Below are 44094 nucleotides of genomic sequence, written 5' to 3' on the forward strand. Positions count from 1 at the left end.
TCGGGTTTGGCGCGACCCTGGCGTTGCGGCGCACGACGCTCGAGGAGATCGGCGGCTTCGAGGCACTTAAAGACTGTCTTGCCGACGACTACTGGTTGGCCGAACATGCGCGCAAGCTCGGGCTGAATACCGTATTGTCGCCGGTGATGGTGGCCACGGACGTGATCGAGCCGACTTTCACCACCTTATGGCTGCGCGAGATGCGCTGGTTGCGCACGATCCGCTCGGTGAATCCGTCGGGGTTTGCGTCGCTGATCATTACGTTTACTTCGCCCTGGCTGGTGGTGGGCGCGTTGCTGGCGGCCGGGCTGAATGGCGGATTCATCGGCGGGGGCGGCGCCAATCCGTTGATGGCGCTGACGTTATCGATCAGCACCGCGATCGGTCTAATCGCGCGCATTCTGTTGCATGGGCGCAGCGCCCGTATTTCGCGCACGTTCTGGCGCGATCTGCCGCTGGTGCCGTTGCGCGATACGCTGCTCGCGCTGCAATGGCTGGGCGCGGCATTCGGCACGCACGTCGTGTGGCGCGGCGCGCGGATGTCGGTCGTCAATCGCGTCGCATCGCCACGTACGTCGATTGTGGAGATGTCCGATCGCGGATAAGGGCGTGTGCCGGTCGGACAACAAACAGGTGCCCGGTTGGTCCGGCGCACCGGTGCAGTATCACTGGGTTAATCAGTCATCAGAATCAACGAAGATTGTCGGAGCACTCATGAAAACGCTGTTTTTGCAGGCCCCGTCGTATGACGGTTTCGATGGCGGCGCGGGTTCGCGTTATCAGGCGAAGCGCGAGATCCGCTCGTTCTGGTATCCCACGTGGCTCGCGCAGCCGGCGGCACTCGTGCCGGATAGCCGCGTGCTCGATGCACCGGCTGATGGTCTGTCGGTCGAAGCATCGCTAGAGATCGCACAGCAGTATGAGCTCGTCATCATCCACACGAGCACGCCTTCGTTCCCTACGGATGCGATGTTTGCGCAGGACCTCAAGAAGCGCAAACCGTCGGTGATGATCGGCATGGTGGGCGCCAAGGTTGCGGTCGACCCGCACAACTCGCTGACGGCGAGCGAAGCGATCGATTTTGTCTGCCGTGAAGAATTCGATTTCACCTGTCAGGAAGTGGCGGCGGGCAAGCCGCTCGCGCAGATCCAGGGCCTGAGCTATCGCGCGGCGGATGGCTCGATCGAGCACAACGAGGCGCGTCCGATCCTCGAGAACATGGACGAGCTGCCGTTCGTGGCGCCCATCTACAGACGTGACCTCAAGATCGAGAACTACTTCATTGGTTATCTGAAGCATCCGTATGTCTCGATCTACACCGGACGTGGCTGCCGCTCGAAGTGCACGTTCTGCCTATGGCCGCAGACAGTGGGCGGACACCGCTACCGCACGCGCTCGGTGGAAAACGTGCTGGAGGAGGTGAAGTGGATCCGCGACAACATGCCCGAGGTCAAGGAGATCATGTTCGATGACGACACCTTCACCGACTTCAAGCCGCGTGTCGAAGAGATCGCGCGTGGTCTCGGAAAGCTGGGTGTGACGTGGTCCTGCAACGCGAAAGCGAACGTGCCGTATTCGACGCTGAAGATCATGAAGGAGAACGGCCTGCGCCTGCTGCTGGTGGGTTACGAGTCGGGCGACGACCAGATCCTGCTGAACATCAAGAAGGGCCTGCGCACGGATATCGCACGTCGCTTCAGCGAAGACTGCCGCAAGCTGGACATCAAGATTCACGGCACGTTTATCCTGGGTCTGCCGGGCGAGACGCAGGAGACGATCGAAAAGACGATCGAGTACGCGAAGGAAATCAACCCGCACACCATCCAGGTGTCGCTGGCGGCGCCCTATCCGGGCACGACGCTCTACAACCAGGCGGTGGAGAACGGCTGGCTGCAGGAGAACAAGGTCATTAATCTCGTCAGCAAGGAAGGCGTGCAACTGGCCGCCATTGGCTACCCGCACCTCTCGCGTGAGGAGATCTATCACCACGTCGAGACCTTCTACAAGCGTTTCTATTTCCGACCGTCGAAGATCTGGGAGATCGTGCGCGAGATGCTGATGAGCTGGGACATGATGAAGCGGCGTCTGCGTGAAGGCGTCGAGTTCTTCAGATTCCTGCGCGCACACGAAGCGTGATGACGCGCGAGGCTCGGCTTTCGCAGCGTACGTTGATCTTCACTGCAGACGATTTCGGTCTGCACGAGCGCGTCAACGAGGCAGTCGAGCGCGCCCATTTGCACGGCGTCCTGACCGCGGCGAGCCTGATGGTTGCGGCTCCTGCCGCACGCGACGCCGTGGCATGTGCGCGGCGGCTGCCGGATCTGCGCGTCGGCTTGCATCTGGTGCTGGCTGACGGCGCGGCGTTTTTGCCGCGCGAAGCGATTCCGGCGCTGGTCGACGCGGACGGCAGGTTCGGCGACAACATGGTGCGCGACGGCTTTCGCTTTTTCCTTTTGCCGCGGGTCCGCAAACAGCTTGCGCTGGAGATTCGCGCGCAGTTCGAAGCCTTCGCGAAGACCGGGCTGCCGCTCGACCACGTCAATACCCATAAGCATTTCCATCTGCACCCGACGGTGCTCGGGTTGATCATCGAGATCGGCCGCGACTATGGCATGCGCGCGATGCGTTTGCCCTGTGAGTCGCGCGAGCCGCTCTGGTTGAAACCGTGGACCAGCCTGGTGCGGGATCGTCTCGATCATGCGGGGATTGCTCACAACGACTATGTGGTCGGCATTGCAAAGACCGGACAGATGACGGAAGGCGTGTTGCTCGACGAGTTGGCGCGTTTGCCGGACGGCGTGGGCGAGATCTATTGCCATCCGGCCGTGATGGGCGAGGGCGCATTGACGGCTGGGATGCGCGGCTACCGGCATGCCGACGAGCTGGCCGCGCTGGTGTCGCCACGTGTGGCGGCTGCGATCGAGGCGGCCGGGGCCACCCGGGGCGGCTTTGCCGATGTGTTCGGGTACGTGCATGACAGCGGGGTGCAGCCGTCATGAAGGGATTGCGATGGTTGCAATGGGCGGGCCTGCCGCTGGGTATCGCGATCCTGATCGGGCTCGTGCTGCATGAAGGCGCGGGCGGCCTGATACAGGTGATCGGTCAGGCTGGGTTTGCACTGCTGTGGCTGGTGCCGTTTCATGCATTGCCGTTGTTGCTCGATGCGTATGCGTGGCATTTGTTGCTTGGCAGGCGCGTTTCGCTGCTGTTTTTGTGGTGGGTGGCGACGGTCCGTGAGGCTGTGAGCCGGTTGTTGCCGGTGGCGGGGATCGGTGGCGAGATCGTCGGGATTCGGCTGGCGCGATGGCGTGTGGCTGATCTGAGTGGCGTGAGTGCGTCGGTGATCGTCGAGGTCATGGTGACGATGGCGGTGCAGTATGTGTTTTCTGCGCTGGGGTTGGTTTTGATCGTGGCGTCGACGCATCAGGTGGGGGTGTTGCGGACTGTTGGGTTGGCTTTAGTGTTGTCGTTGCCTTTGCCTGTGATGGCGGTGGTTTTGGTTCGGCGTGGTGGAGTGTTTCATGCTGTCGAGCGTTGGGCTGGGAGCTTGCTTGGGGCGTCCAGTTCGATTTTGCACGGCATGGATGGGCGGCAGCTCGATGCGGATATCGATGTACTCATGTCTCGTGCCGGGCTTTTGTTGCGGGCTTTTGTTTGGCAGTTGAATGGGTATCTGCTCGGGGCGTTTGAGGCTTATTGGGCTTTGGAGTTGCTCGGGCATCCGGTTTCTTTGGGTGGGGCTTTGGCTATTGAAGGTTTGACTCAGGCTGTGCGGCATGCTGCGTTTTTTGTGCCCGCCGGGCTTGGAGTGCAGGATGCGGCGGTTGTGGTGCTCGCGCAGATGTTTGGGGTGGATCGGGAGGTGGCCTTTTCGTTGGCTCTTGTTAAGCGCATGCGCGAGGTTTTGTTTGGGTGTGGGGCGTTGGTTTCGTGGCAGGTGGTTGAGGTTTGGAGGAGATGGGGGGTGGATGGGCGTGGGGTTGGTGGTGTGGGGGAGGAGCAGGTTTGAGGCTTTTTTTGCTCCGCAGGATTTTTGTTTGGATTGCTGAGGGTTGTTTTTTTGCCTTGTCGGCGGTTTGGTTGTTTGCTTACGGCGTTGGCCTTTCCTTGCTGGCTTATCGGTCTATTAGCTTTGCCCCTGTGCGGGGCGGCACTTACTTTCTTTGCCGTCGCAAAGAAAGCGGGCTGCAACCGCTAGCCTGTAGGTGTCCTTCACTTGTGTGAACACGGAGTGGTCCGAGACGAGATGCGCTCTCGTATCACACGCGTTAGTGACAAAGCCGTCATCCGTTCCGGCGTTGCGCTGCGCGCCGCCGTTGGGCATAACCTCTTGCGGATGTGGTTGGCCGATGGGGGCCTTCATATATGCTGGCGTGTAGCGGCGTTTTGGGCGCGCTCTCGCGTTTCAGGGGGATACATGGCTCGACTGCTATCGGTGAATGTCGGAATGCCCCGTGACATTGACTGGAAGGGGCGCACGGTTCGCACCGGGATATGGAAGGAGCCGGTGCATGACCGCTGTTGGGTCGGCCGGTTGAATCTGGCAGGAGACGGGCAGGGCGATCTGGCCGGGCACGGCGGCGAGCAGCGGGCCGTATTCGTTTACCAGATCGAGTCGTATCGTCATTGGCAGGCGCAACTGAAGCGGACCGATTTCGTCTACGGACAGTTCGGCGAGAACTTCACCATCGACGGCATGCCGGACTCCGCTGTGTGCATCGGCGACCGCTATCGGATCGGCACCGCCTTGTTCGAGGTGACTCAACCTCGGGTGACCTGCTATCGCGTCGGCATTCGGACTAATGAGCCCCGCATGCCCGCTTTGCTGACTTCTAGCGGACGGCCAGGGTTCTATTTCCGCGTCCTGCAGGAGGGTGCCGTCGGCGCCGGCGACGAAATCGTCAAAGTCAGCGAGCCAAACGAGCGTATGTCCGTCGCCGAGATCAACGCGCTCCTGTATTCGCCCCATCATCCGCGCGATCGGCTGGAACAGGCGTTGCGCATCGATGCGCTTTCGCCGGGGTGGCGTTGGTCGTTCGAGGCGTTACTGCGGGATCGGACGACGGGTACGGCGAGCGGGAATGCAGGTCTTGCGCCGGCCGCCGCTGCGCATCCGGCTGTGCCCGGGTTTCGGCCGCTCACAGTGACGGCGATTGAACGGCCGGCCGCCGATGTGCTCTCGCTGACGTTACAGGACGCGGGCGGTCAACCCCTGCCGACCGCTTTACCCGGTCAGTACGTGGTGTTGCGTCTGCCACGGGCCGCCGGTGGGGCGCCGCTTTTTCGCAGCTACTCGCTTTCGGGCGCCGCGTCGGCAGAGCGCTATCGGATCAGCGTCAAAATCGAGCCGAATGGGGCAGCGGGAACGTACCTGCAAAAGCAGGTTCGCCTGGGTGATGCACTCGAAGTCAGTGCGCCGCGCGGCAGCTTTGTTCTGCAGTCGGGAGACGGTCCGCTGGTCCTGCTCAGCGCCGGCATCGGCGTGACGCCTGTGCTTGCCATGCTGCACGCGTTGGCCACAGCCGGCTCGACCCGGCAGGTCTGGTGGCTCCACGGCGCTCGCGATCGACAGCATCATGCCTTCGCGGACGAAGCCCGTGGCCTCGTGCACGCGCTGTCGCATGGGCGCAGCTATGTCTGCTATAGCCGCCCAGATTCGGGCGAGCGGCTCGGCGTGGATTTTGACGCGACCGGCCATCTGTCGCGGGCCGCGCTCGACGAGCTTGGCGTGCCGCGGCAAGCGGATTTTTACCTCTGCGGTCCTACGCGCTTCCTGGCGGACATGAAAGTGGCGCTAGCCACCCTGAACGTCGCGCCGCAGCGGATTCACGCCGAAATCTTCAATGGTAGCGAGGGGATGACGCCCGGAATCGTCGGTGCCGCGGCGCGCGTGCCGCACCCGCCCGAACAGGATGCCGAGACCGGGCCACTCGTTTCATTCGCGCGCAGCGGTGTCGCGGCACACTGGAACCCGGCCGTGCATACGAACATTCTGGAGTTAGCCGAAGCGTGTGACGTGCCGGTTCGATGGGCGTGTCGGAGCGGGGTTTGTCATAGATGTGAAAGCGGACTGGTTTCGGGGACGATCACCTATGGTCCTGAACCGCTCGACATGCCCGCGCAAGGCAACGTTCTTGTCTGCTGCGCCCAGCCGGCTGGGGACGTCGTTGTTGATCTGTAATCGGGGGAATCTGGCCGCAGATGAGGCATCGAAGCCACGCTTAGCAAACCGAACCCAAGGTGGCACGCTTCGGCAAAACTGGCAGCATCATTGCGAATGTGCGACCGGCCGCACCGATGCGGCCTGGACCCGAATGGGTCGATTTAATTAAGTTTGCGTGTAGCAACGGATTCCGTAAAAATGAATTAGATTGGTTCTTTTCCCTCCTTTTGGGGGCATGCATGCGACTGGCTGACTTCATCCTGAGTGACATGGAAAGCATTCTGGCGCAATGGGAGGCGTTCGCGGGTACCCTGTTGCCGGCGGCCGCAAACATGCGGTCACGGGCCCTGCGCGACCATGCGCAGCAGATCCTGGAGGCCGTGGCAAAAGACTTGTCGACCTCCCAGACCAGCGAGGCCCAGTTCGAGAAATCGATCGGGCAGGCGCCCAAGCTGGCCGGGGCCTCGGAAACCGCCGCACAAACGCATGCGCTTCTGCGCGCGCGGGGCGGGTTTGACATCAACCAGTTGGCTGCCGAGTACCGCGCGCTTCGAGCGAGCGTACTTCGCTTGTGGATGGATGAGTGTCAGCCCGACGCCCCTCATCCGGACGACGTCATCCGCTTCAATGAGGCCATTGATCAGGCAATTTCCGAATCGATCGGCTTTTTCAGCGCGCAGGTCGATCAGGCTCGTAACCTGCTGCTTGGAATGCTGGGGCACGACATGCGCAGCCCGCTCCAGACCATCCAGACGACGGCTTCGTATCTCGCGGCGCTGAACGCCGGTGAGAAAGTGTCGGTAGCTGCGTCACGGTTGATCAGAAGCGGTGCTCGCATGCAGGCGCTGCTGGACGACATGCTTGATTTCAATCGCACCAGGTTGGGTTTGGGCATCAATGTCGTGCCAACTGAGGGAGATTTGGCAAGGCAGGTCGCAGATGAACTGGACCTGGTGCGAGCCGTGCATCCGGACCGTCAGCTCGAGCTGGACGTGGTCGGCGACTGCCACGGTGTTTGGGACGGTCGGCGCCTGCAGCAGTTACTTGGCAATCTGGTTTTGAACGCGATCAAATACGGAGATCCCGATGCGCCGGTGCACGTATCGCTGAGAGGCGAGGCAGCGGAAGTCATTCTCGAGGTGAAAAACAGCGGCGCTGCCATTGAGCGCTCGACCCTCGACCAGATCTTTGATCCGCTCCAGCGTGGCCCGAACCATCGGGACAGAAATGTCGACAGCAGTCTGGGGCTCGGGCTTTATATCGCGCGCGAAATTGCCAAGGCTCACGGGGGCGGCATTGATGCACGCTCTGACGAGGCAGAGACGGTGTTCATTGTGCGCCTGCCCCGTCGCCAGTAGCGTTCATAGAAACTACATGGGGACATTTCGATGCGTTACTCAAACGAGGAACACGATGCGCACGCGAGGACGTTCGATCGCGATGGCATGGTACTCCTGAAGCGGCACTTTCCAAAGGAAACGCTGTCACGTTGGCGGCAGGCCTTCGATAGCATTCTTGCCCATAGACTGCAAGAGAACGCAACCGCTGTGCGCGGCGCCCACAGACACTACATCACGTTGCCGTTTGCCGGCGTGTTCGCGGATGAGTGCATATTCTGCGACCCCGACGTGCTGGCTATTGTGGAACGTGTCGCAGGTGAAGACCCGGTCATGTGTCAACTCGCGACGGACACGCCACTGCTCGGCTCAACGTATCAGGACGTTCATCGCGACACACCTGCCTTGTTCGACGACGTAGCGGAAACACCTTCGTTCCAACTCGCGGTCAACTTTCCGCTTTGCGATGTGACCGCAGATAACGGTCCGTTCGAAACGAGTCTTGGCACCCACAGAATGGATGCGGAAGAAGCGCTGCGGGCCTATCTGGCGGGGCAGATTTCGTTGCACGCGATTCCAATGGAACTCGGCGATGTAATGATTCGCGACGTCAGGGCATTGCATCGCGGCACGCCGAATAACACCGATTCCCCGCGTCCCATGGTTGTCATTGGATACAGTAGAAGCTGGTATTTCAGGCCGGAAGTTCACATCGACGTCCCGCGCGATGTATTCCAACAACTCGGCCCGCGAGCAAAGCGCTTGCTTCGGTATATGCCCCAGGTCGACGACGCAGGCACCGTCCAGAGGGGCGAGAGCTACCTCAAATTCGCCTACTGACGTCGTCAGCAGCTATTCGCTACTTTCGCAGCCCGTCACGCGCTGCCCGCGATCTGTCAACCCAACGCATCCTTCACAAACTCCAACCGATCCTGCCCAAAAAACATCTCGTCGTTCACAAACATCGTTGGCGCTCCGAACACGCCACGCTGGACCGCCGCGTCGGTGTTCGCTTTCAACGCCTCCTTTACCAACGGGTCGCTCACCAGCGCTTCAATTTCACTCGCCTCGAAACCTGCCTTGGCAAGCGTAGCCATCGTCAACTCGGGTTCGTTCAGATTCAGCGCTTCAACCCACAAGGCCTCAAAGACGGCTTTCAGCAACCTTTGCAGGCGCTCAGGTTGCCTCATTTGCACGCCCGTAATCACGCGCATCAGGTACAACGTGATGATCGGGAAGTGTGGATTGATCGTTAGCGGTACACCATACCGGCGCGCAAAACGGCCGAAGTCCATATCAGCGTAACGCCCCTTGGCCGGTATCGTCGCCGGCGACGTATTGCCTGTGGCCTTGAACACGCCGCCCAATAACATCGGCTTGTAGGCCAGCTCCGCATTCCGTTGCGCGCACAGCGCCGGCAGTTGCGTCCACGCCAGGTAAGTCGCAGGACTGCCGACGTCGAAATAGAATTCCACCGTCTTACTCATATCGTCTCCATTTAATAAACAACCGTTCGTTAAATAAACGATAGATTATCGGGCCGTGAACTGTCAATCGGTTCGCAGCGGAGAGCGCTCGAAACCTCAAGCCTTCCGCGCAGCATCCGGCGCCACGTCCGCTTGTTCGATTTGCGCTGCAATGGTTTTGTCCAGATGTGTGCGGCTCGCATGAATGATCTCTTCCATCGCCCGTTTGGACGACATGCCACGTGCGACCACGATCGTCCCAATCAACTGGCAGATGATTGCCCACGCTACGTCCGGATCGCCGATGCCTTCTGCCCAGCGGTCTTTCAGTGCCGTCATCGCGTTCTCGTACAGCTTGCGCACGCCCGGTTCGGCCCGGGCAATCTCCGCCCCCAAGGCAGGCAACACGCAGCCCGATTCGGGATGCCGGACATGCCCCACTGTCAGATAGTTGTCGAAGGCCCTCGCCACCCATTCAAGCGGTGTTTCCCCTTCCTGCGGTCCAAGCATCCCGGCGCTGCGGTCCAGTTCGCTTCCAATGATCTCGACGAACAGTTCTTCCTTTGAGCCGAAGTGCGCATAGAACGCGCCGCCGGTGAGTCCCGCCGCCGACATCAATGTGTCTACGGACATCGAGCCGAAGCCGCGCTCCTTTGCCATCGCGCTGCTCAGTTCCAGCAGACGTTTGCGCGTCGCTTCCTTATGACCGGGTGAATATCGCATGGTGGTTGTCGTATCAGAGAGGGATCGTTTAGTGACTAGTATAGTTTTTAAGAGACGGAGGGGCCAAAATTGATCCCACCGACGATTGCAGAAACGCTTATAACACGCAAAGTACGCGTCGTTACATCGTGATAACCGGGTAAACCATCATCTGTTCTTCCAGCGACGAAAGCGGTATAAATGAACGATCGTTAGATAAAGGAGGCAGTATGACCGGGAACAACCAGGCGCCACAAGGCGTCGCGCTCGTGATCGGCGCGGGCGATGCCACCGGCGGCGCCATCGCGCGCCGCTTCGCACGGGAAGGGTTGGTCGCCTGCGTGGTGCGGCGTAATGCCGAGAAATTGCAGCCGCTCGTCGAGCAGATTGAAGCGGAAGGCGGCAGGGCGATCGGCTTCGCTTCCGACGCTCGCCAGGAAGAGCAGGTGGTCGAACTGGTGGAAAAGATCGAGCGGGAAGTTGGGCCGATCGAGGTGCTGGTCTTCAACATTGGCGCGAACGTGCCCTGCAGCATTCTCGAAGAAACCGCGCGCAAGTACTTCAAGATCTGGGAGATGGCCTGCTTCGGTGCCTTCCTTTATGGCCGTGAGGCGGCCAGGCGCATGGTGGCGCGCGGTCGCGGCACGATTCTCTTTACCGGCGCGACGGCGAGCCTGCGCGGTTCGGCCAATTTCGCCGCGTTCTCAGGGGCCAAGCACGCATTGCGCGCGCTGGCGCAGAGCATGGCGCGCGAACTCGGTCCGAAGCATATTCACGTTGCCCATGTGGTGGTCGACGGCGCCATCGACACCGAGTTCATCCGCGAGAACTTCCCGGAACGCTACGCGACCCGCAGCGAGGACGGCATCCTCAAGCCGGAACACATTGCCGACAACTACTGGTATCTGCATTCGCAACCAGGAGATGCGTGGACTCACGAACTCGATTTGCGCCCGTGGCGTGAACACTGGTAAGCGGATGCGCGCGGGCAGCGTGCCGTGCGCTAGCCGATCCCTTGCGCCGTGATTGCCCGAACATCCACCTTCGCAGGCAATATCCGCTGCTCAAACGCCTGGTCCGCGACCTTCTGCAAAGTGGCGATATCCGCGTCGCTGACCGGGCGTTGCCTGAGCGCCGAGCGAACGGTGATGACTCTCGCCGCCTCGATCGGCAGGCGCGTCAACGTTGCATACACCTGCGCATACGCTTCGGGATGTCCCGCGGCCCATGCGCCCGCGCGTTGGAAACGTTGCAGCGCGTCGGCGAGCGCCGGCCGCTTCGCCTGATCCGCAGCCGCCGCGCCGGAAGCGGTAATAAACGCGAGCCCAGTATTGATGCCGCTGCCGTCGCGCAATACGCGTGCGCCACGTTGCACGGCCGTGCCGTAATACGGATCGAAGGTCGCCCATACGTCGAGCTGGCGAGCCTCGAACGCAGCAAACGCGTCGACGGGCAGTACGAAGCGCACATTGACGTCGTCACGCGTGAGTCCCGCCTCGGCGAGCGCGCCGTACAACTGATACTGCGAAATGCTGCCGCGTGCCGACGACACCACCACGGTTTTGCCCTTCAGGTCGGCCACATGTTGCAGCGGTGAGTCAGCTTGCACGACGATGCCAAGCGAGGTGGGCGTCCCCACCCGGGTCGCGACAATCTTCAGTGAGGGATCGCCGATCGCGGCGTCCAGCACAGGCAGATCGCCTGCTGGGGCGAGATCCACGGCATTGGCGCGTTGCGCTTCGAAAAGCGGTGCCGCGCCCTGAAAGTTGGCCCAGCGAAACGGGTATGGCGCGCCGTCAAGCACATGGGCCGCTTCAGCCAGCGCGCGCAGACCGCCGGCCTGATCGCCGAACACGAGTTCCGGCGCCGCGGCCCGCGCATCCGCCGCGTTGAGCCACCAGGAAGCAGGCGCGATGCCGCATGCGGCGAGGGTCTGCAAAATCCGGCGGCGGTCGGAGCGAAAAGCGATCATCGGCGTGGTTCCATGAAGAGTAGAGTCGAAGCGGGCGGCGCCGTCCGCGTAACCGCTGGAGTGCACCGCAGCGAAGCGAGGTTAGCAACCCGCCCTGGCCGCCACAAACATGCAATTGCGATATCTTTATCGACTATCAATATTTAACGAACGCATGTTGCGGTGCTACCTTTGATCCTCGCTTGACGCCCTGTCCAGGGTGTCGCCGCCGGTTTGTGCGCAATGCGCCCGGCGTTCTGTCGATCATCTGGGAGACGCATCGTGGCAGTCGAATTCATCGGCATGATCCAGACCCGCAAGGTCTCGGAAACGCACGCGCCGCAAGGTCCGGCGATAGATATCGGTTATGTGGAGCAGTTTGCGCGGGCCCACGAGGAGGCGGGGTTCGACCGCGTGCTCGTGCCGCATCACTCCACGGGCCCGGATGCGCTTCTGACCGTCGCGCATGCCGCCAGCGTCACCCAACGCGTGCATTTCATGCTTGCGCACCGGCCAGGGTTCGTCGCGCCGACGCTTGCCGCGCGCCAGCTGGCCACGCTCGATCACTACTCGGGCGGCCGGCTTGCGGTGCATATTATTTCGGGCGGCGATGACGCCGAGCAACGCCGCGACGGCGACTTCCTCTCGCACGACGAGCGCTACGCGCGCACCGACGAGTACCTGTCGATCCTGCGGCGCATCTGGACCTCGGACGAGCCGTTTGATCACGAGGGCAAATACTATCGATTCGAACGTGGCTTCTCCGAAGTGAAGCCGGTGCAGCAGCCGCATATTCCGATTTACTTCGGCGGGGCGTCGGCGCCCGCGCTCGAAATCGCGGGCCGTCATGCAGACGTCTACGCGCTGTGGGGCGAATCGAAGGCGCAGGTACTCGAACAGGTGACGCGTGTGCGCGCCGAGGCCGCCAAGCATGGCCGCACGGTGCGTTTCTCGGTGTCGTTCCGCCCGATTCTGGCGGCCACCGAGGCCGCGGCGTGGGAACGCGCCGAGCATATTCTCGAAGAGACCAAACGGCTGCGCGCCGCACAAGGGCTCGGTGTAGACGGCCCGGCGCAGAGCGAAGGCGCGCGCCGGCTGCTGGCGGCGGCCGGAACGGCGGACCGCGCGGATGAACGCTTGTGGACTGCGATCGCGAAGGAAATTGGCGGCCGTTCGAATTCGACCGCGCTGGTCGGCACGCCGGAACAGGTGGCGGATACGCTCGCCGAGTATTACGCGCTGGGCGTGACGACTTTCCTGATTCGTGGTTTCGATCCACTTGAGGATGCGCTCGACTACGGCCGCACGCTGATTCCCGCGACGCGCGAACGCATCGCGCTCAGCGCTCGCGCAGCCGCCTGAATGGAGGAGCGATGACGGATCTGTCTATCACGGTTGCCCATCCTGTGGAATCTTCAACGTCGCCACCGCCGTTACAACGCCATGCCCCGCTGCGCAAATTCTGGTTCGACGAGGTGCCGCCGCGCGCGAGCGTGGTCGACGAGCGCCGTTACCGGCAGGAGCGTCTCGCGGTCGCGTTTCGGCTGTTTGCGCGCTACGGCTTCGACCAGGGACTCGCGGGCCACATTACGGCTCGCGACCCCGAATGGCACGATCACTTCTGGGTAAATCCGTTCGGTAAGCATTTCAGCCGCATTCGCGTCTCCGATCTGCTGCTGGTGAATGCACAAGGCGAGATCGTGGTGGGCGAGGGGCCGGTGAATCAGGCCGCCTTCGCGATTCACGCGGCCATTCACGAAGCGCGGCCGGATGTGGTGGCCGCCGCGCACACTCACTCGCTGTACGGCAAGGCATGGTCGACGCTTGGCCGCACGCTCGATCCGCTCACTCAGGACTCGTGCGCGTTCTATCAGGACCACGCATTATTCGACGATTTTCGCGGCGTCGTGCTCGATACCGATGAGGGTTCGCGCATTGCGGCGGCGCTCGGCGGCCATAAAGGCGTGATCCTGAAGAATCACGGCATTCTCACAGCGGGCCCGAGCGTCGAAGCGGCGGCGTGGTGGTACATCGCGCTCGACAGCGCGTGCCATGCGCAATTACTCGCGGAAGCCGCGGGCAAGCCGCAGCTTATTCCCCACGAGATCGCCTCGTTGACACATGAACAGGTCGGGCGGCCGGGCGGCGCGTTGTTTGCCTTTCAGAGCCTGCTAGAGGGCCTGGTCGACGCTGAACCCGACGTTTTCGACTGATCATTCACAAACGATGAGTCCGCTTCGTGTCTCGCCGGTTTCGCGCGGGCGCTGCCAACCGCCCGTTTGCTGGGTGCTGCCGCCGCTTTGCTTGGCCCCCACGCTGCCACGTCAGTTGCGGTTCTTCGCGCGGCGCTCAGCGCGGCGGTCATCGCACGGCCGGTAGACATTGCACCACTCTGGACCGACCCTTTCAACACAACGCTCGCGCGGATTGTCTGAGCCTCTCAAGGTGCTGCCGCTGCGCCGGCGGCTCGCAGCACCTTTCTCGACCTTTGATTCCTTCATCACGTCATGAGCCAAACCTTGCGGCTTGACCGCTTGCGCACTTTTGTCGGGCGAATCGCCTCTCTGCTGGATGATGCGGCCCCTGAAGCCCGGCTGCTCGAAGCAGGCGGCGCCTCGCTGCGTGAACTGATCGCGCACGACGACTGGTTGCCCGATGTGTGCGCGCGCCCTGACGCCGAGCGTTATCAGCAGTACCTTCTGCATGTGGATTCGCGACAGCGCTTCTCCGTGGTGAGTTTTGTGTGGGGTCCGGGCCAGGCGACGCCGGTCCACGACCACACCGTTTGGGGACTGATTGGCGTATTACGTGGCGCGGAAATCGCGCAGCCGTATCGCCTCGACCAACGCGGCACGTTGATTGCTTCTGGTACGGCGAGACGGCTCGAAACTGGTGCCGTCGATGCCGTATCGCCGCGCATTGGCGACGTTCATCGTGTTAGCAATGCTTACCAGGACCGCGTGTCGATCAGCATTCACGTTTATGGTGCAAATATCGGTGCGGTGTCGCGCTCGGTTTATCCCGAGCGGGGCGGCCGCAAGGCATTTATGTCCGGGTACTCGAACGACGTGTTACCGAATATCTGGAATGTATCGAAGGAGATCGCCATCTCATGACCGTTGCAACTGAATTCCGTACCCGTTCATTCGAAGACGTGCGCCGCGCATTGCTCGAGCGCCGCGAAATCGCGCTGCTCGACGTGCGCGAGGAAGATCCGCATGCGCGCAGCCATCCGTTGTTCGCGGCGAACCTGCCGTTATCGAAGCTTGAACTTGAAGTGCCGCTGCGCTTGCCGCGCCGCAGTGTTCCGATTGTCGTGTTCGACGACGGCGAGGGGCTCGCCGAGCGGGCGGCGAGCCGTTTCGTCGAACTGGGCTACACCGATGTCACGCTGCTCGCAGGTGGTTTGCGCGGCTGGGCCGAGGCAGGCGGTGAACTGTTCCAGGATGTCAACGCGCCGAGCAAGGCGTTTGGTGAACTGGTGGAAAGCGAGCGGCACACGCCCTCGCTCGAAGCGCCACAAGTGCAGGCGCTGCTCGACGATGACGCAAACGTGGTGGTGCTCGACGCCCGCCGCTTCGACGAGTATCAGACCATGAACATTCCCGGCAGCGTCAGCGTGCCGGGCGCGGAACTGGTGTTGCGGGCGCGGCAACTGGCGCCGGATCCGTCGACGCAGATCGTTGTCAATTGCGCGGGACGCACGCGCAGCATCATCGGTGCGCAATCGCTGATCAACGCAGGTGTGCCGAATCCGGTCGCGGCGCTGCGTAATGGCACGATCGGCTGGACCCTTGCAGGGCAGGAACTGGCGCACGGCAGCACGCGGCGCTTCGATCCGGTCACCGATCATTCGGTGCGGGTTGCCGCGGCGGCGTCGGCACGGGCGGTAGCTGATCGCGCAGAGGTGGGCCGCACTTCGCGTGACGAAGCGCGTCGCTGGGCTGAGGAAGCCGTACGGACTATTTATCGTTTCGACGTGCGCTCGCCGCAGGAGTATCAGTCGAGCCATGTGCCTGGATTTCGCAGTGCACCGGGCGGACAGCTTGTGCAGGAGACCGATATGTTTGCGCCGGTGCGCGGCGCCCGCGTGATTCTCGCGGACAGCGACGGCGTGCGTGCCAATATGACCGCTTCCTGGCTCGCGCAGATGAACGTCGAGGTGTACGTCGTCGACGGCCTGACGGCGGCCGACTTCACGGAGGAGGGTGCGGCGCCCGTCGTGAGGAACGCAGTGCCGCCGCCTGAGGTCGACGAGATTTCGCCGACGGCGCTTGCAACGTTGCTGCATTCGCCCGGCACCGTAGTGCTGGATTTCACGGCGAGTGCGAACTACGTGAAGCAGCATATCCCCGGGGCGTGGTGGGCGCTGCGGGGAGAACTGGCCGACGCACTGCGCAAGTTGCCGGAGGCGCAACGTTATGTGGTGACCTGCGGGACTAGCGCGCTGGCACGCTTCGCGGCACCGGAACTGGCCGCGCTGACTGGCAAGCCGGTGCAAGTGCTGGCGGGCGGCACCAGCGCGTGGATTGCGGCGGGTCTGCCCGTCGAGAGCGGTGAGACGCACCTCGCTTCGCCGCGGATTGATCGTTACCGGCGTCCTTACGAGGGCACCGATAACGCCCGCGAAGCGATGAATGCGTATCTGGAGTGGGAGTACGGGCTAGTGGCGCAACTAGCGCGTGATGGCACACATGGGTTTCATGTGATCTGAGCGATGCCGGGTTCGATCCGCGCGGGCTTCGCGCAGAGGTGACGAAGGGCGCACCCACGAAGGCGGTGGTTGCGCCCTTTGCGTTCAGGCCGCGCGTTGCTGCAAACGTACGGTCTTGAATTGCCGCTCGACGGCGGCGCCGAAGCGCTCCACGGGCTGCTGTAGTTTGCCGAGCACGCGCGGATGCACGAGCCAGATATCGATCAGCGGCTTGAAGTCGCTCAGCGTGAGCACATCGAGTGCGGCCTCATGACGGCTCGCCTGCAGCAAAGGTAGCGGCACGAGGCCGAGACCATTGCCACCAGCGACGAGTTGCAGTTGCAGTTCCGTGCCGAGTGTCTCCAGATTCAGCTTCAGCGCGAGGCCAAGGCCGGTCAACGCGCGCTGCAGACCTTCACGAAACCCGCAGCCATCGGGATTCAGCACCCAGCCGATCGATTGGCACTCCGCCAGCGTGTGGACGCGCTTTTTAAGCGCGCCTTTGGGGGCGACGACCGCCAGCTTGACGCGTCCGAGCGAGCGCGCGGCAAGCGTCTCGGCGAAGGCCTTGTTGGCCGGTAGCAGAATGGCCGCGGCGTCGAGTTCGCCCGCTTCGACCCGTTGCAGCAACTGGCTGCCCCAGCCGCTCGACGCGCTCGCCTGTAGGTCGGGGTAAGCGGCGCGCAATTCGCGCATGGCATCCGGCAACGCGATGTCGGCGATCGTCTGCGCGACACCGAGGCGCAATGTGCCGACAGGTGGCGTGTCGTTGGCAACCAGCTCGCGCAGCACGTCGATCTCACGCTGGATCACGCGGCATTGCTCATACACGACACGTCCCATGGCGGTGGCTTTCAGCGGGCGGGTATTGCGATCGAGCAGATCGACGCCTAGCGCCTCCTCGAAATTCTGCAGCCGGCGCGTGATGGCGGGTTGCGTGAGTCCGAGCGTTTGCGCGGCCTGTTGCAGCGACTGGGCGCGGATGACGGCGACGTAGGCTTCAATATCGTCGATCTTCATGATGAGCGGTGAGATAAGAGGGCAGGCAATCGTGCGGTTGATGATACCTGTAATGCACGTCCTGCATATCGCCAGCGTAGCAACATCCGCATATTTGCTTAGAAGAATAATGCGTTTGTCTTATACAAGTGCGTGCCGTATCGTCGTTGCTGATTCCGGCTTCATGCGCGCCATGTGCAGTGTCAAGGCACCGTAACGGGTGCTTTGCAGAAGCGCTCACTGATCCGCAACGAACGATATGACGACCACACGTTCTCTTTCTCCCCTGTCCCTCGCACAGATCGCGTCTCTTGCAGCGCCGCGCTTTCGTCGCGCGCTCGCCAAAGTGCTCGCTCGCGCGGTATTGGCGCTCCCGGCAGCGGGCTTCATGTCATGGGCGAGCATGGCGTGCGCCGCGGACCTGCCCGTGCTCAAAGTAGGCGACCAGTCGCTGCAGACGCGCGGCATTCTCGAAGCGTCGGGCCAACTGAAGGATTTGCCGTACCAGATCGAGTGGTTCAACTTTCCTGCCGCGCAGCCGCTGGGCGAGGCATTGAACGCGGGAGCCGTGGATGTCGGCGGCCTCGGCGATGCGCCGCTGGTGTTTGCGCTTGCGGCGGGCGCCCAGGTACGCGCCGTCGCCGCGACCCGCTCGCATCCCGTCGACCTTGCGATTGTCGTCAACGAGCATTCGCCGTTGACCGATGTGGCGAGCCTGAAGGGCAAGCGCATCGCCACGACGCGTGGCTCGATTGGCCACTTCCTTGCGCTGGCGGCGCTGAAAAAGGCCAATATTCCGCTGTCCGACGTCACGTGGGTGTTTCTCGCCCCCGCCGATGCCAAGGCCGCACTCGCCTCAGGCAGCGTGGATGCGTGGTCCGTGTGGGACCCGTACACGGCGCTCGGCGAATCCCGCGATCATGATCGTATCCTCGCCAATGGTGTCGGTTTATCGGAAGGGCTGAGCTATCAGGTCGCCACCGATCGCGCGATCGCGGGCAAACGCGCGGTACTGGCGGACTTTTTGCGGCGCGTGGCGCTCGGTCAGCAGTGGGCCTTGTCGCATCCGGATGAGGTTGCGGCGATGCAATCGCGCGTGACCGGCTTGCCGCCCGATGTGCTGAAAACCGTCTATCAGCGTGGCCAGGTGCATCCGGTCGCCATCGACGACAGCGTGATCGCCGCACAGCAACGCACCGCCGACACCTACGAAGCCGCCAACGTCATCCCAACGCACCTGAATGTGCGTGCGAGCTTCGACCGCAGTTTTCCTTTGCCATAAGCCGCAATGCGAAATCTGCAATCCGCAATCGGTAAGCATGCCTGATAATTTATCGGACTTACCTGAGTGCACCGCCCCGGAGTTTCTATGAACGCCCCAGATGTTGATGTTGGCCTCGCGCGCGCTGCGACGCGCGGCCACCCACCGCTCGCTAGCGACGCGTTCGACGCCTTGCTCGCCCAGCTCACCGCCGAGTTCGCCGCGAGCGCTGAAGCGTACGACCGCAGCGCCGAATTTCCGCACGCCAATCTGGCGCGCCTGCACGAATATGATTTGCTCTCGCTGACGGTGCCGACGGCACTCGGCGGCGGGGGCGCGAGCTTGCCGCAGGCCTTGAAAGCGGTGCGTGCGGTGGCACGCGGCGAGCCGTCGACGGCGCTCGTGCTCGTCATGCAGTATCTGTTTCATCACCGTCTGCAGAGCAATCCGCGATGGCCTCGCGACTTGCGTGAACGCGTCGCCGTGGAAGCGGTACGCGACGGCGCGCTGATCAATTCATTGCGCGTCGAGCCCGAGCTGGGCACGCCTGCACGTGGCGGTCTGCCGGGCACACTCGCCACCCGCAGCGGCGACGGTTGGGTCATCAACGGCAGCAAGCTGTATTCGACCGGTAGCCCCGGCTTGACCTGGCTGGCGGTGTGGGCGCGCAGCGACGAGACGCCGCCACGCGTCGGCGTCTGGCTGGTACGGCGCGACACGCCGGGGGTGCGGGTCGGGGCGCTGTGGAATCATCTCGGCATGCGCGCGACCGGCAGCCACGAAATCATCTTCGATAACGTCTTCGTGCCGGCCGCGCATGCCGTGGATATCCAGCTGCCCGGCGAGCCCGGCGCCGGCCTGGACGCGCTGGGTGTAGCGTGGATGAGCGTGCTCCTCTCGGCGGTGTACGACGGCGTGGCGCGAGCGGCCCGCGACTGGTTCGCCGACTGGGCCGCAACGCGCGCGCCCGCCAATCTCGGCGCGCCGCTTGCGAGCCTCGCGTCGTTTCAGCAAACGCTCGGCCGCATCGATGCGCTGCTGTTCAGCAACCGCGTGTTGCTCGATGCGACGGCGCACGCTGAGCGGGTCGCACTCGACGAGGCGCTGCTCGTCAAATATACGGTGACGAATCAGGCGATCGAAGCCGTGCAGATCGCCATCGAGGCCAGCGGTAATCCGGGGCTGAGCCGCGACAATCCGCTCGAGCGCCACTATCGCGATGTGCTGTGCGCGCGCATCCATACGCCGCAAAACGACTCGGTGCTGCAGGGCGCCGGACGCACGGCGTTCGCAAACCGCTGACGGTAATTTCGCCGCGGCGGCACCGGTTCACGCGTTGGTTGCCATCGCAACGAGGGAGGCATTCTGCAGCCGCGCGCGAGATTCAATCCTCAGCCTATTCGGTGTAAACGCTGGCTCGCCTAATCCCCGCAATGCGTCTAAATTATCGGCACCTGGGCAAGATAGTCGAGGGACCAGACGGCCGTGTGCAGCGGTCTGTCCCGGGCGAGAGCGCATGATCAGTGGCCGACGGCGGCTGATTGCTTCGTTCGGAGTTGGACCGCTGCGTGTCGTCCGCTGTAGGTCGTTCGTCATGTGCTTACCCTCGCGGGTCCTCAGTTCTCTATCGTCAGCTGTGGGTAGTTTTTAGCAGCTGTTTCCGTGCCTTTTCCCGTTGCCTCCCGCCTCTAGCACGAACGGCGCATTGCACTGCGTCGTTGCTGTGCTGTTCCTTGGCCTCGTTGTCTGCTCGGGCGTTACTGCCCGCCTCGCTGCGCGCGCCTCCCCGGTTTTGCTATCCTGTCGTTCAACCTTCATACAACGGACTGCATCCCAACCCCACAGATGGCTTCGAGCTTCCGATTGCTTATCGTCGCCGTGCTGGCCGCATCGCTCGCGCTGGCAGGGTGCGACGACCAACAGGGCCAACGTGCTGTGCAAAAACTCAAGGATTTCTTCAATGCCGTCAAGCCGGACGCGTTGTTGCTGAAAGGCCTCACGCCCGGCGTCACGACGGAAGAGCAGATTCGCAGCCAGATGGGCAAGCCGGAAACCGAGCGCACCTTCACCGACGGTTCCAAACGCCTTGAGTATCCGCGCGGTCCGCAAGGGCTCAATACCTACATGGTCGACATCGACCGCGACGGCAAGCTGCAAGCCATCACTCAGGTGCTGACCGCGGCCAATTTCGCGAAAATCCAGCTGGGCATGAGCGAAGACGAGGTGCGGCGGCTGCTCGGCAAGCCGGGGCAGGTCGCCGTGTTTCCGCTCAAGCCGGAAACCGTCTGGAGCTGGAAGTGGCGCGAGGGCGGCGTGACCGAAGAGGGCATCTTCAATGTGCACTTCGATGCGTTTCATAGGGTCTATACGACATCGCGTTCAGACGTAATACGCGGACGATAAGGAGAAAACATGCTGCGGCGACGTCCTCATTCGCGCATTGGTCTCGTACTGGGCGGCGGCGCCGCACGAGGCTGGGCGCATATCGGCGCAATCCGCGCGCTGCATGATGCCGGCATCAAGCCGGACGTGGTATGCGGTACTTCGATCGGCGCGCTGATCGCGGCAGTCTATGCGAACGGCGATCTCGACTGGCTCGAGGAATGGGTGGCGCGCCTGACCTGGCAGACGGTGGTGCGCCTGCTGGATCTGCGCATTTCCGGTGGTCTGTTCGGTGGCCGTAAGGTGATCCAGGTATTCGCCAACCGGTTCAACGGCCGCGAGATCAGCGAGTTGAATATGCCCTTCGCGGCGGTGGCGACCGAGCTCGATTCGGGCCGCGAAACCTGGTTGCAGGACGGCAGCGTGGTGGATGCGGTGCGCGCGTCGATTGCGATTCCGGGCATCTTCACGCCGGTCTGGCATAACGGCGTATGGCTCGTGGATGGCGGCCTGAGCAATCCGGTGCCGGTGTCGGTGGCGCGCGGCATGCGCGCCGATTGCGTGATCGCCGTGGATCTGAACAACGATATTCTCAATGGCCGCGATTTCGGCGGCATCACCGCCGCTGCGCCGGCGCTAGATCCAGATGCACCTCCGCCAGGCTCGCTGCGCAAAAACGGCAAGCCGTGGCCACGCTGGCTTGCGCCGGCCGATGACGTCGTGTCGACCGACGTGCGCGTGGCGCCGCCGCCGAGCGCGCGGGTGCCGTCGATGCTGAGTTCGGTCGCGCAGAGCATCGACATCATGCAGGTGCGCATCACGCGCAGCCGTCTGGCGGGTGAGCCGGCTGACATCCTGATTCAGCCGCGCCTGGGCGGCATGGGGATTTTCGATTTCCATCGTGCCGCGCCCGCGATTGCGGAAGGGCGGGCGGCGGTTGAGCACATGCTGCCGGCGATTCGCTCCCGGCTAGGGATCGAATGATCCGTTCGGGCGGTGAAGGGCGGGCGCCTTAAACCTTAAAGGCCGCCCGTATTCTTCGACGCGATCACCCGGCAAATCCGCTTGCCCGAGCTTTCGCTGGTCGCGTCTTCGAACAGCAAAATCGCGCAATCGATCAGCGCGTCCACCACGAGCTTCGGTTCGAACGCAGCGTAAAGACGGCCATCCGGCTGTCGCATATCCTCGCCCTCGGTCACGCGCCACGACAGATACAGCACGCCATTGGGCCGCAGAAGGCGCCGCAGGTTATCGACGGCCAAAGGAATCGACTCGGCCGGCAAATGCATGATCACCGTCTCGCAGACGACGTTATCGAAGCGCTCGTCGATCTCCGCGAGTTCCGGCAGCGTGGCCTCGCGAAACACAATCTCGGGATGCAGGCGGCGCGCTTCGGCCAGCAAGGCGGTGGATGCATCGAAGCCGCACACGCGATAATCGTGCGCGGCGAGCCATGCTGCGTCGCGCCCATTGCCGCAACCGATCTCGGCGGTCGTGCCTTGCGGCACCAGATGCGTTTCCAGCAGCGCGTAGAGGTCGTTCGGCGGCGGCTGGTCGAGCCATTCCTGACTGTAACGGGCGGCGTCCCTTGCATAGGCGTCGAGCGTCGTGGAATCGTAACGGGATGTCATGGCGCTGAGCCCCCTCAAGAAAACGCCGGGCCGTCGCTCTATCCGGCGTAAGCACCCCGCGCCACCGCAGTGTAGCGGGGTTTGCCCTGGTCGTGACGCCAAAACGCGCTGCGGCGCGCGCCATAGCGTCTATCGAAAAAGCGACCCGAAACTTGCTAAATCGCGGCGTGGACTCGCGTGGTCCGGTGGCGCTTACAAACACATATCACCTACTGGAACAAGGGTCTTGCGCGCTCAATGGACTGAAACGTCCAATGTTGCGTCGCAACATGCCGCAGGCTGCCTGTTTGAGCAAATCAATTTCGCTTGCGAGTATCCGCGCCATGCCTGCCGGATGGCCTGCAACGGCCGCGCTATCCATGCGCCGCCAGACCCCTTGCAAACCTGGATGGAGACAAACGTGGTCCTTTACGGCTTTGGTCCGGTGCTCCTCGCCGGTACGATCCAGACAATCGAGCTGTCGGTCCTGTCGCTCGCGGCCGCGGTCCTGCTCGGGCTGGCCGGTGCGGCGGCGAAGCTCTCCTTGAACCGGCCGCTGCGCATGATCGGCACGGCGTATACGACGCTGATCCGCTCGGTGCCCGATCTCGTGCTGATGCTGCTGTTGTTCTACAGCATCCAGATCGGGGTCAACAACCTGACCGACGCACTGAATCTGCCGCAGTTCGACATCGATCCGTTCGTGGCCGGCGTGATCACGCTGGGCTTTATTTACGGCGCGTACTTCACTGAGACGTTCCGCGGCGCCTTCCTCGCGGTGCCGCGCGGCCAGCTCGAAGCCGGTGCGGCTTACGGCATGAGCGGGGTGCGTGTGTTCACCCGCATCCTCTTTCCGCAGATGATGCGTTTCGCACTGCCGGGCATCGGCAACAACTGGCAGGTGCTGGTTAAGGCGACCGCGCTGGTGTCGATCATCGGCCTCGCCGACGTCGTCAAGGCGGCCCAGGACGCCGGCAAAAGCACCTTCAACATGTTTTTCTTCATCCTCATCGCCGCGCTCATCTACCTCGCGATCACCACGATGTCGAACCTCGTGCTGATCTGGCTGGAGCGGCGTTATTCGATTGGCGTGCGGCACGCGGAGCTGTGAGATAGACCATGATCGAGATCCTTTCCCAATTCGGCCGGGCCTTCCTCTACTGGGACGGCCAGCGTCTGTCCGGCCTCGCCGTGACCCTGTGGCTGCTGGTGGCGTCGATCGGCATCGGCTTTGTCTGCGCGATTCCGCTGGCGGTGGCGCGGGTGTCGAAGAAGCGCTGGCTGTCGACGCCGGTGCGTTTCTACACCTATGTGTTTCGCGGCACGCCCTTGTATGTGCAGTTGCTGCTGATCTATACCGGCATGTACAGCCTCGAGTTCGTGCGCTCGCATCAACTGCTCGACGCGTTCTTCCGCAGCGGTTTCCATTGCGCTATTCTCGCGTTCGCGCTGAACACCTGCGCCTATACGACCGAGATTTTCGCCGGGGCGATCCGTTCGACCTCGCACGGAGAAGTGGAAGCGGCACGGGCCTACGGGATGAGCTGGTTCACCATGTATCGCCGCATCATCCTGCCGTCCGCGCTGCGTCGCGCGCTGCCGTTGTACAGTAACGAAGTGATCCTGATGCTGCACGCCACCACGGTTGCGTTCACGGCGACCGTGCCGGACATCCTGAAGGTGGCGCGCGATGCCAATTCGGCCACGTACGACTCGTTTAGCGCATTCGGTATCGCGGCGCTGATCTATCTTGTTGTATCGTTCGCGCTGGTGGCGCTGTTCCGGCGCGCCGAGCGGCACTGGCTGGCGTATCTGGCGGCGCGGCCGCGTTGAGCGGCGGGTTTTGCTGCGGTTCACCCCGTCACCGCTGTCATAGGGCGGGTCTGTAGACGGATCTGTATTCACCTTGGGAGAGCGACTTGCTCCACACGACTCAAACTGAAGCCTGCAAGCTCGCCGTGCAGGACATCCACAAGCGCTATGGCGATAACGAAGTGCTCAAGGGCGTATCGCTGAACGCCAACAAGGGCGACGTGATCAGCATCATCGGCGCGAGCGGGTCGGGTAAGAGCACGTTCCTGCGCTGCATCAACTTCCTGGAACGGCCGAACGCCGGCCAGATCGTCGTGGACGGCGAGACGGTGCGCACCAAGGCCGATCGCAGCGGCAATCTGGAAGTGGCCGATCACAAGCAGCTGCAACGCATCCGCACGAAGCTCGCGATGGTGTTCCAGCACTTCAACTTGTGGGCGCACATGAACGTGATCGAGAACATCATCGAAGCGCCGGTTCATGTGCTTGGCCTGTCGCGCCGCGAAGCCGAGGAGCGTGCTCGCGAGTATCTGGAGAAGGTGGGTCTCGCGCCGCGTCTGGAAAAGCAGTATCCGTCGCATTTGTCGGGCGGCCAGCAGCAGCGTGTGGCGATTGCCCGCGCGCTGGCCATGAATCCGGATGTGATGCTGTTCGACGAGCCGACTTCCGCGCTCGACCCGGAACTGGTCGGCGAAGTGCTGAAGGTGATGCAGAAGCTCGCCGAAGAGGGCCGTACGATGATCGTCGTCACCCATGAAATGGGTTTCGCGCGCAACGTGTCGAATCATGTGATGTTCCTGCATCAGGGGCGTACCGAGGAAGAGGGCGTGCCTGCCGAGGTGCTGACCTCGCCGCGCAGCGAACGCCTCAAGCAGTTCCTCTCCGGCAGCCTCAAGTAACGCGGCCGCCGCGCTCCGCATCGCACCCGCTGATGGCCCGACCGTCCAGTCCGACCCGCACCACGCAGGTGGCAATCGTTGCATTGCCGCCGGTGTCGATGTCGGGCGTCGGGCCGATTGTCGATGCGCTCAATCTCGCCAATGAAATCGACGGCCGCGCGCTGTACCGCTGGCAGGTATGCTCGTGGGACGGCCGGCCCGTGCAGCTCGCCGGGGGCGCTCAATGGCCCGCAGATGCGGCGTTCGGCGACGCCATCTCGTGCGACTGGCTGATCATCGTCAGCGAGCGTTTCCAGCAGTTTGCCGATTACCGGCTGTTCCTCGCGAGCCTGTCGCGGGTCGGTCAGCGCACGCCGCTTGTCACCGGCATCCATCATGGGGTCTGGTGGCTCGCGATGGCGGGCCAACTGTCTGGCTATCGCGTGAGCGTCAACTGGGAAACCTACCAGCAGTTCTCCGAGCAGTTCGAGCGCTCGATCGTCACCCAGCAGATCTTCGAAATCGACCGCGATCGCGCCACCTGTGCGGGTGGCCAGGCGACCGTCGACTTCATGCTGGCGATGATCGCGCGCGAGCACGGTCCCGAACTAGCCGATCGTATCGCCGATACGCTCGGCGTCGGCGTGCTGCGCGCCGGTGAGGAACGTCAGCGGATTCCGTTCGTGACGGCGCCGGGCGAGCGCCATCCGCGCCTGAACGACGCGTTGTTGCTGATGGAAGCGAATATCGAAGATCCGCTGACCAGCGATGAAATCGCCGGTCTGGTCGGCGTGTCGCGGCGGCAGTTGGAGCGCCTGTTTCGCCAATACCTCGGCTCGATGCCGTCCAAATACTACCTGGGGCTGCGTCTGTCGAAGGCGCGCACGCAATTGCAGCGCACCAGCAAATCGGTGGTGCAGATCAGTCTCGCGTGCGGGTTTTCGTCGGCGGCGCACTTTTCGAACGCTTATCGCGAGCGTTTTGGCGTGACGCCGCGCGAGGATCGCCGCAACTGGATCGAAAAACAGACCGGCGCGACCGGCAGCGCGGCGAGTGAGCCGCGACCGGCGGCACTGATCGAACGCCCTGATGAAACGGAGCGCTAGCCGTCCGCGGCGCCAAATACCGCCGTGCGCGACGACAAGCCCGATAGAACCCGTCGCGTATGCGCAAGACGTTTCGCCCGTGGTTTCCTACACTAACGCTATACCTGTTACCTGTAACGAGGATTTGCCATGAACGACAACGACCTGACTGTGACGCGCCAGACTTTCGACGAAGTGATGGTGCCGGTGTTCTCGCCCGCCGCCTTCGTGCCGGACCGCGGTCTCGGGTCGCGCGTCTGGGATACGCAGGGCCGCGACTATATCGACTTCGCCGGCGGCATTGCCGTGACGGCGCTCGGTCATGCGCACCCGGAACTGCTGAAAGTGCTGAGCGAGCAGGGCAGCAAGCTGTGGCACATTGGTAACGGTTACACCAACGAGCCGGTGCTGCGCCTTGCCAAACGTCTCGAAGACCTGACTTTCGCCGACCGCGCGTTCTTCGCCAACTCCGGCGCGGAAGCCAACGAAGCGGCGCTGAAACTGGCGCGCCGCGTCGCCTTCGACCGTCATGGCATCGAGAAGGACGAAATCATCTCGTTCACGCAGTCGTTCCATGGCCGCACGTTCTTTACGGTCAGTGTCGGTGGCCAGCCGAAGTACTCGGAAGGCTTCGGTCCGGTGCCGCAAGGCATCGTGCATCTGCCGTACAACGATATCGAAGCTGCCCGCAAGGCGATCGGTGCAAAGACCTGTGCGGTGATCGTCGAGCCGATCCAGGGCGAAGGCGGCGTGATCCCGGCGGATCCGGCGTTCCTCAAAGCGCTGCGCGAAGCCTGCGACCAGCACGGCGCACTGCTGATTTTTGATGAGGTACAAACGGGTGTAGGCCGCAGCGGCTATTTCTACGCGTACCAGGACACGGGCGTGACGCCGGACATCCTGACCACGGCGAAAGCGCTCGGCAACGGTTTCCCGATCGGTGCAATGCTGACCACCAAAGAACTCGCTGCGCACTTCAAGGTGGGCGTGCACGGCACCACGTACGGTGGCAACCCGCTCGGCGCCGCGATTGCGGAGAAGGTGGTCGAATTGATCAGCGATCCGAAGGTGCTCGAAGGCGTGCGTTCGCGTAGCGAGGCGCTGAAGGGACAACTGGCGAAGCTCAACGAGCGCTTTGGCCTCTTCAAGGAAGTGCGCGGCAAAGGCCTGTTGATCGGCGCGGAGCTGACCGACGCGTTCAAGGGCCGTGCGAAAGATTTCGTCACTGCGGCGGGTCAGCACGGCGTGATCATGCTGATGGCGGGTCCGGACGTGCTGCGCTTTGTGCCGTCGCTGATCATGCCGCTGGACGATATGTACGAAGGCTTCGCGCGCCTCGCGAAGGCGATCGAAGCGGTGGTCGCCACGGCGGAAGCGCCGGCACGCTGAGCCGCGCAGCCGGCCTCGCACCTGCACTACCGCCTGGATCACCGCTTGCATCACCTCTAACCACTGGAACGACGATGCTCTTCGTACGCCCCGGCCGCCTCGCCGATCTCGATGCGCTCGAACACATGGCGCGCACGGCTCAGCCCGTGCTGCACTCGCTGCCGCATGACCGTCGTGCGCTCGAAGCGCGCGTCGCGCTGTCGGAGGACTCGTTTCGTGCGGAAGTCGATTTTCCGGGCGAGGAGTTCTATCTGTTCGTGCTCGAAGACAGCGAGACCGGCAAGCTGCTGGGCACGGCGAGCATCGTTGCGGCCGCCGGTTACTCGGAACCGTTCTACGCGTTTCGCAACGACGCGTTGATTCATGCGTCACGCGAGCTGCATGTGAATCGCAAGATTCACGCGTTGACCATGTCGCACGAACTCACCGGCAAGAGCCGGCTGGCGGGTTTTTACATTGACCCGTCACTGCGTGGCGACGCCGCGGCGCATCTGATGTCCCGCGCGCGGATGATGTATATCGCCGCGAACCGCAAGCGCTTCACGTCCGAGGTGTTCTCGCTGTTGCTGGGCGTGACGGATGAGCAGGGCGTGTCGCCGTTCTGGGAAGCGGTGGGTCGAAAGTTTTTTGGCCGCAATTTCGCCGACATCGAAATCGAATCGGGCGGCCGCAGCCGGACCTTTATCGCCGAAGTGATGCCGAGCTATCCGGTTTACGTGCCGCTTTTGCCGGAGTCGGCGCAACGCGTGCTGGGCGAGCCGGACGAGAAGGCCTTGCTCGCGTATGAGATTCACCTTGAAGAAGGCTTCGAGACGGACCGCTTCGTCGATATCTTTGATGCGGGTCCGGTGTTGACTGCGCAGATCGACCGCAGTGCCTGTGTCACGCGCAATGAAACGCGTGCGGTGCATGAGACCGGCGGCGCTCAAGCAGGGGTCGGCCACCACGGCGCCACGTATTTGATCGCCAGCAACCGCGCGGGCGACTTCCGCTGCGTGCTGGCCGACTTGCCTGCGGAAAAGAATGCAGGTGCGCCCTTGCCGCAAGTGGTGCGCGCGGCGCTCGGCGTGCAGGACGGCGACGCGGTGCGCTGCGTGCCGCTGCATCAGCAGGAAGAACAGCCGGATGACCTTTCGGGAGAAGCACAATGATCGTCGTTCGCGTCGTGCAGACGGGCGATGTGGACGCGCTCGTCGCGCTCGCTCAGGAGACCGGTCCCGGTCTCACCACCTTCAAGCCGGATCGCGATGCACTCGCGGCGCGCGTCGCGCGCTCGCGTCGCACGATGGAAGACAAGGCCGCGCCGCATGAGGCCGGTTATTTCTTCGTGATGGAAGACACGGCAACGGGCGATGTGGCGGGCGTGTGCGGCATTGAAACGTCGGTGGGCCTGGAGCAGCCGTTCTACAACTATCGCGTGAGCACGGTTGTGCATGCGAGCCAGGACCTCGGCATCTGGACGCGGATGCATGCGCTCAATATCTCACACGACCTGACCGGCTACGCGGAAGTGTGCTCGCTGTTCCTGAGCCCGCGGTATCGCACGAGCGGGGTAGGTGGGCTGCTGTCGCGCTCGCGCTTCATGTTTCTCGCGCAGTTCCGCGAGCGGTTTCCGCAGCGTCTGTGTGCCGAGTTGCGCGGGCATTTCGACGCGAACGGCACCTCGCCGTTCTGGCGCGCAGTCGGCTCGCATTTCTATCAGATCGATTTCAATGCAGCGGACTATCTCAGCTCGCATGGCCGCAGGGCATTTCTCGCTGAGCTGATGCCGCGCTATCCGGTTTACGTCGAACTGTTGCCGCAGGAGGCGCAGGATTGCGTTGGCCTCACGCATAGCGACACGATCCCGGCACGTCGCATGCTCGAATCCGAAGGGCTGCGCTACGAGAACCACGTCGATATTTTCGATGCGGGTCCGGTGCTGGAATGCCATATCGCCGACTTGCGCACGGTGCGCGAGAGCGTGGTGGTGCCGGTCGAAATCCTCGCGCTGGGTGCCTCGCCCGCGCCGCAGGATGGACCGAAGTCACTGGTGTCGAATACCTCGCTGGGCGATTTCCGCGTCGGCGCCGCCGCGGGCGTGCCGCAGGACGGCGTGTTCCGTCTGACGGCAGAAGAGGCTGCGGCACTCGACGTGAAGGCAGGCGACCCGGTACGGGTGCTGCCGCTGAAACACAAACAAGGATGATCATGACCGAGCTTTTCATCGACGGCGAATGGGCCGCCGGCACAGGACACGTATTCGCCTCGCGCAACCCCGGTACGGGCGCGACGGTATGGGAAGGCCATAGCGCATCCGCAGACGACGTTGATCGCGCTGTGCGTAGCGCACGCCGTGCGTTTGCGACATGGTCGGCGTTGAGCCTTGATGAGCGCTGCGCTATCGTGCGCCGCTTCGCTGCATTGTTGACCGAGCGCAAGGAAGCGATTGCCGAAGCGATTGGCCGCGAAACGGGCAAGCCGCTGTGGGAAGCACGCACGGAAGTCGCGTCGATGGCGGCCAAGGTCGAGATTTCGATTCAGGCCTACAACGAGCGCACCGGCGAAAGGCGCGCGGCGATGGCCGATGGGACTGCTGTGTTGCGGCACCGTCCGCATGGCGTGGTGGCCGTGTTTGGGCCGTATAACTTCCCGGGCCATCTGCCGAACGGACACATCGTGCCGGCGCTGATCGCGGGTAACGCGGTGGTGTTCAAGCCGTCGGAACTGGCGCCGGGCGTGGCCCGTGCGACCGTCGAAGTGTGGCGCGAAGCCGGCTTGCCGGCAGGCGTGCTGAACCTCGTGCAAGGCGAGAAGGACACCGGCATTGCATTGGCGAATCACCGGCAGATCGACGGTCTGTTTTTCACCGGCAGCTCGGACACCGGCACGCTGCTGCACAAGCAGTTTGGCGGCCGTCCGGAGATCGTGCTGGCGCTGGAGATGGGCGGCAACAATCCGCTTGTCATCGGACCGGTGGCGGATCTCGATGCAGCGGTGCATCACACGATTCAATCGGCGTTTCTGTCGGCGGGGCAGCGCTGCACCTGTGCGCGACGCATCTTCGTACCGAACGAGGCTTTCGGCGACCGCTATATCGAGCGCCTCGTGGAGGTGACCTCACGCATCACAGTGGGCGAATACAACGCCGAACCGCAGCCGTTCATGGGCGCGGTGATTTCAGCGCGTGCTGCGCAGCGTCTCGTTCAGGCGCAGGCTCAGTTGCTCGAAGCCGGCGCGAAGTCGCTGTTGACGATGGAGCAGCGTGACCCGCAACTCGGCTTTGTCACACCGGCGATTCTCGACGTGACCGGCGTGCAGGATCTGCCCGACGAAGAGCACTTCGGACCGCTCGCGCAGATCGTCCGTTATGCTAACTTTGACGAGGCCATCGAACGCGCCAACGATACGGAATTCGGCCTCTCCGCCGGTCTGCTCGCCGACGACGAAGCGCTGTGGACGCATTTCCAGCGTTCGATTCGCGCCGGCATCGTCAACTGGAACCGGCCGACCAACGGTGCGTCGTCCGCGGCGCCGTTCGGCGGCACGGGACGCTCGGGCAACAACCGTCCGAGCGCGTATTACGCCGCCGACTACTGCGCCTACCCGATGGCTTCCGTCGAAAGCGCGCAACTGCAAATGCCCGCGAGCGTGTCGCCGGGCCTTCATTTCTGAGGATCGACGATGCAAGCCACTGAAGCCAATTTCGACGGGCTCGTCGGTCCGACGCACAACTACGCCGGGTTGTCGTTCGGCAACGTGGCGTCGCAGAACAACGAGAAGTCCGTCGCCAATCCGAAGGCCGCTGCGAAGCAGGGCCTGCGCAAGATGAAGCAGCTTGCCGACCTCGGTTTTCATCAAGGCGTGCTGCCGCCGCAGGAACGGCCGTCGATGCGTCTGTTGCGTGAGCTCGGTTTTTCCGGCGACGACGCCACAGTGATCGCACGGGTCGCGAAAGACGCGCCTGAGCTGCTCGCCGCAGCCAGTTCTGCCTCGGCAATGTGGACCGCGAATGCGGCGACGGTGAGCCCCTCCGCTGACACGCACGACGGCCGGGTGCATTTCACGCCCGCGAATCTGTGCAGCAAGCTGCACCGTGCGATCGAACACGAATCGACGCGCGGCACGCTGCGCGCGATCTTCGCGGACCAGGAACGTTTCGCCGTGCATGAAGCGCTGCCTGGCACGCCGGCACTCGGCGACGAAGGCGCGGCCAATCACACGCGTTTCTGTGCAGAATATGGCGTACATGGCGTGGAATTCTTCGTCTACGGCCGCAGCGAATATCGCCGCGGACCGGAGCCGAAGCGCTTTCCGGCGCGGCAGACCTTCGAGGCGAGCCGTGCAGTCGCGCAGCGTCATGGCCTCGCCGAAGCGGCCACGGTCTATGCGCAGCAAAATCCCGATGTGATCGACGCGGGCGTGTTCCACAACGACGTGATCGCGGTCGGCAATCGCAATACGCTGTTCTGCCATGAACTCGCGTTCGTCGAGCAGAAAGCGGTGTACGACGATCTGCGCGCGAAGCTGGCCAGGCTCGATGCGAAGTTCGATGTGATCGAAGTGCCGGACGCGCAAGTGAGCGTGTCGGATGCTGTGACTTCGTATCTGTTCAACAGCCAGTTGCTCACGCGTCCCGACGGCAAACAGGTGCTGGTGGTGCCGCAGGAATGCCGTGAGAACGAGCGCGTCGGCGCATATCTGGGTAGCTTGACCTCGCGTAGCGGCCCGATCGACGACGTGCTCGTGTTCGATCTGCGCGAGAGCATGAAGAACGGTGGCGGCCCGGCTTGCCTGCGTCTGCGGGTGGTGTTGAGCGAGGCGGAACGGGCAGCGGTCACGCCCGGCGTGTGGATCAACGATGCGCTGTTCGGCCGACTCGACGCGTGGATCGAAAAGCACTACCGCGATCGTCTCGCGCCGGCTGACCTGACCGATCCGAGCCTGCTGCTCGAATCGCGCACGGCACTTGATGAACTGACGCAGATTCTCGGCCTGGGATCGCTGTATGACTTCCAGCGCTGAGCAGGGCATGAACGCGCTACTGAGCGATTTTCTCGCGTATACGCTGGCGGGCACACGTCCGGCAGAGAGTGAGGCGCAGGGCGTCTGCGCGAGCGGCGTCCGGTGGGCCTGGCTGGATGAAGGCATCCTGCAACTGGAGCCCGCTGCGGCAGCGGGTGGCGGCGTGCGTAGCGTGCTCGCCTCCGCAGGCGTGCATGGCGACGAAACCGCACCGATCGAATTGTTGTCGCAACTGGTGCGCGATATCGCAGAAGGGCAGGCTACCCTTGCATGCCGCTTGCTCGTGATACTGGGTAACGTCGGCGCAATGCGCTCTGCGTGCCGCTATCTCGACGACGATCTGAATCGCCTCTTCAGCGGCCGGCATGCACAGGTGCCGCACAGTCATGAAGCGCCGCGTGCCGCAGCATTGGAGCGCGCGGCGACGCAGTTCTTCGCGGGCACTTCATACGCGCCCGGTGCGCGCTGGCATATCGACATGCATACGGCAATCCGCGCGTCGGTGTTCGAGCAGTTTGCGCTGCTGCCGCATACCGGTGCGCCGCTCTCGCGTGCGATGTTCGAATGGCTGCGCGATGCATCCATTGCCGCCGTGCTGCTGCACACCACGAAGGGCAATACGTATTCGCATTTCACCGCGCAAGTGTGCGGTGCAGAGGCCTGCACGCTCGAACTCGGTAAAGTGCGGCCGTTCGGCCAGAATGACTTGACGCGCTTTGCCGGCACGGATAAAGCACTACGTCATCTGCTGGCAGGCGTCGAAGGCGATGCGGCGCCGCCGCTGCCGCGCGTGTTCACCGTGATCGATCAGATCACGAAGCAAAGCGATGCGTTCGAATTGCTGGTCGCCGCGGACGTGGCGAATTTCACGCCGTTCGAGCAGGGCACTTTGCTCGCGCGCGATGGCGACTATCGCTACACGGTACGCCACGAACAAGAGCGCATCGTGTTTCCGAATCCCACGGTGAAGCCGGGCTTGCGCGCCGGTTTGCTGGTGCTCGAGACGACGCAGGAAACGCTGGCTGCGCTTGCCTGAGCGAGCCGCTGCGGTCCGATTCGATGCACGCGGCATTTCGCTCGCCGCGTGCATCGAACGCTTGCCGATTCGCGACACGAAGTTGCAACTTCGCTGGCCGCCTTCGAACGATTCCACAAGCTCATCACACCACTCCCCCCGCAGCGTCTGCCCGTCGACCCTGTACAATCCCGCCCTCGCGGCTGCTGCGCTGCACCACACCAGCCGCGTGAGTTTGAATCGCAATCATGGCGCAGCAATCATGCAGCGCAGATTCAACTCTGTTTGATTTCATACCAGTAGAGGAAGACAAAGAATGAAAATGAATTGGCGAACCATGGCCGCGCTGGCAGTTTTTGCGTCGGCAACCGCAGCAGCAGGCAACGCGTCGGCAGCCGACATCAAAGAGATCCGCTTTGGCGTCGAGGCGTCGTATGCCCCGTTCGAATCGAAGACGCCGGCGGGCGATCTGCAGGGCTTCGACGTCGATATCGGCAATGCGGTGTGCGCCAAGCTCAAGGCGAAGTGCGTGTGGGTCGAAAATTCGTTCGACGGCCTGATCCCAGCCCTGCAGGCGCGCAAGTTCAACGCAATCAACTCGGACATGACGATCACCGAGCAGCGCCGCGAAGCGATCGACTTCACCGATCCGATCTACACGATCCCCAACCAGATGATCGCGAAGAAGGGCAGCGGCCTGCTGCCGACTGCGGCATCGCTGAAGGGCAAGCATGTGGGCGTGCTGCAAGGCACGATCCAGGAGACCTACGCGAAGGCAATCTGGGCACCGGCCGGTGTCGACGTTGTGCCGTATCAGACACAGGACCAGATCTACGCGGACCTGGCCTCGGGCCGTCTGGATGCCGCGTTCCAGGACGCTGAAGCGGCATCGAAGGGCTTCCTGACCCGTCCGCAAGGAGCGGGCTTCGAATTCGCGGGTCCGGCGGTCAGCGACGCGAAGCTGTTGGGTGGCGGTGTGGGCTTCGGCATTCGCAAGGGCGACAAGCCACTCAAGGACGCGCTCAACGAGGCGCTCAAGGAGTTGAAGGCAGACGGTACGATCGATCGCTTTGCGGCGAAGTACTTCAACGTCAAGGTTGTGCTGAAGTAAGCGACACGTGCATGCGTGTCGCATGACCCATGCAGCTTTGCAGTCACGCAGCAGGACAAACGGCCGCAGATGCGGCCGTTTGACATTGGAGAACCATGATATGCACTGCTCATGAATAATACACGGGTCACATATGCAGCCCTTTTGGCACTACTGCGCGGTGTGGCGGGCGGCTGCTCCCGTGGCTACTTCAGATAATCAAACGCCACTTCACCAAGCCCAAGCGTCAGATCCGCAACCAGATGACGCGCCTCGACAATCTCCAGCACCGGCAATTCGGCCACCGGCGCGAGCGCATGCGGCGAGAGTTGCAGCGAAGCGGGGCCGGTCCATGCGCCCTTGAGGTCGATGTCCTGGAGGTAGTAGCGCACCAGTTCGCAGACGCGCGGCGTTCCGTCGACATGCGGCATAACTTTCAGCAGGAAGTTCGGCGCTTCCAGACGCTTCTTCTGTTGCGCGAGATCGAGCTGGCGATGTTTGTAGCCCATCGTCCCGGTAGCGATACGCACGGGACCGTAATCGAGCGTGCCGACCAGCGTATCCGTGTGCACTTCGAGTACCGGCTTGGCGAGCTTCTTCGGAAAGCCCCACAGTTCGCGGCCACCTGCAATTGGCGGATGGTCGTCGAGATACATCGCCAGCGTGTAGCTGCCGGCGACGCCGTTGTAGGAGACCGGAATTACCTGGCCGCTTTCCGTGTAGTCGCCGAAGCCGGTCGAATCGGGCATACGGATGAACTCGTAGTGCACCAGCGGCTCGCCAACCTGCAGCGGCTCAGGCACGACAGCGCGCAGTTTGTCGGGGTCGGTGCGATACGTGATGATCAGGAATTCCCGGTTGATGAACCGGTAGGGGCCGATCGGGAACGCCGGGCTCGTAATCGGCATGGCGAAGGCATTATCTAGCACGCTTTTGACATCCATGGTTTTTCCTTGGTGGTTAAACGCGGGTTGGAACGCTTCTGCACTGCACAAGAGTATCGTCGATTCACCGGTCGATCGCAGCGTCGAATTGGGAATCGAATATTTTCCAAAAATGGCCGTTGGCCATGCCTGATCGCTGCGGCCTGCGCTAAAATTGTCAAGCGTCGCAAAGCGGCGCCAGGCGGCGTTTGCAGCCGCGCTCCGGGTCAAATTTCGGGCGCGATCACGCCGCATGCCAGAACAGAAAACAGCAATAAGCGCCAGGGCGCTGATCGGGGGAGTGGAATGACCACCATCGAAGTCGACGATCCTAACCGGGGCGGTGCTACGCCTGGCAGGACGGACGGCACACCAGTCTCGGCATGTTTCGCCCGCCAGCCGATTCTCGATCGGGACGGGATGCTATGCGGCTTTGAGCTCAAGCTTCATTGCGTGGACGAAGCGCCGGCAGAAGAAGGCGCGGCGGCCAGCGTGCGAGCCGGGCAGACGGCCCATCCCGCGGCAAACCTCCTGGACGCAGAGACGGTCCCCACCGAGGCGCAGCCTGGCGCCGCCGCTCAGCCCACCTTCACCAAGACTGTCGTCGCCGCACTGATGCATTCGGGCATGCGCGGAGCGCTGAACGGCCATCCCGGTTATCTGGACGTGAGCCGCGAGATGCTGTTCGACGACGCGCTCGAACTCGTGCCGGCCGAGCGCTTCATGTTCGAAATCCAGCCCGATATTGAAGTGGACGATGCCCTGGTTGCGCGCATCGTCGTGCTGCACGCGCGGCGTTACCGCTTCGTGCTCGACGCCGTGGTGGTGCCTAACGATACCTTTGCACGCCTCTTGCCGTATGCCGAGGGCGTGAAGATCGATTTTCCGCGCATCTCGCGTGCCTTGCTGCCGAAGCTCGCCACCGTACTGAAGTCGGCGGGCAAGCTGTTGATTGCCGCGGGTATCGACGCGCAAGCGGATTTCGAAACCGCCCTCAACCTGGGCTTCGACAAGTTTCAAGGCTATTTCTTCGCCCGCGCTCACACCGCAGCCTTGCGGCGGGTAAGCGCGCCGCGTCACGCTTTGCTGAACCTGCTGCAGTTGCTGGCCGGCGACCCGACCGTCGCACAACTCGAAGCCGAACTGAAGCTGAACCCGGTGCTGGTGATGCACCTGATGAAGCTGGCCAATTCGAGTGGGCTTGCAGTTGGCCACAAGGTGACGACGCTGCGCGAAGCGATCAACGCGACCGGCACGAATCGTATCGCCCGCTGGACGCAATTGCTGCTGTACGCAGATGGCCGCAAGGTCGCACTGGAAGACGATCCTTTGCTACAACTCGCTGCCACCCGGGCGCGCTTCATGGAACTCGCCGTGCTGCGCCTGCCGGAGGCCGGCCGCGACGAGGCCGATGCCGCGTTCCTGACCGGGGTGTTTTCGTTCGTCGATGCGGTGTTCGGGGGATCGCTCGAGAACACGCTCAATATACTGACGTTGTCGAAGCCGATTCAGGCGGCGATTCTGCGCCGTGAAGGCGTGCTGGGCCAGCTGTTGTCGGCAGTGGATGCGCTGGAGCGCGGCGCGTGGGCGGAAATCGAAGCCGCGTGCGTGCAGTTGCCGCCGCTGACAGTGAGCGAAGTCGCGGAGCTAGGGCTGACCGCGGCGGCGTGGGCAGGCGTTGCTGATCGCAGCGCCGAGGCAAAAGGCTTGGAGCGTATCGAGGACTAACCCGGAGGATTAACCCGGAGGATTGACCGCGATGAGCCGGTGAGGGGAGCCGCGTCCGCAGTTCGGTGCGCGGCACTTCAGCCCGGTGGTAAACCGGACAGCTTACCCCTTCACAGCATCTCCATCTCCTGCATCGGCGCGTGGGAAAAAAAACGCCCTAACTCCCGGGCCAGTTCATTCAGAGCCGCCATCTCTCCCTGCGAAATCCGCCGCGGCTCGTCGGCCTGGCTCCAGTCGCCATACAGCAGCGCGACGGTCGACTGATTCTCGCCGATCACCGGCAGCAACACGAACGAACGGGTATCGGTGAAGCTGCGCCGGAACCATTCGGGCAGGCGCGCCACCATCTTCGGGTCGCGGGCATTTTCTATAAAGATGCCCACCGAGTTCGCCACGGCGAGATGAAACACGTCGGGCTCGAATGCCGTATTGAATGACAGGTTTGGCAACGCGTCGTCGATCTTCGGTCCAAAGCCCATGCGCGCCCTGAACATGCCGCTGCTGTGCCGGACAAACATCACGGTTCGTGCGAAGCCGAGACCTGCATGCACCGTTTCGGCCGCGAGCGCCAGCGCCGCCGCGAGCGCGCTATCGGATTTCAGCGCGCGCAGATCTTCGACACCCGCGCTGATGCGCGCCTCCGGGTCGAGCGCTTCGCGGGCGATCGCATCGGCGTTGGCGCGCAGCTCGACAATCTCGCGCATCACGCCTTCGCCGTCTTCCTCGCGGGCGAGCGCGGTGCTCATCTCCACCAGCACGTCCGGGTCGGTGTTCAGCGCGCGACCGTAGCGGTGCGCGAGTTCGGCCATGCGGGCATCGCGTTGCCACTCCGGCATGTTCGGCGTGGTCAGCAGGCTCGCGACATCGGTCGAGTAGTTGGTGATCGCACGCAGCCACAGCACCTGTTTCGGTTCGTCGGTCGCGTGCGGATCGAACTCGCCCATGCCGTCGCGGATCATGTCGGGCAGGCGCCAACGCACCGCGGCTTCCGCGCCGATTTCGTCGAACGTGACGCCGAGCACCGTGCTGCAGGCTTCCACTTCGTCGATATTGGTTTCGATCAGGCGGCGGATCTGGTCCCACTCGGCGTCGAGGTAGAACACCACGAGCAGCTTGCCGATCTGCCGCATCAGCGTGCAGACCACGGCCTCTTCGCCGGCGCGCAGGTCGCCGCGCTCGGTCAGCTTGCGGGCGACGCAGCCCGACAGCAGGGTACGGTTCAGCTCGAGTTTCGCGTCGATGCGGCGCGGCACGCTGTGATGGAAGTGATCGACGATCTTCAGGCCGACCACGAGGTGGCCGACTGCGTCCATGCCGAGCACCATCAAGGCGCGCGACACGGTGGTGATATTGCCACCGAAAGCCATGTACATCGCCGAGTTGGCGAGGCGCAGCACCTTCTGGGTCAACGCAAAATCAGACAGCACGACCTGCACGAGACCCGAGAAGTCAAGGTCGTCGTTGTTCATTGCAGCCATGGTGGTGCGCAGCGATTGCGACAGCATGGGGAAATCGCCGCGCTCGCTCATTCGAGACCAGAGCCTGTCGAGCACCGCTGCCTTTACCATGTGATTCCCGCTAAAGCCATACGTGTTCCAGTGAGTGGCAGACCAGCGTCAAGCCGGTGTGCGATACGCCAACGCCTGTTCTGCCGGGGCTGCATCAGGCCGCTTCGTGCAGATGCAAGGTGCGCGCCTCGAAGCGCTGCGCCAGCTCCTCGGATGGCAACGCCTTGCAGACGAGCCAGCCTTGAATATGATCACATCCCATCTCGGTCAGGAGCGTGCGCTGTGCTTCCGTTTCCACGCCTTCTGCGACCAGTTCCAGGTCGAGCGTCTGCGCGAGACCGACGACCGCGCTAACGATTGCCTGATCGTTTCGGGAGGTTAGCAGATTCTCGACGAAACTCCGGTCGATCTTAAGCTTCGCCAGCGGGAATCGTTGCAGATAGGCAAGACTCGAGTAGCCGGTGCCGAAGTCGTCGACGGCAAAGCGGATGCCCATCGCAGTCAGCTCTTCGAGCAGCCCCTTCGCATGGGCCGGGTCGTGCATCAGCAGGCTTTCGGTGATCTCGAACACGAGACGGCGCGGGTCGATCCCGGTCAGCTCGATCGCCTCGCGCACGCTGTCCTTGAAACGCGGGTCGCGAAACTGCTGCGGCGACACGTTGACCGCGACGTACTGGAGCTTGATGCCACGGGCGTCCCACTGGATCAGCTGCATGCAGGCGATCTTGAGCACCCAGTTGCCGAGGTAGTTGATGAGCCCGACCGATTCCGCGAGCGGAATGAACATCGAGGGCGGCACCAGCCCATGCACCGGATGAAGCCACCGGATCAGCGCCTCGACCCCCACCACGCCATGGCTCTGGCTGCTGGTGATTGGCTGGAAGTGGAGCGAGAACTCGCCATTGCGCACGCCGTCGTAGAGGTCGGCCTCTAGCTTCAGGCGTTCGACGTCGGCCGGGTTGTCGTCGGGCACGTAGAACGCCAGCGTATTGCCGCCAGCCGCCTTGGCTTGCAGCAGGGCGTGGTCGGCCCAACGCAGCAGGTGGTTGTCATGCTCGACGGTGTCATTGACGTGATGCACGTCCGGATATAACGCGATGCCGATGCTCGCCGACAGATGCACCTGCTGGCCGTTGAAAACATAGGGCTGCTGGATCGCGGTCAGCAGGCGCCGCGCCAGCGCCTCGGCGGCGGTGGCCGCGTACGTGCGGGTCGTCGCAGTGGGCACCAGAATGGCGAATTCGTCGCTCGCGACCCGCGCGATCCTCTCGCCCTGGGTTGCGGTGTTCAATATGCGTCGGGCGGTTTCGCGCAGCATCTCGTCGCCGGCGTCGTAGCCGAGCGCGCGGTTCACGCGCTGATAATCGTCGATGTCGAGCAGCAGCAGGGCGGCGGGCGTGCCGTGCGTGTCGGCTTGCTGTTGGGCGTCGAGCAGCGCCGGCATCAGCGCGGACTGATTGGCGAGGCCCGTCAGGCGGTCGTGGTGCAGCGCATGGGTCAGGCGCTCTTCGGTGGCGCGCCAGGCCGACACGTCGAAGCCGGCTATCGCAAAGCCCTCAACGCCGTTGTGGCTGCTGCGCACGACGCGCAACTCGACGGTGACCGGATAGGTCAGCGACTTGATCAGGTCGAGCGTCGCCTTTTCGACGCCGCCGGTGGCCGATGCGCGGGCCAGCAGGGCGTCGAGGCGTTCGACGTCGGCGGGCGCGACCAGATCGTGCAGCGTGATCGTTTGCAGATATTCGCGGTGGTAGCCGATAAAGCGCAGACTCGCCTCGGACACGTAGAGGAAGTGCAGCTCCCGGTCGACGTGGGCAAGCAGGTCGACCGCACCGACGGCCTGCTCGAGAGGCGAGCGGCTGGCGCTCGGCTGAGGTAAGGCGTCTGCGCGGCGGCCTAACGCACGGACCCGGTCAATGACCGTGCGCAAGGAGCCCCGACGGGGCGCGGTGATCCTGTTCGCTTCCATGTTTCTCGCTGGCAACCTGGTTTCGTCTGCAGGCGGTCCGGCTCGCTTCCGCCTGCCCGGCGCGGATCGTCGAGAGCTATGAAGCCGCCTATCAGAACGAGATAACGACCGCTGCGCTGAAATCTTTAGCGGTTACTGCAAAAGTTCCTGCAAAAAAACTGCCGGTAATGATGGGTAGGTCCAGCGTCTGAGTCATGCCCTACGGATTCGGTTAAAGTGGCGCGGTTCGCTGACCGTTATTGGTAGCAAGCCGGACACTCGAGGCGGCCGCGGCAATTCGCGTCCGCCGCGGAGTCTTTCTGAATTCATGCACCGATGAGCCATGTCTGAACCGTTCCCTGCCGGGGCTAAGCCCGGGCACGTCAAGGTGCTTGCACAAACCGCCCAGGACACCCAACTGGCGGCTGAGGCGCCTTTTGTCTATCTGGGACGCCAGCCCATACTCGACCGCGACGGCGCGCTGAACGCTTACGAACTGCTGTTCCGCTCCGGCGCGCACAACTACGCCGAGGTCAGCGACGACGCCCAGGCGACCGCCCAGGTGGTCGCGCGCACGATTGGCGGGATTGGCGTGTCGGCGGTGCTCGGCCATCATCGCGGCTATGTGAACATCGGCCGCGACCTGTTGTTCGACGACATCGTTCACCTGATGTCGCCCGAGCGCTTCGTGCTCGAAATCCTCGAGACCGTCAGCTTCGACGCGCAGCTCGTGCGCCGGCTTGGCGAACTGCGTCGCGCCGGTTTCCAGGTGGCACTCGACGATGTCAGCGAGCTGACGGAGGGCTTACGCGCCGTGCTGCCGCATACCGACATCGTCAAGATCGATTTCCTGCAGACACCCCGGGAGGCCTTGCCGACGCTGGCTGCAGTGGTGCTCGCCGAGGGCAAGACGCTGATTGCCGAGAAGGTCGAGACGCGGGAGGACTTTGCGCTGGCGCGTGAGCTCGGTTTCCACCTGTTCCAGGGATACTTTTTCGCCCGCCCACAGGTGCTGGCCGCGCCGCGCAACCGCTCGTCGCGCCCGGCGCTGCTGCGCCTCCTGGCGCTCCTCGCAAGCGACGGGGGCATTATCGAGCTCGAGGCGGAGTTAAAGCGCAACCCGAGCGTCGTAGTGCAGTTGCTGCGCCTCGTCAACTCGAGCGCGTTCGGCCTCGGACGCAATATTGCCTCGCTGCGCGAGGCGATTATCGCCGCCGGCACACGGCAGATCGCGCGCTGGGCGCAACTTCTGCTGTATGCCGACGGCGGTGACCTGCCGTGGCGTTCCGATCCGCTGGTGCAACTGGCCGGCACGCGCTCGCGCTTTATGGAACTGGCGGCACGCTGGCTGCGTCCGTCGGACGAAGACTTTGCGGACGCTGCGTTTATGACCGGAATCTTTTCGCTGGTGCACGTGGTGCTGGGCACGACGCCTGCCGAGGCGCTCGACAAGCTAGGGCTGGCATCGCAGATCCGCGATGCGATCGTCGAGCAGAGCGGGGCGCTGGGTGCGCTGCTGAAGATCGCCGCGGCCGCCGACCAGGGCGCGGACGAGCGGATGGACGCGGCGTCGATTGCCGCCAGTGACGAGGCGCCAGCTGGCTTCGCGGCGCTGACGCCCGAGGTGCTGGCGGAGCTGAATCTGTCCGCCGCGGCATGGTTTGGCGCGCATGCGGGGTTGGAGTAGGGCTGCGCGCCGCGCTCGCCGGGTCTTCCAGCGTGCTTTCTCTGGACGTGGTCCAATAGTGGATAAGTCATGGCTTGACGCGGCCGCGGGGCGCAGCGGGGTATGACTTCATTCATTGCACGGACAAATGTGCATCAACGCTTGGAGGGGCTCGAGATGAAACGAAAGTTCATGCCGGTATTGCTGGCGACCGTATTGTCGGCGGGGTTTGCGCTGCATTCTTTGACGGCGTCTGCGACGCTCAAGCCTGGCGACACGGCACCGGATTTCACGACTCAGGCGTCGCTTGGCGGCAAGACCTACACCTACACGCTGGCTGATGAGTTGAAGAAGGGGCCGGTGGTGTTGTACTTCTATCCGGCGGCTTTCACGAAGGGCTGCACGATCGAAGCGCATGAATTCGCGGACGCCGTGGACGAATACAAGAAGTACGGCGCGACGGTGATTGGCGTGTCGCATGACAACATCGACACGTTGACGAAGTTTTCGGTAAGCGAATGCCGCAGCAAGTTTCCGGTCGCGGCTGACGCGGATGCGAAGGTGATTGGCGCCTACGACGCGGGTTTGCCGATGCACAACTCGATGGCGAACCGGGTGTCGTACGTGATTGCGCCGGACGGCAAGATCATTTACGAGTACACGAGTTTGTCGCCGGACAAGCATGTCGAGAATACGCTGGAGGCGGTGAAGCAATGGGCGGCCACGCATAAGCCGCAGTGACGGCGGGGGTGATTGATGCCCTGCGGGCGGCTTGATGGTTGCCCAGCGTTTGTGTTGCTGCCGCGATAGGTGTGCTGGTTGCCGGATGGTGCAATAGTTTCTTGCTGATGATCCCGCGGACGCACCGTGCTACGCTGATGGCCGGTTCGTTTTGCGGGGTGATTCGAGATGCCTATCGTTGTGGGTCTGGCGGTGCTGGCCGCGCTGATATACGGCGCGGTCTGGTCGTTTGATGCGTTGTCGGCGCATTTTGGTCTTGGGGTTGCCGTTGGCGCTGCCGTGGTGGCTGCTGCTTTAGTTGTGGCGGCGGTTGTTTATTGGCTGCGGCGCCGGCGTGAAGTGGCGGCTAATATTCATGATGGTGATTGGACGCATGAGCTCAAGGCTGAATGGGGGGTGGTTCGGCTGGCCGCGGGGAAGAGGTTATGTAGGTTGGACGTTCACGGCGTTCGCGGGGATTATATTTTTGCGGATATTCAGGGGGCAGAGGTCAAGAGAGTTGCTGAGGGTTTTCAACTCGCGTTGAAGGTTCGGGATGCTAAGTGTCCTCAGTGGGATTTGCCCATGCGGGATGAGAAGCAGGCTCAGCAGTGGAAGAGGGTTTTTGGGTTAGCCATGGAGCAGAAGCTTTGATTTTTTTGCCTGAGTGGCGCTTTGGTTGGCGTTCTTGTGGCGTTGGCCTTTCCTTGCATTGCTATCGGTCTATTAGGCAGTATGACTCCCGTGAGGCAAAGGCTGGCCTG

The 44094-nt window shown here is 63.0% G+C and carries 39 protein-coding genes; 31 read left to right on the plus strand and 8 right to left on the minus strand.

The genetic code is table 11. The features are described 5' to 3' along the window. The 7 genes from P3T40_RS41685 to P3T40_RS41715 form a co-directional block, all read left to right on the plus strand. Window positions 1-605: glycosyltransferase (locus tag P3T40_RS41685; RefSeq protein ID WP_429273501.1), on the plus strand; the 605-nt coding region annotated here is incomplete at its 5' end. A gap of 109 nt (window positions 606-714) precedes the next feature. Further along, window positions 715-2136, plus strand: coding sequence for a hopanoid biosynthesis associated radical SAM protein HpnJ (gene hpnJ, locus P3T40_RS41690; RefSeq protein ID WP_429273502.1), 1422 nt, complete (start codon window positions 715-717; stop codon window positions 2134-2136). Then, complete coding sequence (hpnK, locus tag P3T40_RS41695; RefSeq protein WP_429273503.1) at window positions 2136-2999, plus strand: hopanoid biosynthesis-associated protein HpnK; 864 nt, start codon at window positions 2136-2138, stop codon at window positions 2997-2999. The genes hpnJ and hpnK overlap by 1 nt, the downstream gene beginning before the upstream one ends. Next, window positions 2996-4009, plus strand: coding sequence for a lysylphosphatidylglycerol synthase domain-containing protein (locus tag P3T40_RS41700; protein ID WP_429273504.1), 1014 nt, complete (start codon window positions 2996-2998; stop codon window positions 4007-4009). Before hpnK ends, P3T40_RS41700 begins: the two co-directional genes overlap by 4 nt. Before the next feature lie 438 nt (window positions 4010-4447). After that, on the plus strand, window positions 4448-6181 hold the full coding sequence (locus P3T40_RS41705; RefSeq protein WP_429273505.1) for an MOSC domain-containing protein: 1734 nt from the start codon (window positions 4448-4450) through the stop codon (window positions 6179-6181). A gap of 221 nt (window positions 6182-6402) precedes the next feature. After that, a complete protein-coding gene (locus P3T40_RS41710; protein WP_429273506.1) occupies window positions 6403-7521 on the plus strand; it encodes an ATP-binding protein in 1119 nt (372 codons plus the stop codon). A gap of 30 nt (window positions 7522-7551) precedes the next feature. Then, complete coding sequence (locus tag P3T40_RS41715) at window positions 7552-8340, plus strand: phytanoyl-CoA dioxygenase family protein (RefSeq protein WP_429273507.1); 789 nt, start codon at window positions 7552-7554, stop codon at window positions 8338-8340. A 56-nt stretch (window positions 8341-8396) separates the two neighbouring features. Here P3T40_RS41715 and P3T40_RS41720 read toward each other — a convergent pair whose 3' ends face one another. Together P3T40_RS41720 and P3T40_RS41725 are read right to left on the minus strand one after the other, a co-directional pair. Further along, window positions 8397-8987: a 2-hydroxychromene-2-carboxylate isomerase gene (locus tag P3T40_RS41720; RefSeq protein ID WP_429273508.1), complete on the minus strand. Its 591-nt coding sequence runs from the start codon at window positions 8985-8987 to the stop codon at window positions 8397-8399. A gap of 96 nt (window positions 8988-9083) precedes the next feature. Further along, on the minus strand, window positions 9084-9689 hold the full coding sequence (locus tag P3T40_RS41725; protein WP_429273509.1) for a TetR/AcrR family transcriptional regulator: 606 nt from the start codon (window positions 9687-9689) through the stop codon (window positions 9084-9086). Window positions 9690-9898: 209 nt separating this feature from the next. Here P3T40_RS41725 and P3T40_RS41730 point away from each other — a divergent pair, with 209 nt between their 5' ends. Beyond that, window positions 9899-10642: an SDR family oxidoreductase gene (locus P3T40_RS41730; protein WP_429273510.1), complete on the plus strand. Its 744-nt coding sequence runs from the start codon at window positions 9899-9901 to the stop codon at window positions 10640-10642. A 29-nt stretch (window positions 10643-10671) separates the two neighbouring features. Here the strand turns inward: P3T40_RS41730 and P3T40_RS41735 are convergent, their stop codons facing one another. Further along, the gene (locus P3T40_RS41735) at window positions 10672-11640 is read right to left on the minus strand and encodes an ABC transporter substrate-binding protein (protein WP_429273511.1); all 969 of its coding nucleotides are present in this window, start codon (window positions 11638-11640) and stop codon (window positions 10672-10674) included. Between the two features lie 261 nt (window positions 11641-11901). On the opposite strand from P3T40_RS41735, the gene P3T40_RS41740 reads away from it, so the two are divergent. The 4 genes from P3T40_RS41740 to P3T40_RS41755 all read left to right on the plus strand — a co-directional run bounded on the left by P3T40_RS41740 (window position 11902) and on the right by P3T40_RS41755 (window position 16333). Next, on the plus strand, window positions 11902-12981 hold the full coding sequence (locus P3T40_RS41740) for an LLM class flavin-dependent oxidoreductase (protein ID WP_429273512.1): 1080 nt from the start codon (window positions 11902-11904) through the stop codon (window positions 12979-12981). Between the two features lie 11 nt (window positions 12982-12992). Beyond that, window positions 12993-13832, plus strand: a complete 840-nt coding sequence (locus P3T40_RS41745; RefSeq protein WP_429273513.1) for a class II aldolase/adducin family protein — start codon at window positions 12993-12995, stop codon at window positions 13830-13832. 294 nt (window positions 13833-14126) lie between these two features. Continuing rightward, on the plus strand, window positions 14127-14735 hold the full coding sequence (locus P3T40_RS41750; protein WP_429273514.1) for a cysteine dioxygenase: 609 nt from the start codon (window positions 14127-14129) through the stop codon (window positions 14733-14735). Then, entirely contained in the window at window positions 14732-16333 is a 1602-nt protein-coding gene (locus P3T40_RS41755; RefSeq protein ID WP_429273515.1) for a rhodanese-related sulfurtransferase, read from the plus strand. The genes P3T40_RS41750 and P3T40_RS41755 overlap by 4 nt, the downstream gene beginning before the upstream one ends. An 84-nt stretch (window positions 16334-16417) precedes the next feature. Here P3T40_RS41755 and P3T40_RS41760 read toward each other — a convergent pair whose 3' ends face one another. Continuing rightward, window positions 16418-17332 (minus strand): LysR family transcriptional regulator, encoded by a 915-nt coding sequence (locus P3T40_RS41760; RefSeq protein WP_429273516.1) that lies wholly within the window; start codon window positions 17330-17332, stop codon window positions 16418-16420. 367 nt (window positions 17333-17699) lie between these two features. On the opposite strand from P3T40_RS41760, the gene P3T40_RS41765 reads away from it, so the two are divergent. From P3T40_RS41765 to P3T40_RS41780, 4 genes are all read left to right on the plus strand, one after another. Beyond that, on the plus strand, window positions 17700-18593 hold the full coding sequence (locus P3T40_RS41765) for an ABC transporter substrate-binding protein (protein ID WP_429273538.1): 894 nt from the start codon (window positions 17700-17702) through the stop codon (window positions 18591-18593). Window positions 18594-18680: 87 nt separating this feature from the next. Next, entirely contained in the window at window positions 18681-19874 is a 1194-nt protein-coding gene (locus tag P3T40_RS41770) for an acyl-CoA dehydrogenase family protein (protein ID WP_429273517.1), read from the plus strand. Window positions 19875-20417: 543 nt separating this feature from the next. After that, the gene (locus P3T40_RS41775; protein WP_429273518.1) at window positions 20418-20975 is read left to right on the plus strand and encodes a hypothetical protein; all 558 of its coding nucleotides are present in this window, start codon (window positions 20418-20420) and stop codon (window positions 20973-20975) included. 9 nt (window positions 20976-20984) lie between these two features. Then, on the plus strand, window positions 20985-21938 hold the full coding sequence (locus P3T40_RS41780) for a patatin-like phospholipase family protein (protein WP_429273519.1): 954 nt from the start codon (window positions 20985-20987) through the stop codon (window positions 21936-21938). 35 nt (window positions 21939-21973) lie between these two features. On the opposite strand, the gene P3T40_RS41785 is transcribed toward P3T40_RS41780, so the two are convergent. Further along, window positions 21974-22585, minus strand: a complete 612-nt coding sequence (locus tag P3T40_RS41785; RefSeq protein WP_429273520.1) for a class I SAM-dependent methyltransferase — start codon at window positions 22583-22585, stop codon at window positions 21974-21976. A gap of 400 nt (window positions 22586-22985) precedes the next feature. Between P3T40_RS41785 and P3T40_RS41790 the strand changes: the two genes are divergently transcribed. The 11 genes from P3T40_RS41790 (at window position 22986) to P3T40_RS41840 (ending at window position 34858) form a co-directional block, all read left to right on the plus strand. Continuing rightward, window positions 22986-23675: an ABC transporter permease gene (locus P3T40_RS41790; protein WP_429273539.1), complete on the plus strand. Its 690-nt coding sequence runs from the start codon at window positions 22986-22988 to the stop codon at window positions 23673-23675. 8 nt (window positions 23676-23683) lie between these two features. Beyond that, window positions 23684-24397, plus strand: a complete 714-nt coding sequence (locus P3T40_RS41795) for an ABC transporter permease (protein WP_429273521.1) — start codon at window positions 23684-23686, stop codon at window positions 24395-24397. Between the two features lie 86 nt (window positions 24398-24483). Continuing rightward, window positions 24484-25275, plus strand: coding sequence for an ABC transporter ATP-binding protein (locus P3T40_RS41800; protein ID WP_429273522.1), 792 nt, complete (start codon window positions 24484-24486; stop codon window positions 25273-25275). Window positions 25276-25307: 32 nt separating this feature from the next. Next, window positions 25308-26360: a GlxA family transcriptional regulator gene (locus tag P3T40_RS41805; protein WP_429273523.1), complete on the plus strand. Its 1053-nt coding sequence runs from the start codon at window positions 25308-25310 to the stop codon at window positions 26358-26360. A gap of 129 nt (window positions 26361-26489) precedes the next feature. Beyond that, complete coding sequence (locus P3T40_RS41810) at window positions 26490-27728, plus strand: aspartate aminotransferase family protein (protein ID WP_429273524.1); 1239 nt, start codon at window positions 26490-26492, stop codon at window positions 27726-27728. Between the two features lie 74 nt (window positions 27729-27802). Continuing rightward, window positions 27803-28879 (plus strand): arginine/ornithine succinyltransferase subunit alpha, encoded by a 1077-nt coding sequence (aruF, locus tag P3T40_RS41815; protein ID WP_429273525.1) that lies wholly within the window; start codon window positions 27803-27805, stop codon window positions 28877-28879. Then, window positions 28876-29916, plus strand: a complete 1041-nt coding sequence (gene astA, locus P3T40_RS41820) for an arginine N-succinyltransferase (RefSeq protein ID WP_429273526.1) — start codon at window positions 28876-28878, stop codon at window positions 29914-29916. The genes aruF and astA overlap by 4 nt, the downstream gene beginning before the upstream one ends. A 2-nt stretch (window positions 29917-29918) precedes the next feature. Continuing rightward, window positions 29919-31382 (plus strand): succinylglutamate-semialdehyde dehydrogenase, encoded by a 1464-nt coding sequence (astD, locus tag P3T40_RS41825; protein WP_429273527.1) that lies wholly within the window; start codon window positions 29919-29921, stop codon window positions 31380-31382. 9 nt (window positions 31383-31391) lie between these two features. Further along, complete coding sequence (gene astB / locus P3T40_RS41830; protein ID WP_429273528.1) at window positions 31392-32732, plus strand: N-succinylarginine dihydrolase; 1341 nt, start codon at window positions 31392-31394, stop codon at window positions 32730-32732. Further along, window positions 32716-33768, plus strand: coding sequence for a succinylglutamate desuccinylase (gene astE, locus P3T40_RS41835; RefSeq protein ID WP_429273529.1), 1053 nt, complete (start codon window positions 32716-32718; stop codon window positions 33766-33768). Before astB ends, astE begins: the two co-directional genes overlap by 17 nt. A gap of 295 nt (window positions 33769-34063) precedes the next feature. After that, on the plus strand, window positions 34064-34858 hold the full coding sequence (locus P3T40_RS41840; protein WP_429273530.1) for an ABC transporter substrate-binding protein: 795 nt from the start codon (window positions 34064-34066) through the stop codon (window positions 34856-34858). A 185-nt stretch (window positions 34859-35043) separates the two neighbouring features. On the opposite strand, the gene P3T40_RS41845 is transcribed toward P3T40_RS41840, so the two are convergent. Next, a complete protein-coding gene (locus tag P3T40_RS41845; protein WP_429273531.1) occupies window positions 35044-35781 on the minus strand; it encodes an acetoacetate decarboxylase in 738 nt (245 codons plus the stop codon). A 285-nt stretch (window positions 35782-36066) separates the two neighbouring features. On the opposite strand from P3T40_RS41845, the gene P3T40_RS41850 reads away from it, so the two are divergent. Continuing rightward, window positions 36067-37488 carry an EAL and HDOD domain-containing protein gene (locus tag P3T40_RS41850; protein ID WP_429273532.1) on the plus strand — a complete coding sequence of 474 codons (1422 nt, stop codon included), beginning with the start codon at window positions 36067-36069 and terminating at the stop codon, window positions 37486-37488. A gap of 110 nt (window positions 37489-37598) precedes the next feature. On the opposite strand, the gene P3T40_RS41855 is transcribed toward P3T40_RS41850, so the two are convergent. After that, on the minus strand, window positions 37599-39056 hold the full coding sequence (locus tag P3T40_RS41855) for an HDOD domain-containing protein (RefSeq protein ID WP_429273533.1): 1458 nt from the start codon (window positions 39054-39056) through the stop codon (window positions 37599-37601). Between the two features lie 94 nt (window positions 39057-39150). Further along, complete coding sequence (locus P3T40_RS41860) at window positions 39151-40965, minus strand: putative bifunctional diguanylate cyclase/phosphodiesterase (protein ID WP_429273534.1); 1815 nt, start codon at window positions 40963-40965, stop codon at window positions 39151-39153. Between the two features lie 322 nt (window positions 40966-41287). On the opposite strand from P3T40_RS41860, the gene P3T40_RS41865 reads away from it, so the two are divergent. The 3 genes from P3T40_RS41865 to P3T40_RS41875 all read left to right on the plus strand — a co-directional run bounded on the left by P3T40_RS41865 (window position 41288) and on the right by P3T40_RS41875 (window position 43984). Next, window positions 41288-42631: an EAL and HDOD domain-containing protein gene (locus P3T40_RS41865; RefSeq protein ID WP_429273535.1), complete on the plus strand. Its 1344-nt coding sequence runs from the start codon at window positions 41288-41290 to the stop codon at window positions 42629-42631. 156 nt (window positions 42632-42787) lie between these two features. Then, window positions 42788-43351 carry a peroxiredoxin gene (locus tag P3T40_RS41870; RefSeq protein WP_429273536.1) on the plus strand — a complete coding sequence of 188 codons (564 nt, stop codon included), beginning with the start codon at window positions 42788-42790 and terminating at the stop codon, window positions 43349-43351. 168 nt (window positions 43352-43519) lie between these two features. Next, entirely contained in the window at window positions 43520-43984 is a 465-nt protein-coding gene (locus P3T40_RS41875) for a hypothetical protein (protein ID WP_429273537.1), read from the plus strand. Window positions 43985-44094 lie beyond the last annotated feature (110 nt).

It is taken from the genome of Paraburkholderia sp. EB58 (assembly GCF_050436665.1).
In the GTDB taxonomy this organism is placed as follows: domain Bacteria; phylum Pseudomonadota; class Gammaproteobacteria; order Burkholderiales; family Burkholderiaceae; genus Paraburkholderia.

What these genes read in the sequence shown, in the direction of transcription:
- P3T40_RS41775 (WP_429273518.1), top strand. Translation starts at nt 20,418, where the DNA reads ATGGCTTCGAGCTTCCGATTGCTTATCGTCGCCGTGCTGGCCGCATCG.
- astB (WP_429273528.1), top strand. Translation starts at nt 31,392, where the DNA reads ATGCAAGCCACTGAAGCCAATTTCGACGGGCTCGTCGGTCCGACGCAC.
- P3T40_RS41760 (WP_429273516.1), bottom strand. Translation starts at nt 17,332, where the DNA reads ATGAAGATCGACGATATTGAAGCCTACGTCGCCGTCATCCGCGCCCAG.
- P3T40_RS41860 (WP_429273534.1), bottom strand. Translation starts at nt 40,965, where the DNA reads ATGGAAGCGAACAGGATCACCGCGCCCCGTCGGGGCTCCTTGCGCACG.
- P3T40_RS41720 (WP_429273508.1), bottom strand. Translation starts at nt 8,987, where the DNA reads ATGAGTAAGACGGTGGAATTCTATTTCGACGTCGGCAGTCCTGCGACT.
- aruF (WP_429273525.1), top strand. Translation starts at nt 27,803, where the DNA reads ATGCTCTTCGTACGCCCCGGCCGCCTCGCCGATCTCGATGCGCTCGAA.
- P3T40_RS41850 (WP_429273532.1), top strand. Translation starts at nt 36,067, where the DNA reads ATGACCACCATCGAAGTCGACGATCCTAACCGGGGCGGTGCTACGCCT.
- P3T40_RS41725 (WP_429273509.1), bottom strand. Translation starts at nt 9,689, where the DNA reads ATGCGATATTCACCCGGTCATAAGGAAGCGACGCGCAAACGTCTGCTG.
- P3T40_RS41840 (WP_429273530.1), top strand. Translation starts at nt 34,064, where the DNA reads ATGAAAATGAATTGGCGAACCATGGCCGCGCTGGCAGTTTTTGCGTCG.
- P3T40_RS41705 (WP_429273505.1), top strand. Translation starts at nt 4,448, where the DNA reads ATGCCCCGTGACATTGACTGGAAGGGGCGCACGGTTCGCACCGGGATA.
- astE (WP_429273529.1), top strand. Translation starts at nt 32,716, where the DNA reads ATGACTTCCAGCGCTGAGCAGGGCATGAACGCGCTACTGAGCGATTTT.
- P3T40_RS41795 (WP_429273521.1), top strand. Translation starts at nt 23,684, where the DNA reads ATGATCGAGATCCTTTCCCAATTCGGCCGGGCCTTCCTCTACTGGGAC.
- astD (WP_429273527.1), top strand. Translation starts at nt 29,919, where the DNA reads ATGACCGAGCTTTTCATCGACGGCGAATGGGCCGCCGGCACAGGACAC.
- P3T40_RS41810 (WP_429273524.1), top strand. Translation starts at nt 26,490, where the DNA reads ATGAACGACAACGACCTGACTGTGACGCGCCAGACTTTCGACGAAGTG.
- astA (WP_429273526.1), top strand. Translation starts at nt 28,876, where the DNA reads ATGATCGTCGTTCGCGTCGTGCAGACGGGCGATGTGGACGCGCTCGTC.
- hpnJ (WP_429273502.1), top strand. Translation starts at nt 715, where the DNA reads ATGAAAACGCTGTTTTTGCAGGCCCCGTCGTATGACGGTTTCGATGGC.
- P3T40_RS41750 (WP_429273514.1), top strand. Translation starts at nt 14,127, where the DNA reads ATGAGCCAAACCTTGCGGCTTGACCGCTTGCGCACTTTTGTCGGGCGA.
- hpnK (WP_429273503.1), top strand. Translation starts at nt 2,136, where the DNA reads ATGACGCGCGAGGCTCGGCTTTCGCAGCGTACGTTGATCTTCACTGCA.
- P3T40_RS41735 (WP_429273511.1), bottom strand. Translation starts at nt 11,640, where the DNA reads ATGATCGCTTTTCGCTCCGACCGCCGCCGGATTTTGCAGACCCTCGCC.
- P3T40_RS41845 (WP_429273531.1), bottom strand. Translation starts at nt 35,781, where the DNA reads ATGGATGTCAAAAGCGTGCTAGATAATGCCTTCGCCATGCCGATTACG.
- P3T40_RS41875 (WP_429273537.1), top strand. Translation starts at nt 43,520, where the DNA reads ATGCCTATCGTTGTGGGTCTGGCGGTGCTGGCCGCGCTGATATACGGC.
- P3T40_RS41745 (WP_429273513.1), top strand. Translation starts at nt 12,993, where the DNA reads ATGACGGATCTGTCTATCACGGTTGCCCATCCTGTGGAATCTTCAACG.
- P3T40_RS41770 (WP_429273517.1), top strand. Translation starts at nt 18,681, where the DNA reads ATGAACGCCCCAGATGTTGATGTTGGCCTCGCGCGCGCTGCGACGCGC.
- P3T40_RS41780 (WP_429273519.1), top strand. Translation starts at nt 20,985, where the DNA reads ATGCTGCGGCGACGTCCTCATTCGCGCATTGGTCTCGTACTGGGCGGC.
- P3T40_RS41710 (WP_429273506.1), top strand. Translation starts at nt 6,403, where the DNA reads ATGCGACTGGCTGACTTCATCCTGAGTGACATGGAAAGCATTCTGGCG.
- P3T40_RS41755 (WP_429273515.1), top strand. Translation starts at nt 14,732, where the DNA reads ATGACCGTTGCAACTGAATTCCGTACCCGTTCATTCGAAGACGTGCGC.
- P3T40_RS41765 (WP_429273538.1), top strand. Translation starts at nt 17,700, where the DNA reads ATGTCATGGGCGAGCATGGCGTGCGCCGCGGACCTGCCCGTGCTCAAA.
- P3T40_RS41855 (WP_429273533.1), bottom strand. Translation starts at nt 39,056, where the DNA reads ATGGTAAAGGCAGCGGTGCTCGACAGGCTCTGGTCTCGAATGAGCGAG.
- P3T40_RS41870 (WP_429273536.1), top strand. Translation starts at nt 42,788, where the DNA reads ATGAAACGAAAGTTCATGCCGGTATTGCTGGCGACCGTATTGTCGGCG.
- P3T40_RS41785 (WP_429273520.1), bottom strand. Translation starts at nt 22,585, where the DNA reads ATGACATCCCGTTACGATTCCACGACGCTCGACGCCTATGCAAGGGAC.
- P3T40_RS41700 (WP_429273504.1), top strand. Translation starts at nt 2,996, where the DNA reads ATGAAGGGATTGCGATGGTTGCAATGGGCGGGCCTGCCGCTGGGTATC.
- P3T40_RS41715 (WP_429273507.1), top strand. Translation starts at nt 7,552, where the DNA reads ATGCGTTACTCAAACGAGGAACACGATGCGCACGCGAGGACGTTCGAT.
- P3T40_RS41865 (WP_429273535.1), top strand. Translation starts at nt 41,288, where the DNA reads ATGTCTGAACCGTTCCCTGCCGGGGCTAAGCCCGGGCACGTCAAGGTG.
- P3T40_RS41805 (WP_429273523.1), top strand. Translation starts at nt 25,308, where the DNA reads ATGGCCCGACCGTCCAGTCCGACCCGCACCACGCAGGTGGCAATCGTT.
- P3T40_RS41730 (WP_429273510.1), top strand. Translation starts at nt 9,899, where the DNA reads ATGACCGGGAACAACCAGGCGCCACAAGGCGTCGCGCTCGTGATCGGC.